Origin of the sequence: Chryseobacterium angstadtii (assembly GCF_001045465.1) — a bacterium.
GTDB classification, from domain to species: domain Bacteria; phylum Bacteroidota; class Bacteroidia; order Flavobacteriales; family Weeksellaceae; genus Chryseobacterium; species Chryseobacterium angstadtii.
On the sequence record NZ_LFND01000002.1, the window covers coordinates 346,030 to 403,700 of the forward strand.

Below are 57,671 nucleotides of genomic sequence, written 5' to 3' on the forward strand. Positions count from 1 at the left end.
TATGATAAAAAAAATAGGCGGTAGCACCATGCTTACCTTGTTGCTATGCTTATCCGCCATAAACACAAATGCCCAGGTTAAAATTTCGAATTCATCAGGAATAATCAATTCAGAAAGTTTATTACACCTGGAAAGTGCAGGGAATGATAAAGGATTTCTGCTTACAAGAATTGCTCTACAGGCAACCAATACCGCAGCTCCTCTTTCTTCCCATGTTGCAGGAATGGTTGTTTTCAATACGGCAACCGCAGGAACAGCTCCCAATAATGTAAGCCCGGGTTTATATTACAATAACGGTACACAATGGGTTAAACTTTCTACCAAAGCTCCGCAGACAGGAGATATTAAAAATGGTTTTCAAAGTGCCGATCATAACGGATGGTATCTTCTTAACGGAAGAGCTGTAAGCACACTCGCCGTTAATCCAAGAGCTAGAGCCACAGCATTAGGTTTTAGTACCAACCTTCCGGACGCTTCAGACCGATATCTAAAAAATACAAGCGGGACAGACAGTATGGGAACCTCAGCAGGAGTCAATTCATTTACCCTTACCCAGGCCAATCTCCCTAATGTTACTTTCTCCGGAACAACAAATACTACAGGAAGTCATACGCACACCTACACAGACAACCCTGTGAATTCGGCAGCAAACGGAGTAGCCAGTGGAACGAATAACCCTGTATCGGACACGTCGAGTGTTAATGATACCACAAGCAGCAATGGGGCCCACACACATACCCTGAGCTTTTCCCTGGGAGGCAGCAGCCAGCCTGTCAACTTTGTACCAGACAATATTATCACTAATGTATTCATCTATCTAGGAAACTAATTATGAAAAAAAATACTTTTTACACCTTGATAGGATTACTTTTTTTCTCTATCATAAAATCACAAGTTGGTATAGGTACATCGAACCCATCCACTTCAGCAGTATTGGAACTAAGCAGTACAAACAAAGGCTTTTTAATGAATACCGTATCGTTAACTTCTACATTGTCTGCCAGCCCTCTCAGCAGCCATACGGAAGGAATATGGGTTTACAATACCGCCACTGCAGGAACTTCACCCAATGACGTAATTCCGGGACTGTATTATAACGACGGCGCAAAATGGGTATTGATGTCTATTAACACGGATATTCCTAAAATCGGAGATATTAAATCCAGTATGGTGAATACGGATCATAATGGCTGGTACCTGATGAATGGAAGAAATACTTCCACTCTTTCGGCAACGGCTCAGGCAAGTGCTTCATCAATTGGTTTTGCAACGGTTCTTCCCAATACTGCGGACAGAATTCTGAAGGGTAAAAATGCTTCTGAAGCGGTAACAGCAACAGGAGGAGCCAGCTCTTATACGCTTTCACAGGCCAATCTTCCGAATCTTACCTTCACAGGAAATACCAGTACAGATGGAGCTCACACACATAGCTACACCAACAGAGGGGTCAATTACTGGAATTTCAACGCAGGAAGTCTTAATACGACAAGAACTGTAAACACAGAAACAAGAACAACCGGTGCATCCGGTGATCATAACCATACTTTTTCTGTATCCAGCGGAGGAAGTAATACTGCTGTTTCGCAATATCCGAAACATATGGTGGTACAGTACTTTATTTATCTAGGAAAATAAAAAGACAGAAATGAAAAAAATTAATTACATTATAGTGCTACTTGCCATTTTTAATACATTGAATGCGCAGGTACTCGTGACGGCAGGAAACGCTCCGTCTCCCAATCCAAATAGCCAAGCTGTTCTGGAACTATACGCTCAAAACAATAACAAAGGGCTTCTGATGCCTAAAGTTTCTCTTACCGCGACAAACGCTGCAACTCCTTTTCCCAGCCATCTGGCAGGAATGACTGTATACAATACCAATACGACAACAACAGTACTGACAGGTGTGACACCCGGTTTTTATTATAATGACGGAACTTCATGGAACAGACTGGAAGTACAGCTTCCCAACATAGGAGATATAAAATACAGCAGCATTCCCGGCGATCAGAACGGATGGTATCTACTGGACGGAAGAGCCATCTCTACCTTGCCGGCAGCAGTACAGACAAGGGCTACTTCTCTTGGATTTTCTACCACGCTGCCGAACAGTACAGACAGATATCTGAAGTCTAAATCGGGGGCTGAAACCTTAGGAGCCACCGGAGGAAGCACCTCTGTAGCTATTACCCAGGCGAACCTTCCCAATGTAACCTACAATGCTACCACCACAAGTGACGGAGCACACACTCATTCTTACAATGACAGAGCAAGCGGAACTACCATAAGTGTGGAAGGAGGAAGCAACAGAACAGTAGTTGATAATGATTTTACTACCTCTACCACTTCAAGCGCAGGAGCTCATGCTCATACTTTCTCAGTGTCCACAGGAGGAACAAACACCGCTGTAAGTTTACAACCCAAGTACCTTTCAGCGTATATTTTTGTTTATCTTGGACAGTAAGAATCTCCGATTTAATAAAAATCAATATGCTTTAAGCATAATTAAATATGATAAAAACCACAGGCAATTTCTGTGGTTTTTTTGTTTACAATGATACTTAAAAACAAGAAATAAAGGTATAAATGTAAAAAATGAGGTATAAAAAACAAAGGAAACAAAAATTTAACAAAATTTAACATTTCCATATTTTTAAACTGATCTCTCTTTAATCGTTCATTAATACAGAAAACATGAGCTTTCCGGTCCCTTAACAGTGAATCAAATACCGCTATTACTGGCTTTCTAATTGTTATTATAAATCAATTTTACATACATTTGTTTAAAATTTACTAATCAAAAGCTTTATTAGTTAAAATATTCATCAATCATAACCTGTATTGATAATTAAGCAACATACAATACAGCTTTAGTTTTTAGTGAATATTGATCTTGTAAAAAGGCCTACAAAACACACTCATTATTAATGATGAATTAAACAAAACACAATCTTTAAAAACAAAAAAACACTCACCGACAACTCTTATTAACAACATAAAAAAAACACACAAATATTTAGATTAAAAATCTAGTTTTCTATCGCTTAAAATCTGGCAGATAGAAACAAGAAACACACAAAAAAAATTATTTCGACTATGAACAGATTTATTACCTTCATCTCGGTAATGGCTTTTTGTACCATTACTGCTCAGGTGGGCATTAATACTACCACACCTGATCCCAGCTCAGCTTTGGATATTCTAAGTACTTCTAAAGGAGTTCTTCTCCCACGAATCAGCAATCTTTCTTCAGTGACGAATCCTGCAACAGGACTGGTTATTTTTGATTCCAATAAAAAATGCATCAGCCAGAATGTAGGAACTCCTGCAGCTCCGGACTGGATATGCCTTTCTCCGTATGCAACTAAGTTTTTCTACATGCCGAGCGTAGTTTTCGATACCACAACCACCGGCGCGGGACAGACGAAAGACCTGTACACACTGTATAAGAACCAGTTCTCGAATGTACCTTCGAATGCCAGAAGTGCTTCGGCTCCGGCTTCGATTCCGTTCTTTCCTAATGCAACAGATCTTTATTATTATGTAACCGGCTTCGATTCTTCTGTTTTCAAGATCAACAGCATCAGCAGTACGGGTGTATTAAATTATGATGTTATATCCAATGCTACTTCAGCATCTTTCATCAACATCGTATTTGTAGTAAAATAAGCAGTTATGAAAAAGAATGGTAAAAGGCTGTCTTTGATAAGCCTTGTTTTCACGCTGCTTACTCACTTGATGTATGCACAGACAGACAGCACCGAAGTAGCCAGTATTTACGGGTTTTATTCCTATTCAAGTTCGCTGATGAATGCATCGTCAGCATCAGAGCTTACGATACAGGGAAATGCATCCCATACGGCTACCGGAGTACAGCTTACCCCTGCCAGCTCAGGACAGTTTGGAGGGCTGTTTATCAACGGAAGAACTTTTACCTCTGTAAACGGACTTCACGTAGAATTCGAATATGACATGAAAAACGGAACCCCACTGGGCGGAACTTATGGAGACGGTTTATCTTTCTTCCTTTATGACGGAGCAGTAACAAGCCCTACCATCGGAGCTCCCGGTGCAGGTCTTGGGTATTCCTACAACAGAACAAAAGATACTTATGCTTCCCAAAGAAAACCCGGGCTAACCGGTGCCTATCTGGGGATTGCTCTGGATGAATTCGGAAATTTTAAATCCAAGCGTTTTCAGGGAGAATCCAGAATTAATGGAATTTCCGGTGTTACCTGGAGCCAGGCGACAAGCCATATTACTTTAAGAGGAGCAAGAGGGGCTGCCATCAATACCACAGGATTAGGATTGGGATATACCGGATATCCGGTTTTGGTAACCCGTTCTACCCTGAGCAATACCGGAACAGTAGGGAGAATCCTGCAGACTGACAGAAGCTATGCAGCTACTTCCAATACACTTTCTTCTCAATTTGATCTCAGAAATAATGCAGGAGAATTCAGAAAGGTATATCTGGATCTTATCCCTCACTTTACCTCGCCTACCACAACAGACGGATTTGACATCAAAGTGGATATGCAGACCGACCAGAACGGAACTCCCGTGAATATTATCAATTATTATCACTATAAAACTTCAGTTCCTTATACTGAAAATGCCAATCCGCAGACCACTGATTTTAATACCTCGGATACCGAAGGAGCTGCAACTTCCCAAACACTGGACGCAACTGTTCCGGCAGTTTTAAAACTGGGCTTTGCAGCAGCTACAGGAGCAGCATTTCAGCAGCACATTATCAGAAATGTAAAACTGACTCTTCCTTACGCGGCAGTTGCCAACGACGACGTAACTTCTACCTGTAAATTTCAACCTGTGGCTATTCCTGTATTCAATAACGATATAGCATACAAAGGCCCGATCAGCATTACCACTCCGCCTACAGGAAGCAATATGAATATAGATTATTCAACGTTCAGCTTTACAAAAAGCAGTGAAACAGATCTTACTTTGTATCGTAAAAAAGTGACGACAGAGGGAACATGGACGTACAATAAATCGACAGGTATTGTCACTTTTAATCCATCAAGCGGATTTACGGGAACTGCGACTATGACGTATACCATCAAAGGAAGAACGGTAAAGGATTCCAACGGCAAAATTGTGGAACCTTACGGAGATACGGCTTACCGGTCTGTTCCGGCAACCATTACGGTTAATTTAAAAACTTCCGGCTGTATTTATTCTGTTATTTCCAACATAATGGTAACGCAAGAGGTAAAATAAAACCAGAAAACACAAATTCTATTATAAAGTACTGTAAAACCATAGAGATTTCTATTGTTTTTATTGATCCATGAATCACTCCCAAGATATTGTAACCGTTCTTTAAACCTAATAAAAACAGCCCGGAAAGAATATCCGGGCTGCTGAAAAAATTATAAGTAAAAAAATGAAAGACTAGTGATTAAAAGTTATATCTCACTCCAAGTTGTGCCTGGAATCTCGATGCAAACTGATCAATGGTGTAAGGCAGTCCCGGTGTTTTAAAATTATAGGTAGGATCACCTGCTGAAGGTTGACCAGCTGCTATATTTCCAACTTTTGTAAGTCCCACGCTTGCTGTGGAATTAAAGGTATTGGGCACAAAATAAACTTTACCCCAGTTTTTATTCAGCATATTGGTAAGATTGATAATGCTTAGTGAGATCTGAATATTGTTCTTCGATTTTTCGCTAATCCTGATCTCATCCATAATTCTGAAATCGGCCTGAATATTCCATGGGGTGAAATCTCCGTTTCTTTCCGTAAACTTTCCTCTTCTGGAGTTCAGATATTTATTACCGCCTACGAAACTTTCGTAATCTGCAATCTGCTGCTGGGCTGTAACCAGAACATTTCCTGAAGCATCTTTTATAGGAACAATATATTTGGCCGCTTCTGCTGCATCTTTAAAGATATAAGAAAGCCCTGCCGCCTGTCCCGTATTGGCAATGGTACTGTTCACAAATCCCCAGCTGAAAGGGTTTCCGGACTGTGCATTGAAGTATACGTTGGCAGATAACCTGTTGGATTTTGAAATATCAAGCGCATAGCCCAGATTGGCAACCACTCTGTTTTTGATAGCAAAATTAGAAGTGGTAAGTTTTGGATCATTAGGCGTCAGGGACTGATTCATCTGCCAGTTACTCTCCATAGAATTTCTGATTCCGTTGGTAATATCTTTTGCATCTCCATAAGTATACGCTACGAAGAAATTAAACCCGAAATTATAAGACTTTGCAATCTGTGCAGTCAGGTTATAACGGTAGCCTTCTTTGGTATTGGATAAAAGATAGGCATTGGAAAAATTACTGTTGATATTGGTAGTATAAACCGGCATTTCATGATTGGTATCATAGCTGAAATACGTTACATTATCCGTTTTGTTTACCTGCTGGAATTTCAGATCATAAAGGACTTTGGTATAAATTCCTTCAAGGGTAATTTTATATCCTGCCAGTGTATAATCATAGGCTAAGGAGCTTCTCCATACCCTCGGCATTTTAAAATTGTTGTCAATAAGATCGACCTGAACTTTGGAAGAATTCTGCCATTTCGGGAAATTACCGCTTACCAGAGGATCTCCGTTAGCAGCCAGCTGAGCGGCTGTTGGTGCATTATAATCATAGCTTCCGAAACCTACTCCGTCGTTATAGTAAGCATATCCCAGCCAGGCAAAAGGAATTCTTCCCACAAATATTCCGGAACCTCCTCTTAAAACCATAGATCTGTTTTCTGTAAGATCAAGGGTAAATCCTAATCTCGGAGAAATGGTAGGTTTGTTGAGATAATCATTGGAAAGCTGGCTCAGCGGTGTATAAGTATAGGTATTTCCGAAATTCGGATCCTGAGGTGAATTCTGTACCAGCGGGCTCAGTCTTGGTTTATCCGGCAGATCTGTATAATCTACTCTTACTCCCGGTGACAATCTCAGCCTTCCCCAGTTGATTTCATCCTGAAAATAAAGGGATAAAAGATTGACTTTATACTGAGCATAAGGGTTATCAAAAAGTGTTTCCCTGCTATCTCCGTTAAAAGGGTAGGTTCCTCTGATTCTCGAAGGATTGGAATTGTAAAAATCAGCAAGGCTTTTATAAGATATTCTCCCGTTCAGCGCATTTACAAAACCATAGTTGATGTTATACAATTCATTGTGTGTTCCCAATAAGAAAGTATGGTGTCCGGCTTTATAGGTGAGGTTGTCTGTGATTTCAAAGGTTTTCTGTCTCATATTGAAAACAGTTGCTTCCCGGTCGTTGCCCAACAGAAGAGTTCCTCCGTTGTAAGCAATTTCCACCTGCGGGAACATGGCATTTCCTGAGGTAGGATCTCTGTAATCGTGGATGGAGGAATAGCCTAAGACTAAGTTGTTATTCCATTTATCATTAAATCGGCTTTTCAGCTCCAGTGTTGTTGTGGAAGCGTTATTTTTCTGAACAAAATCCATGCTGGCGAACCTGAAATTAGCCCCATCTCTTTCAAGGTTTGATGCCTGTGAGAATACCGTATTGTTTTTAATCGATAATGTATGTTTATCGTTGATCTTCCAGTCCAGCTTATTGAAAAGCTTGGCACTTTCCGAAAAGTTGTTATACCCGTCGAAGCTTCCTACATTAAATCCGTATTTATTCTTTACAAAACTGGATATCTGTTGTGCTACGGCATCATTCACCAGTGCATTGGGATCGTTGGCGTTATAGAATACAGGATCTCTTCTTTTGGTATATTCCAGATTCGTAAACAGGAATACTTTGTCTTTTACTACCGGAAGGCCTACTCTTCCACCATAAATCATGTCTTCAAAAGCTTTAGGCATTTTTGAATTGTCTCCTACCCTGTTGTTTCCGGTAATCGCAGCATTTCTTCCGTATGCATAGATTGATCCTGTTACTTCATTGCTTCCGCTTCGGGTAACTGCATTGATACTTCCTCCCAGGAAATTCCCAAGCTTCACGTCATAAGGAGCAATATACACCTGAACATCCTGAATGGCATCCAAACTTATCGAATTGGAACGGGTACTGCTTCCCGGCATTCCTGAAGTTCCTGTCTGACCGCCCAGAGAAGGGCTGAAACCGATTGCATCATTGTTGATGGAACCGTCAATGGTAACGTTGTTGTATCTGAAATTGGTTCCGTTAAAAGAGTTATTCGCACTCTGCGGGACGAGCTTTGTTACATCCTGAATTCCCCTGTTGATATTGGGAAGTCCCGATATCTGTGCCTGGCTGATTCCTACTCCATATTTTGCCACGGTCTTTTTAGACGTAATTTTTACTTCATCAATCGTTTTCTCGCCGGTATTGGCTTCCACAACGGGCAGATCATTGTTTCCCAGGGAAAGCTGCAGGTTCGTATTGGTATAAATAATCTGTTTTCCATCAGATATTTCGATGGAATAAGGTCCTCCGGGCTGAAGGTTGTCTAAACTGAACTGCCCTTTACTGTTGGTTTTGGTTTCGAAAGTACTGTTGGTAGGGATGTGTGTCACTTTCACAGTAACTTCGGAAGAGGCTCCTTTCAGTCTCCCAAAAATTTTAGAGGTGGTTTCCTGTGAAAAAGCAAAACCAAATGACAGTAAAGCAAAAGCACAGATTATTTTATTCTTCATGACTTTTTTTGTTAGAAATTCTGGGACAAAATTAGATCACAGAAATATCAAGTATGGTCACATAGAATTAACATTACATAAATGAATGTTTAATATTTCCTTAAAAAAAACTTAATAAGATTAAAATATGAACTACTTTGACAACCCATTAATCCAATGGAAAATCCAGATATTGTTTATATCAGAGATTTATAGCTGTATGAACGAAATATAAACAGACGGAATATTCAAGGTATTGTTTAAGAGATGCTTTTCTCATTTTGGAATAGTCCTAAAAATACAATCTCCGTCAGTTCATCAATAGCAAAACGTCCCATTCTTTTTATTGTTCAACAACTATCTATATTTTAAATAATGAATAAAAATTAGAATAAAATTCAAAAAAAAGTTATTTTTGCATGATTAGTTATGGTTTACAAGAACCAAAAGCTTTAAAAAAAACACTCATGAAAAAAATTATTCTTACTCTCTCAGTAAGCTGTTTCTCTATGGCTTACTCTCAAAACTTAAATTTTGCAGATTCAAAGTTTAAAGCTTTAATCCTAAGCTCCAGCGCGAGCAATGATATTGCTAAAGATATCAGCGGAAGTTCTATCGCCGTAGATGCAAACGGAGATGGTGAAATTCAGATTTCGGAAGCACAGCAAGTGAAAATACTTTCGGTGAACCAGGATCCCAATCAAATGTATATTAATCCTAACGGTAACCCGGCCGATATAAATAACATTAATCTTGCCTATTACAACAGCCATCTACCCGACGGAATTACTGATGCATTACTTTTCCCCAACGTTGAAGAATTATATTTTGGGACAACAAAATCAGCCGCCATCAGCTTTATTAACAACAGTAAAATAAAAAAAGTAAAGGGAAGACCTTATTATTATGACACGAACCAACAGGGGCAGTACGTTGCATCTTCAATTAATCTTTCGTTTAATAATTGTTCAGGGATTCAGGATATTGCCAATGTCATAGCTTATCAAAGTACTCTTAATTCCTGGTCTGCAGATGAAAATGTTTTAAAAATAAAAAATTGCACACAGATCAATAGCAATGCAATCATTGATTTAGCGGAACTGACGGAACTGTACATTGAAAACTCAAGCATAAGTACTTTAACGTTCAACTCCTGTAAGCGTCTAAAAAAAATATCTGTTCCTAATCTGAGTACTCTGACTAAAGTATCTGTTTCAGGAGAAAACGGATTATCTGCCCCAGGCTACAGTAACCAGAATATCGAACTGATCGCCAGTAACTGTATCAATCTTCAAGAAATAACTGCTGATACGGATCATTACAATACCTCAGGAGCTTATTTTTCATCCGTGGACTTAAATGGCTGTACTTCTTTAAAAAAAATAAAAGGACTGAACTCAGCCTCCATTAATTTTTCAACAGCCGGACTGATTAATTTGGAAGAACTTGATTGTTCATTTTATAACAGAAATATCTATTCTACCACTTCAGGGGTCTATTTTGGAGATGTGACTTCTCTCGATCTCACAGGTCTTCCAAAGCTTAAAATATTAAAAGCTTTTAATCAAAAAATCACTAATAATGTAAACTTCAGTGCCGCCGCTACTCTTCAAAATATTGATATTACCAGCTCTGCCGGTTACATGAGTTGGGTCAATGTGAATAATCTTGCGAATTTACATACTTTAAAAACGGATAGATTTGAAACATCGAATACGCAGGGGAATGATGATCTTCAAAAGATTAGCGCTAAAAACTGTGTCGCTTTAACCAACTTTATTTTTAGGAATAATAATCAATTAAAAGAATTGGATATACAAAACTGTCCAGGTCTGCAAAAAATATCAATTGGGTATTACGCCATGATGAATGATGGTGTGTTTCCGGAACTCAATACAATCAACCTTCAACAGTGCACGGGAATGAAAGATATTACCATACAGCATACCAAAATAACCCATTTGAATACTTCCGACTGTATAGCTTTAACTTCATTGGATTTGTATGGAAACGATCTTCTGCCTTCCATAAACCTTGCCAATAATACAAAACTGGAATATATTGGTCTTAAAAATATGGCATTAATTTCACAGGTCAATACTTCAACTAATCATAAGCTAAAAAGTGCTCATTTTAGTAATTGTCCCCAAATTACTGAACTCAACCTTTCTTATTCTCCTGATTTACAATATATAACACTATGGAATATGCCTAATCTGGCTTCTGCTAATATAAAAAACGGCTCTATTGAAGAAGGAGTGGATTTTATGAATTATAAAGATAATTTCTCCGTTTGTGTGGATAATGACCAGTTAAGTGATTTGCAGGCTTTGTATTCTGATATTACATTTACCACAGGTTGTGGCAGTTTTTTAACAACAACTGATTCAAAAATCAAAAATAGCGGTATCAAAATCGCACCTAATCCTGTAAAAGATTTTGTTACGGTAAGCTCTGAAGAAAGTATCAAAAATGTAACAGTTTTCGATGCACAGGGAAGAATAATTTTCAATGAGAATTTCAATAATGAAATGGCCAGAATCAATCTTTCAGCTTATCCTGGCGGGGTTTACAATATGAGAATTAAAACCGATAAAACAGAATTTTCCAAAAAAATAATAAAGGAATAATCATTTTTTTAAATAATACTTTGAACAAAAACCGTAGAATCATCTATGGTTTTTGTTTTATATTTGTTACACTAGTTTAATCCTAAAAATATCAGATATGAAATTCGGACAAGTAGAAGACCCGTCAAAAATAGATTTTACCCTTCCTAAGGACCATTCCAGAACCAAAGAAATTTTAAATCAAAACAAGAAAGGACTGGAAAATATTTCTATTGGATGTGCCAAATGGAACAAAACTGATCTGAAAGGGTTTTATCCGAAAGGAACCAAAGACGAACTTACCTATTATGCAAAACAATTCAATTCTATTGAGCTGAATGCTACTTTCTACGGAATGCCTACTCCTGAACAGGTGGCGGTATGGAAAGAAAAAACACCTGAAAATTTTAAATTTTTCCCTAAAATAACCAATACGGTTTCCCATTTCAGAAGACTGATAGACGTTACCGAACCTGTGACAGCCTTTGCTTCGGCAGTGATGAATTTTGACGAAAAAATGGGGATGGCATTTCTCCAGCTTCATGATAATTTCAAGCCTAAAGATTATGACAGGCTGGAAAAGTTTGTAAAAGACTGGCCCAAAGAAGTTCCTCTTGCGATTGAACTCCGAAATACGGAATGGTTTACTGATGAAGATATTTTCAATACTACCTGTGAACTGTTTGAAGCTCACAATATCACCAATATTATCGTAGACACGGCAGGAAGAAGAGATATGCTTCATATGCGCCTTACAACTCCGAACGCATTCATCCGGTATGTAGGTGCCAATGCCGAAAGTGATTATGAAAGACTGGATGACTGGATGAAACATTTAACAAAGTGGAAAAAAGAAGGTCTTCAAAACGTGTATTTCTTTGTTCACCAGAATATTGAAAAAGCCTCTCCGCTGCTGTCCGCCTATTTTATCAAAAAGATGAATGAAGAGTGGAAAACCGATATTCACATTCCGCAAATGGCTACTGATAACAACGGTACCCTGTTTTAATATTTACAAAAGCCAACAGCTTTTCTATTCTTGATGAAAATAAATATGGGCTGGGAACAATTGTTCACTCAATGACCCGGGTATTAGTCTATAATAATTAATCTGAGTTCGGGCTAAAAAATTAATTGGCAGCAAATGGAAGCCGGAAGTTAGCAGCTGCAATTCTCCTTAAAAGCCTTGTCAAGGTTTCGAACCTTGACAAGGCTTATTTCTTTAGTGGATAAAAATTAATAAAACGATCATTCTATTATGCTTTTTCCCAATACCTTCTATTTCCCCGTTTCCAACAACCTGACATTATAAAAAATTTGAATGGAGAAAACAAAAACAGATGACAAAGTGCACTTTTCTTAGTCTGATAATGATAGACGAACAGCATGTACTGTCTACGGAATCTGCTGAGAATAGGGTCAATTTTCAATAAAATCCAAACAAGTTTCTACAAAAAGCAGTCTGAAAAGCCTTTTTTATTCAAAAAAAATTAGTAATTTAGGGTGTACCGCTATTGAAAAAGAATAACTGTATACTTAAAAATACAAAATGCCATGGAAAAGGAAATTTGCACCATAAGCATTACCAGCAACTGGCTCGGTGATGAATACACATTTTACGAAGATCATAAAATAAAAAGAGTTTATGACAATCACAGTCTGAGCGCCAACCGTATGGAGTGGCTTGAACCGGACGATATTAGTAAACAAAACAAAGATAAACTGATTAAAAACTGTCCTGAAGAATTCAAGGAACAGGTGATGCATATCTTGGACTATCCTTAATAGATATATGAGTAATGAGTAATGAGTAATAGGTAATGGAGTCTCTTTGATGAGGTCTTTAAAATTACGTATTGCTCATTGATTTTTTTAATCTTTATTATTTTTTCTAAGCAGAAGAACGAGATTCAGAAACAGCAGAAGAAAATCCAAAGACACCCAGATTCCCAACTTTGCATTTTCATAGTTGTATGAATCTACCTGCTTTCTGGCTGCATCGGAGAGTTTCACACTCTGATTGATATAATTCCGAACCTCTACAATCTGATCTATATTTTTGTTGGGAACCGCATGCTGGGAAAAATAAACCATATTCTTTTTGCCCAGATATCCTACCACCCAGTATTCATCAGACTTATCCATTTTAAGGTATTCTATTCTGTAATATTCCGGACGGATTTTCCCGATGTGTTTAGGTTCCAGATTTCCACTTTTGCCGCTGTCTACTTCAATCAGGTAAAAATCCAGGGTCTGGGGAAGTTTGTTCACTACCTGCAGCCCCACAGAATTGTCTACAAAACCTACCGCACTTTTTTTGATGAACCAATAGGTAAAAATAGATATTGAAAAAACGACCGTAAGGATACGGAAGAGTTTTGCCCATTTTGCCAACCTTCCCGATCTTACTTTAAATAAAATCAGAGAAAGCACACAAGCCCAGAAGATCACAAAAATGATAAATACCATACTGCAAAGATACTGATTTAAGATTTTGCGGGAAAAGTGTTAATCAACATTCCATTCTTTGAAAAACTGATCGAGAAATCCCAGCATATAATCATGTCTTTCCTGAGCGATTTCCTTTCCTTTTCCAGTATTCATAAGATCTTTCAGAAGCAGAAGCTTTTCATAGAAATGATTAATTGTGGTCCCGTTAGATTTTTTGTATTCATCTTTAGACATATTCAGGCTCGGCTGAATTTCCGGATCATACATCGGATTGTTTTTAAAGCCTCCAAAATTAAATGTTCTGCCGATTCCGATAGCACCAATGGCATCAATACGGTCTGCATCCTGAACAATTTTAAGTTCTATTGGCAATTCTGCGGGAGCCTCACCTCTGTTTTTAAATGAAATATTTTTAATGATGAATAAAACCTTTTCTATAACGTCTTCCGGAACCTGCTGCCCTTCAAGAAATTCCCGGGCTATTTTGGGTGCAATGGTTTCGTCCCCGTTATGAAATTTAGGGTCTGCAATATCGTGCAGCAATGCGGAAAGCTCCACCACATCCTGATTACAGTTTTCTGTTTGCGCAATTTTTTTAGACAGTTTCCATACTCTTTCAATATGATACCAGTCATGACCAGCTTCAGCGCCTTCCAGTTTTTCTTTTACAAATGCTACGGTGTTTTCAATCGTACTTTTCATGTATCTGCCAATTCGTTTAAAATAATATTCCAGAGTTTTTGATTATAGCTTCTAAAAAAATTGATGTGTCCTATTTCTTTTTTATCAGATTCAGAGGTTTTTACAAGTCTGTAGGAAGGTTTAAGATTGGGATAGGTATTATTCAAAAGACTCAGAACTCCTTTTTCAGTCAGCCATACATCATCTTCTGCCCGGATCACAAACACTTCTTGCGTCAAATTTTTAGAATAGTCATCAATTTTTTCCAACAGTCTGTTGGTAGATTTCCTGTTTAAAATTAAGGTTCTCCAGTCATATGCGCAATTTTTTGGAAGACTTTCTCCGAGCCCGAACCAGTTCGCCGGAAAATAGCCTAAAAATCTGGTGGTTAGAGGCTGAACAATTCCGAATCCGAGATAGGCTTCAATCTTTGTTTTAAACTTCAGGTTTCCAACAAAGGCATTCTGAGTTCCTACAAAGATAAACTCCTCAAACATTTCAGAATCTTTATTCATTCCCAGAATCAGTGCCCCTACCGAATGTCCCAGAGCATACTTTCTATAATCCGGAAATTCCGTTTTAATATATTGGGTAAGCGTTTTATAATCTTCGGAACCCCAGATTCTCATAGAAGCTTTGAAACCTTTCATATTTTGGGGTTTTGACAGCCCTATTCCCCTGTAATCATAGGTGATGACCGTAAAGCCGTGTTCCGAGAAAAATCGGGCAAATGAAAAATAAACCTGCTGCTTCACGCCTGTTGCCGAATTGATCAGCAATAGTTTTCCGTTGCTTTTTTCAGGTCTGAAAAGATGAACCGCCAGAGCTGTCTTATCTTTTGTAATAAGTTCCAGTTTTTCCATAGTGTAAAAGAAAAAATCCACTATAAAAGTGGAGATTTTACTTATATTTTTATGTTAAGTTTCCGATTTTCGATATGTGGCAAATAGTTTTAGCCAAAGAAGTCTGACATTCTCGGAAGTCCCGTCTGCGAACCTTTCCCTCCGGAAACCCTTGAAGACACTTCATTTCCAAATTTCACGCATTCTTCAATGGTATTGTTGTGGCAGAGCGCTACGGCAAATCCTGAGGTAAATGCGTCTCCCATTCCCATTTTATAAACGGTTTTGTCTTTGTCGTTTCTGTAATACTTCATTTCCGTTCCGTCAAAATAGATGGTAGAATTGGTATCGTCTCTTACGAAAACCTTATTGACATATTTTTTAAGAATTTCTTCTCTCTGCTCTTCCCCGAATACGGTATGCAGTTCGCTGCTTTTCGCTACAATAAAATCTACGTTGTCTATAATCCCTTCACTTATCCTCATAGCAGGAGAAGCGTAAAGTCCTACTTTTTTTCCGCACTTTTTAGCTTTTCTTACGGTGTACTCCACCACTTCCATCGCTACTTCAAGCTGCACCAAAACAAGATCTACTGTATGAAAATACCGGTCCGCCTCTTCAATATGCTGTATGCTCAGACGTTTATTGGCTGCCGGAACCACTACAATAGCTGCATTTCCGTGGCTGGTGGTTACATATGCGGTTCCTGTAGATTCGGCATCTGTTTCATGAACAAAGCCTACATTCACTCCTTCACCCACCAGATTTCTCATGATCTGCTGCCCCAGAGGATCCATCCCAACACATCCTATAAAATACACGCTGGCTCCCAGTCTTGCCGTTCCTACTGCCTGATTGGCTCCCTTTCCTCCAAAATAGCTGTCCGACTTCACGGCTAAAACAGTTTCATTGGGTTGGGGAATTTTTTCGGTTTCTAAAACAAGATCGATTGAAGAGCTGCCTACAACTATAATTTTGGGTTGTTCTGATGAGAAGTTCATTGGTGTTTTATTGTTAGCTTAATATAATGTGTTCAAAAAACTAAGATTCAAAAGTAACTAATTTAATTAACTTATCTCAATAAATTCTGTAATTATCTTCACAGGCTTGTGATCTTTGTCATATGCGATATAGCTGGCATAAAAACCTTCACCATATCCAGTCTCGAAGGCGAAAATAGTTCCCGGATGTTCTTCAGCCGGCTTTAAGAATGCATACTGATCTATTGCTCCTTTTTCATCAAAGAAATAGCCATGGAAAAATTCTTCATAGATGCCCATGAAGTCTCCGCCTTTGTTGTCATAAAGTCTTCTTTCCAGCTCATTCAGGCTGTTTTGGGTATCTACATCCATCAGGCATCCCATTCCACTTTCTACAGGATATCCAAATATTTCTTCTTCTCCCAGGTCTTTTACGTCCTGTCCTGCCGTGACCGCCATTTTCCATTCTGCAATTTCCGCAGTGCTGAAAATAACTTCTGCATACGCGACACAGTTGCTTTCTCTCTCTTTATGGATCAAAACAGGAAAATCTCCTTTGGGAAACTCTGTTGTAAAAGGCTGCATATCATTCGTAATCAAAGGATCACAAGCGACCAGCTTTCCACTTGACAGGTATATTTTTCCCACTTCAAAGCTCTCCAGTAAAGGGCTTTCCACGAAGTTCCTTGAGAATAGTTTTTTTATGTTTTCTAGGTGTGTCATTTATTTTTGTTGTTTAAACTGTCAGGCTGAGTATGAACTTACAGTTTATACCCAGCCTGACATTCCGATAAACTTAGTGTCTATCTTTTAAATTTACAAACTTTTCAGTTTCTCTTCCAAAATAGCAATTTTATCCTGGGCATCTTTCTGTTTCTGACGCTCTATCTCTACGATCTCAGGTTTTGCATTGGCTACAAACTTTTCGTTGGAAAGCTTTTTGTCCACAGAAATCAGGAATCCTTTTAAATAGGCTACTTCTTCTTCTGTTTTCTTTTTCTCTTCTCCTAAGTCCAGATTTTCGCTCAAAGGAATGGAAACTTCAGTTGCTCCTACCAGGAACGTAAAGCTTGGTTTATCTGTTTTTTCTCCGAAATGAATTTCAGTAACATTGGCCAGTTTTCTGATCACTGCTTCATTAGGAAATTCTGAAGCACCTGTATAAAGTTCTACAGCTTCTCTCGGAGAAATTCCTTTAGTCTGGCGGTAGTTTCTGATTCCGGAGATGATATCTTCTGCCGTTTCGAAGTTTTTAATAATACCTTCATTAAATGCTTCTTCTTTTTTCTGCTGAGCAACAATCAAGGCATCTTCAATACTTCTTTCCGAGATAGTCTGCCATAATTCTTCTGTAAGGAAAGGCATAAACGGATGAAGTAGTTTCATTAATTCTTCAAAGAAATATATTGTTTTGTGGTATACTTCTTTGGAAATTCCTTCTCCGTAGCTAGGCTTGATAGCCTCCAGATACCAACCGCAGAAATCATCCCAAATTAACTTATAAATTAAATGAAGTGCGTCTGAAATTCTGAACTTTTCAAACTGATCACTGATCTCAGCAACTGTTTTATTAAGTTTATTCTCAAACCATTCAATAGTCTGCTGATCTGCAATATTGGCTGGTTTGTCTTCATGATTCCACATATTGATCAATCGGAAAGCATTCCAGATTTTCGTCATAAAGTTTCTTCCCTGAAGCATCAGATCTTCATCGAAAAGAAGGTCGTTTCCTGCAGCAGAGCTCAATAGAATTCCTACACGAACACCGTCTGCACCATATTTATCGATCAGTTCAAGCGGATCCGGAGAGTTTCCTAAAGATTTAGACATCTTTCTTCTCTGCTTATCTCTTACAATTCCTGTGAAATATACATTTTTGAACGGAACCTCTTTTCTGTACTCCAATCCGGCCATAATCATTCTGGCTACCCAAAAGAAAATAATATCCGGACCTGTAACCAGATCAGCGGTTGGATAATAGTAGTTGATATCTTTATTTTCCGGATCAAGCAATCCATCGAAAACAGACATTGGCCACAACCATGATGAGAACCAGGTATCCAAAGCATCCTCGTCTTGTCTTAGATTCGATGTTTCGAGATTTGAGTTTCCGGTTTTTTCTTTAGCCAAAACTAAAGCGTCTTCGATATTTTCTGCAACTACAAAATCATTTTCTCCGTCTCCATAATAGAACGCAGGAATCTGCTGTCCCCACCAAAGCTGGCGGGAAATATTCCAGTCACGGATGTTTTCCATCCAGTGTTTGTAGGTGTTTTTGAATTTTTCAGGATAAAATTTAATCTCATCATCCATTACTACATCCAAAGCAGGTTTAGCAATTTCAGACATTTTCAGGAACCACTGAACTGAAACTTTAGGTTCAATAACAGCTCCCGTTCTTTCTGAAGTTCCTACTTTATTTACATAGTCTTCTGCTTTTAGCAAAAGATCTTTCTCCTTTAATTCTTTGGCAATTTCCTTTCTTACCTCAAATCTGTTTTTGCCGGCATAATGTAAACCGTGCTCGTTAAGATTTCCGTCATCATCCAAAGCATCAATCATTTTTAAATGGTGCTTCTGTCCGATTTCATAGTCATTGGTATCGTGAGCAGGTGTAATTTTCAGGGCTCCCGTACCAAATTCAATATCTACATATTCGTCTTCAATGATCGGAACCACTCTGTTGACGATAGGAACAATTACGTTTTTACCTTTCAGGTGAGCGTATCTTTCATCATTAGGATTGATACATACCGCAGTATCCCCGAAAATAGTTTCAGGACGCGTGGTAGCCACAGAAAGGAATTCTTCTGATCCTTCAATTTTATATTTCAGGAAATATAGTTTTCCGTTCTGCTCTTTGAAAATAACCTCTTCATCAGAGATATTGGTTTTGGCTTCCGGATCCCAGTTAACCATTCTGTATCCTCTGTAGATCAATCCTTTATTGTATAGGTCTACAAAGCTTTTGATTACCTGCTGGGAAAGCTTTTCTTCCATGGTGAAACGGGTTCTGTCCCAATCGCATGAACAGCCCAGTTTTTTCAGCTGCTCAAGGATAGTTCCTCCGTATTTATCTGTCCATTCCCATGCATGTTTCAAGAACACTTCACGGGTAATATCAGATTTACTGACCCCTTCAGACTTCAGTTTAGCAACAACTTTGGCTTCAGTGGCAATTGAAGCATGATCTGTGCCCGGAATCCAGCAGGCATTGAAGCCCTGCATTCTTGCACGGCGGACGAGAACATCTTGAATGGTATTGTTCAGCATATGTCCCATGTGTAATATCCCCGTCACGTTTGGAGGAGGAATTACCACAGTATATGGTGGTTTGTCATTAGGCTCTGAATGGAAGTATTTGTTTTCCATCCAGAAGTTGTACCATTTCTGTTCAGTTTCCTGTGGATTGTACTTTTCTGAAATCTGCATAAATTCTATTTCTTTTGCTTACAATTTGCAAAAATAGGCTAAAGAAAAAAAATTTTAAGTATGAATTAAAATAATTTTTAACTTTGTTTCTGAAAATTTATCTAACAAACGTATTAACATTCAAGAATATGAAAAAATTAATTGCAGGAATTGCATTATTTGGAACATTTGCATTGGCATCTGCACAGACGATTACATTTGATAAAACTACCTTTGACTACGGTACTATCAAACCAAGTGCTGACGGTACAAGATTCTTTACAGTAACGAACACAGGTGACAAGCCTTTGATTCTTTCCAACGTAAAACCTTCTTGCGGGTGTACAACTCCTGAGTTCAGCCAAGACCCTATCATGCCAGGAAAATCTGCTAAGATTAAAGTAGGATACAACACTGCTCTTAACGGACCTTTCAACAAAATGATTGAAGTTTTCTCTAATGACCCTGCTAACAGCAGAAGCGTAATTTACATCAAAGGTAATGTAGATGCTAACGCTCCTGAACCAAAACCACTGACAGCTGAAGAGCAAAAAGCAGCAGCTAAGGCAGAAAAAAAAGCAGCTAAACTTGCTAAAAAGGCAGCCGCGAAGTAATCTCTACTCAAAAAAATAAAGGAACCGCTTTCTGTGAAGGCGGTTTTTTTATTACATTTAAGTTAGATTTTAGAAATTAGAGGTTAGAAGTTAGATTTTAGATACTAGATTTCAGACATCAGAAGTCAGCTTTAGAAGCTAAAAATTACTTGTTAACTAGATATTTTTTCTTAATTCCTGAATCTCACCATTTTTAAATCTTTACATTTCTCAATCATTAAATATTAAAAAAATATGGACACCAATTTCTCAGATGGCTTTCAGGTAAAAGGAAAATTTTCAATAGAAAAGGCTTTAACGGAATATAAAGGAAAACTCACCAAAGAAGACGGAGAGCAATTACTGATTAAAGAAAAAGAAAAGCTGCGCGAATTGCAGGAAAAGCTATATGCAGACGGCAGCCAGTCCCTGCTCGTCATCCTTCAGGCAATGGATGCGGCGGGAAAAGACAGTCTGATAGAGCATGTTTTCGGAGGTGTGAATCCACAGGGCTGTAATGTGACCAGCTTTAAAACACCAAGTTCCAAAGAATATTCCCACGACTTTTTGTGGAGAAATTATCTGGCGCTTCCCCAGAAAGGAATGATTGGTATTTTCAACCGTTCTCATTATGAAAGTGTGCTGGTGTGCAAAGTTCATCCTGAATACAACCTCAGCGAAAAAACCTGGTCTTCTGTAAAGGACTTCGACCATACTTTCTGGGAAAACAGGTATGAAAGCATAAGAAACTTCGAAAAACATCTTTCACAGAACGGAACCACTATTGTCAAAATATTTCTGAATGTTTCTAAAAGTGAACAAAAGAAAAGACTGCTGGACAGAATTAACGAGCAGGATAAAAACTGGAAATTTTCGGCAGCAGATCTTCCTGAGAGAGCTCTTTTTCCTCAATATATGGAAGCTTACGAAACGGCGATCAACGAAACCTCAAAAAGCTATGCTCCGTGGTATGTACTTCCTGCGGACAATAAATGGTTTGCAAGGGTAGCCGCTATACAGATCATCATTGATACTCTGGAAAAGATGGATCTTAAATATCCCAAACTGGGAGAAAAAGAAAAAGCGGGACTTGAAGCCGCTAAAAAGACCCTCGAAAACGAATAACAGAAACCTCAACAATACACCGCCCCTAAAAGCCTAGTTCTTTTCAGGGGCTTTTTTGTGGTCTTTTCTTTCGGTTTCGGTGAAATGATAAGCTTTTCATCACTCAAAAAAACACATGACAAGGTATTTAAATTCAGATAAAAAGAAAAAACAATATTCTTCCCAATACAAAAAACACTTAACCGTGAATAACCTATAAGTGTAATTTATTATTCAATAAGCAAATACATGTAAATAAATTTACTTAAAAAACACCAAATCGTGAATAATTTATTGTTTGTATCAGTTTTTTTTATATTTTTATCAAAAATTAAATTTTCACCACAAATCATTAAATTTTAATTATGAATAAGCATTTATTGTTATCAGCTTTCGCTGCGTTAACACTTATTTCCTGTAACAATGAGGGAACCGCTGTCAATACTGTAGAAAGCATGAAAACTCCGCAAATGGAGAAATTCGACAAAGCTTTTAAAAGTCTGGGAGATCCGGAAAACAGGCCTACAGAAGAGGAAAAGAAAAGAAATACTTCCGAACTGAGCGACCGAAGAAAAGCACTTTTGGTTCCGGCATCTAAAGAACTGATCATTTCCACAGGCGTTACAGAAGCTGAACTGACGAGAAAAACAGGCGGCGACATGAGCCAGATCATTGTTTGGGCTACCGAAATCTACATCCAGAAAAGTGACGAAATCCGCAAGAACATTAAATCCGAGAAATAGTAGTGCCTATGAAAAAGTTTTTACTGCTGCTTGGACTTTGTTCCGTTTCGTCAGCCTATGCTCAGGGAGGAGTTTTGATTATTCAAAATCTTACCACCAATTATGATTACCGGGGAACGATCTTCGCTAATAATTTCGTAGGAGGGTGTTATCCTATAGTGACTTCCAATGTACCGGATCCTATTCTTGTTCCGGCAGGGGTTACCGCCAAATATGAAAATTACAAAGATCAGTTTCTCACTTCTGCTTCTCCCGTATCCAATTGGAACGTTCTGCTTGGTGCCGGTTCTTCGCCTATCCCCAGACCTTATAACCATCTAAGCCTGGCTCCCGGCGGCGTCATTTCCAATAACACCAAATGGTCCATGTCTAAATTCCAGATGTTTCATGCGGGAACAATGACTCCTGAGACTTATTTTAACGGAAATATCGGGGATGCTGCCAATACCTGCGTTTCCAACCCGGATTATATAGATGCAACGCCATGGGGCAGTGCCAAATGGTTCACCATCACTTCCGGTGGAACTGTATATACGTATTTAGTTATCCAATAACCTGATTTATTATGAAAAAAATATCATTACTTTTATCTGCAATGGCGGGTGTACTTGCTTTTGCACAAACTTCTCCGTTAGTTATACAAAATTTCAATACGTCTGACGCTGTCGGAAGACTGCGCACCGGAATGCCCGGCGGTGTACCGGGACCTTATATGTATGCGGCTCCCAATGCCCCTTACGGTACTTATACCATACCGGCAGGAGCTATGACGACGTACAATACCTTCAGTACATCAGGTATGGCTTCTCTCCCTATCACTACGTGGTATGTTACGGATTATACCAATCCTGCCAACAACGGAACTTATCCTTATAACGACCCTTTCATTTCATCTGTAATGAATTCTTCCAATGTATGGGGCGGATTCCATTTCTGGCTGACAGATCCTTCAACAGGTGCTACTGACACGTATCAGCTGGGTGATCCCGCTATATATTCGGGATTCACGAATACAGGGACAGGTACTTTTTCCAGCGCAGACTGGTTTACCATCACCACCCCTAGCGGCCCGACTACTTACCTGCAGATTTTTTAGCAAAAAGGCGGCTATTCTGTAGCTGCCTCTTTTATTGAACATCTCAATCCGGGAAGCATCTGTTTTGCTTTCTGAGGATTTTTCATGTCTAAAATTCAATATGATTTAATTCTAATTCTAATATCATTTAATTATGAAACAAGCTTTTTTATCGGCTGTGATAGCCTTATTAACTTTAATATCATGCAACAATGAAAGTGCTGCCACTGCTTCTGTGGAAAGTATGAAAACTCCGCAAATGGAGAAATTCGACAAAGCCTTCAAAAGCCTCGGTGATCCGGAGAACAGACCTACAGAAGAGGAAAAGAAGAGAAACACTTCCGAACTGAGTGACCGAAGAAAGGCTCTTTTGGTTCCGGCATCCAAAGAACTGATCCTTTCCACAGGCGTTACGGAAGCTGAACTCACCAGAAAAACAGGTAACGACATGAGCCAGATTATTGTTTGGGCTACCGAGATCTATATCCAGAAAAGTGACGAAATCCGTAAAAATATTAAACTTTAAAAATAATTATCATGAAAAAAATCTTAGCATTATTAGGTATAGCAGCTTTTTCTCTTGCCTATTCACAGGGAGGTACTCTTATTCTCAACAACTATTCTGCATATGACTTTTCAGGATATATTGTGGCTAATAATTTTGCCGGAGGATGCTATCCATACATCACTTCCAATGATCCGGAAATGGTAAAAGTTCCGGCCGATTCACACATGGGCAACGGGAACGAACTGAGGTATACCGATTTCAGAAATCAATATACAACTTCTTTGTATCCGATGGCTGCATGGCATGTATCTACCTCATCTGCACTTGGAATATCAAGACCATGGAACCATGGATCTCTGATGCCAGGAGGAACTTTTTCCAACAACACCAAGTGGGCTACAACCAAATTTGTTATGTATTATCCGGGAACAACCAACCTTGCTCCTGACAATTTCAACGGTGCTCTGACCCTTCCTGGTAATATCAGCTGTTATAATGCTCCAAATTATTTCAGTACTCCTTCCGGCAGCAACAGTGCTGAAATATTTACCATCACCAGCGGAGCCAGCACTACCACTTATATTCAACTCTACTAAAATCCTCTTGTACATTATGAAAAAACTTATTTTATCGGCTGTTTTTGCCTCTCTGACACTGATTTCATGTAATAATGAAGGAAGTGCTGTGAATACTGTAGAAAGTATGAAGACTCCGCAAATGGAGAAATTTGACAAAGCATTTAAAAGTCTCGGTGATCCGGAGAACAGGCCTACTGAAGAAGAGAAAAAAAGAAATACTTCTGAGCTGAGTGACCGAAGAAAAGCGCTTCTGGTTCCGGCATCCAAAGAACTGATCCTTTCCACAGGCGTTACGGAAGCTGAAATCACCAGAAAAACAGGTAACGACATGAGCCAGATCATTGTTTGGGCTACCGAGATCTACATTCAAAAAAGTGACGAGATCCGTAAAAATATTAAATCTGAGAAATAAATTATGAAAAAGGTTTTAACCATTATTGGGTTGTTATCCATATCATGTGCATTTGCTCAGGGAGGTCCGCTAGTGATCAACAATTATACGGGTTATGATTTCCATACGAGAGTTACTGCTGCCAATCTTACTACTCCTGGATGCTATTTTTATGTCACCCTAGACAATCCTGAACTTGTTATCCCAAGCGGAAGCAGTGTAAGCTACAACAGTTACAATATTCCGGGTACACTCTGGAAGGTGTCTACATCGCCTTCAGGTGGCACTCCGAGGCTGGGAAGTCATCCGAGTCTTGCATTAGGCGGCGTGATTTCCGTTAATACCCAATGGGTTGTTTCTGAATTCCAGTTTTATCAGGCAGGAACCCCTTCGTCTTCAGGAGCTGTAGGTGATCCTTCTTATTCCTGTAATCCTGTTCCTGGTGTCTATTTCACTCCGCAGGCTTCTGTAGAATGGTTTACGGTCTCCAGCGGCGGGACGACTTATACGTACTTACAGGCTTTATAATCCAACCGCTGAGTTTTATTTAAAATTAACACCCAATTTCTATTATGAAAAAACATTTTTTATTAGCAGCTTTTGCCTCTCTGATATTGGTTTCCTGTAATAACGAAGGAAGCGCCGTGAATACTGTGGAAACGATGAAAACTCCGCAAATGGAGAAATTCGACAAAGCTTTTAAGAGTCTGGGAGATCCGCAAAACAGACCTACCGAGGAAGAGAAAAAAAGAAATACTTCTGAACTGAGTGACAGAAGAAAAGCGCTTCTGGTTCCAGCATCCAAAGAACTGATCCTCTCCACAGGCGTTACAGAAGCTGAAATCACCAGAAAAACAGGTAACGACATGAGCCAGATCATTGTTTGGGCTACCGAGATCTATATCCAGAAAAGTGATGAGATCCGTAAAAACATTAAATCTGAGAAATAAACACTAACCCTAAATTACAATATGAAAAAACTAAGCATTATTCTAGGTATTCTGGCAGGAATAAGCATTTACGCGCAATCCTCCACGCTGGTCATTAATAACTACAGCGCTTATGATGCCGCAGGGAGATTTATGACGGTAGGATCAGCTGGTTCCGGATCTTCTCAGCCTTATATGTATGCCAATCCAAATTCGCCTTACAGTGTATATACTATTCCTGCAGGAGGAAATACAAAATATGACAAGTTTGACAATACGGGCGCCAACAACCCTATTCCCATTACCGAATGGTTTTACATTGACCCTTTAAACAGCGCCAATACAGGAAATTATCCCTATAATCACCCCATCATCACTGCAGTGACTGCTGTGGATGAATGGATGGGATTTGCCTTTTCACTGACAGACAGTACAGGATACAGCTATGATAGTTTTGAGGTAGGAGATCCGGTACTTTCGGGAGGATTTCTAAGTTCTACCCAAACGGGACCCAATACGGGTTCTTCTGCGGACTGGTTTACCATAACAACCCCGGGAGGACAGATCACCTATTTTCAGATCTTTTAATTACTCATTGGATTATCAACTGATTTACAATTCATTTAAAAAAATCTAACTATGAAAAAACTATTGCTATCGGCTGTTTTTGCTATGCTCACTTTAACATCATGCAGTAACGAGAGTTCTGCCATAAATACTGTAGAAACAATGAAAACTCCGCAAATGGAGAAATTCGACAAAGCTTTTAAAAGTCTGGGAGACCCACAAAACAGACCTACCGAGGAAGAGAAAAAAAGAAATACATCCGAACTGAGTGACCGAAGAAAGGCTCTTCTGGTTCCAGCCTCTAAAGAACTAATCCTTTCCACAGGCGTTACAGAAGCTGAACTCACCAGAAAAACAGGAGGAGATATGAGCCAGATCATCGTTTGGGCTACCGAGATCTATATCCAGAAAAGTGACGAGATCCGTAAAAATATTAAATCCGAAAAATAAATCTCATGAAAAAATTACTTACCATAATAGGAATGGCTGTTTTTTCTCTGGGATATTCGCAAGGGACAATTATTCTGAATAATTACTCTAAATATGATTATCATGGGTTTCTGGTAGCCACCAATGCTACTGCCGGATGCTATCCCCGCGTAGGAAATGACGGTGTAATTGTAGTTCCCGCCGAATCTCACACGGGCAATAATCAGGCTCTTGTGTATAAAGATTATCAGAACCAGTTTACTTCGTCTCTCTATCCTACTGCTAACTGGGTTGTGACACAAAACCCTACAGGATCTTCTATCATGCCCTGGAATGATGTGAACCTTGCACCCGGAAATACCATCTCCACCTCTACCAAATGGTATGCAACTAAATTTGTAATGATGGAAGCAGGAACATTGACAGCCGCGCCTGATGATTTCCGGGCCAATATCAATATCATAAGCCCCTGTACTCCTGTGGCCAATGATTATTTCGCGACACCTTCAGGAAATAACAGTGCAGAAATGTTTACCATAGGAGCTATCACCTACCTGCAGGTTTACTAAAATATAATGTATCGCAGTATCTAAAATTAATTATATAAATCATGAAAAAGATTTTAACAATACTAAGTTTTGCAGCAGCCATCACTACCTATGCTCAAGGAAGGTTAATTATAAACAATTATACGCCTTATGATTTCCAGGGCCATGTCATTGCTCACGGCACGACTTCGCCCTGCTATCCGAGAGTAGTCAATAACACGATTATTACGGTTCCGGCTGATGCTAATACAGGAAACGGGAATCATCTTCAATATGACAATTACAGGGATCAATTCGGCTCATCTCTCTACCCGATGGCTGACTGGAACGTTTCCACTTCCCCCAACAATAACAGTGTCGTCCCATGGAATGATTTGGGTATGATACCTGGCGGAACTCTTTCAAACACAACAAAATGGGGTGTAGCAAAATTTGGGATGGTGTATGCGGGTACCAATAATAATGTAGTTGGTTTCAGTGCTAATTTAGCCCTGGCAGGAAATGCCTGCTATGCCTCTCCTGACAACTTCACCACTTCTAACGGTCTTAACAGCGGAGAAATTTTTGTAATTACCAGTGGAGGCACTGTTACCACTTACCTTCAGATGTATTAGATGTATTAATAGTGTATTTTCAATTTCCTGAACCTGTGTTCAGGGAGTTAATCTAATCCACAATGAGGCTGTCCCAAAAGGGCAGTCTTTTTTACTGTCATTCAAATCTGTAATAAAGTAAAAATTATAATAGAAATCATATAACAGCTCTATTTAAAAATCTGAAATACTATCCACAGAAAAAGATCAGCTTCAAACTACTATAAATTCTAGTTTTGATAATTTTTTAACAAAAATAAAATGAATTACATTTGGATTTATAATAAATTTTATTAGTTTTATAAAAAAAACATGAAAAAAATATTATTTCCTTCCCTGCTTTTAGCAGGGGTATTCACCTATGCCCAAATTGGTATCAACAACGATCTTCCCCAAGCTACACTGGATATTACAGGCCACCCAACCGATAATTTAAAATACGACGGAATTATTGCACCCCGGATTACAGGAGATTTGTTAAAAACAAAAAATTATACTTCTTCCCAGACAGGCGCTTTACTCTATGCTACAGCTGCAGATTCTAGTCCCGGCGGACAGACTATACGGGTGACGGCTCCGGGCTATTACTATTTTAATGGAACAGTATGGCAGAATTCAAGCGGTAACGACTGGCATACCGATGGAAATTCAGGGACCAATGCCGGAAGTGATTTTTTGGGAACTACGGATTTGAGTGATTTGGTTTTCAAAACAAACAATGTAGAAAAAGGAAGATTCTATACCGCTGTTAATGCTGAAAATATATCATTCGAAACCACCGATGACGCATATATTAACGGAGTCCAGGTTGGAAGAGGAAAAGGAAACCAAAACCAGAATACCGTTGTAGGAAATATAGCCCTACAATCCATAACCACCGGAAATACCAATACTGCGCTTGGTTGGGAATCTATGTATTTCAATACTTCAGGAACCTCAAATACCGCAGTCGGGGGAAATTCTTTATTAAGAAACACTTCAGGATCTTATAATATTGCCATGGGTCTCGATGCTCTTGAAGATTCTTCCACAGGATCTTACAATATCGGGATAGGAAATTTTGCAGGTGACGAACTTCTTTCAGGCTCTAACAATATAGCCATAGGAAATGACACCAAATTCAACAACAATTCAGGAGACGGCCAGATTAATATAGGAAATGTTTTATTCGGAACCGGGGCTTCTAACAATTCCGCGACTAATACCTCTAAAAAAATTGGAATTAATATTTCAGCTGTTCCTAATTCCACATTACAGATAGAAGGCTCATTGTCCACATCATTTGCAGTTGCCAATTCTAACAATATCACATTAGATGAATCTCATCATACCGTAAGAATTTATGGAGGAAATACAGGAATTACACTTCCGGACGCAAGTACCTGTAAAGGGAGGGTTTATATACTGATAGGAAGCAATGGAATTTCTTCAAAACCAATTTCCGTTGCTGCAGGTTTGGGAATCTATGATGATGTAACGAATGCTAATATCACTTCAATTACCCAGAGAGAAAGATACCAGATTCAGAGTGACGGAAGCGGATGGATTGTTATCGGAAGATAGAAATTATTCTTTACCATAAAACAAAAGCGGAGAGCAGTCTCCGCTTTTTTATTAAAACTGTTTAAACTTTTTTATTAAACCACAAATCTACTGAATCTGTGAAATCTGTGAGATAATTTTTAAACATTAAGATCAATGAAGATGATAAGTCAAGTTAAGATAAAATCCAATGGATTTTTTTAAGCTACAAGGAAATACTTAAAGCGAAGCTTACCTTAATTATTCTTCAATGCTTAAAAATCTTAATGGTTTATTATTTAACGATACGAGTCACAAAAGCTTTATTTTAAACACTTTAGGAGTGATTTTTAAATTTAAATACTTTGCGCATAGAAGTTCAAATAAGCCTTTAAAAATCTTTGATTTTTATTCTTTTGAGAGAACTTTTATCATATCTAACAGCTGTGCAAATAGCTTTTGTCTCTTTTGTGGTTAAGCTTAAAATGTGTTTACACAGACCTATTTTATACTTTTAATGTCTTGCTAAAAAGTTTAAACAAGTTTATTGTAAAAGATTTAGTAAGTATATAAAAATCACGAGAAAATCTGTAAGCCGGATTTTGTACTTCCGAAAAAGTGCCTGTTATTTATCTACGTCTTACATTGCTGCAAAACTTGAGCTGATTACCCCTCGGCTTTCAGGACGAGCCGCCCCTATTCTCATTGCTGAAAAGAACCGATATACTTATCATTGCACCACAAAGAGTTTACCTGGTTTCACTACAGCCGAACTGTACTTGCTTTCTGTTGCACTTGTCCTACCCTCACGGGTGACGGATGTTATCCGCTTTGCTGCTCTACGGTGTCCGGACTTTCCTACCCCTGCCGAAACAGGAATCAACAAGCCGATTTTCTCGCGGTTGCAAAGATACGGATTATTTGGTGATTTGACGATGCGGTGATTTGATGATTTGTTGATGCGTTAATTTAATATGATGATGATTTTCCGACATGCTGATTGGGGAATGTGTTGATTTTTTTGTTGATTAATAATATTTGAATTGGTTGAAGCGATTTAATATTCAATAGGAATGGGCATATTTAACAAAAGGAAAAGTACCCTGGCTTTAGCCGAAACCTAAAAGACAATCACCATCTCAACGATTCTTTACCTTGATTCTCCCAGCACATTATCAAATCATCCCATTATCGCATCAACAAATCATCAAATCACCGCATCAACAAATTAACGCATCAACAAATCATCAAATCACCGCATTATTACTATCTTCGTGGCATTATATATCTATGACTTCCAGAGAAAAAGAATTTGCGCAGCTTATCAAAGATAATCAGGGCCTGATTATTAAAGTTTCGCGTCTTTACACTAATTCTCTTGAAGATGAAGAGGACCTGTTTCAGGAGATCGTACTGCAGCTTTGGAGAAGCTACGATTCTTTTAAAGGGAACTCTAAAATTTCTACGTGGATGTACCGCGTAGCCCTTAATACAGCCATTACTCTTTTCAGAAAAAAAAGCAAAAGCCTTCCTACCAACGAGCTGGATATCAACCACAAAGATTTTGTGGAAGATGATGACGAAAAACAGCAGCAGATATCGCTTCTGTATACCGTCATCAAAACCCTGCCCAATGTAGAAAGAGCAATTGTAATGATGTATCTTGACGACCTGCCTTATAAGGATATCGCAGAAAACCTCGGGATTACCGAAGTTAATGCACGTGTGAAAATGAACAGATTAAAGAAGACCCTTAAAGAACAGATGGAAAAATATGCCTGATTTTGATTTAGACAGCTTTAAGAAAACATGGCAGGAGCAACCTGTTCAGCCAAAGTACGACAGCACTGAAATTCTCCAGATGCTGAACAGAAAATCACGCAATTATGTGAAATATATTTTCTGGATCAGTGTCGCTGAATTTTTATTCTTTTCTGTTCTGGGATTATTTTATTTCTTTCAGGACGAAGAATCAGAGAGTTTCCGTAAAATATTGGAGAAGCTGGGAGCTCAGAAATCTCCTGAAATAGAGACGAATTTTGACTATGCTTATCTGGCTATAAAAATATTAAGCCTCCTTATTACCGCTTACTTTGTCCTTAAATTTTATCAGAATTACCGCAAAATAAAAATTGAAGAAAACCTTAAAGGTCTCATCATCAGAATTATTAAATTCAAAAAGACAGTCAATGCTTTCATCCTGATCAGCATTGCTTTGCTGGTAGCGTTTACCTTTGTATTTACGGCATTTATATTTTATGTTTTAAATTCTCAAAATGTACGGCCGGCCCAGTCCAATCTTATTATCGTTATTATCGGGATCATTGTAAGTACCATTTTATGTGTTCTGCTCATATGGCTTTATTACAGACTTGTATACGGAATCATCATCAGAAAACTGGATAGAAATTTAAAGCAGCTTAAAGATATAGATTTACAGGAAAGTTAACGTAAACGGGCATCAGTTCAAGATTTTTCATTAATTTTACGCCACCAAATCTTAAACTATGCCATTATCTTATGTCCATGGAGCCTCCTCAATTCCATTACTGGGACAAACTATCGGAGGAAATCTCAAAAAGACTGTTGAAAAATACCCGAACCAGGATGCTTTAATCTGTGTTCATCAGGGATACAGAGCTACTTATCAGGAATTTTACAATCAAACTACTGCCGTTGCAAAAGCTTTAATTTTTTTAGGAGCCAAAGCCGGAGACCGAATTGGGATCTGGTCTTCAAACCGCTATGAGTGGGTTCTTTTACAGTACGCTACTGCCCGCATAGGAACAATATTGGTGAACATCAATCCGGCTTACAGAACGCATGAGCTTACCTATGTGATCAATCAATCCGGAATCCGGTATATGTTTTCATCTTTAAGCTTTAAAACAAGCAATTATAAGGAAATGGTGGAATATGCAAAGGAAGTCTGCCCCAGCCTTGAACATGAAATTTTCTTTGATGACAACTGGGAATTCTTTCTGAATAATGGCCAGAATATTTCGGATGATACCCTTCACAGTTTTGAAGAACATGTTCAGTTTGATGATCCTGTAAACATTCAGTATACCTCCGGAACCACCGGTTTTCCAAAAGGAGTTACCCTTTCCCATCATAATATTCTGAATAACGGATACTTTATCGGAATACGTCTGAAATATTCCGAGAAAGACCGCGTATGCATTCCCGTTCCCTTCTATCACTGCTTCGGAATGGTCATCGGAAATATATGCTGTACTGCTCACGGCGCCTGTATGGTGATTCCCAATGACAGTTTTGATCCGGATATCACCTTAAAAACGGTTTCCGAAGAAAAATGCACTTCTTTATACGGAGTTCCCACCATGTTTATTGCAGAACTCGCCACAAAAGATTTTGAAACGTATGACTTTTCAAATTTAAGAACCGGAGTAATGGCCGGCTCTGTCTGCCCGCCGGAGATCATGAAAAAAGTGGAAAGCCTCATGAATATTAAAGAAATGAGCATCTGCTACGGAATGACGGAAACGTCCCCCGTTTCTACCCAAACCCTGATAGGAACGCCCCTTGAAAAGCAGGTAAGTACTGTAGGAACCGTTCAAGATCATCTGGAAATCAAAATTATTGATGAGAACGGAAAGACGGTTGAACGCGGCGAGCACGGTGAATTGTGCACCAGAGGATATTCTGTAATGCTGAAATACTGGAATGATCCTGAAAACACCAAAAAGGTACTGGATGATTCCCGATGGATGCACACCGGAGACCTGGCGGTTATGGATGAGGACGGCTATATTACCATTTCAGGAAGAATAAAAGACCTTATCATCCGCGGTGGTGAAAATATCTCACCCAAAGAGATTGAAGACTTTTTATACACTTATTTGAACATTCTGGACGTGCAGATCATCGGAATTCCAAGTGAAAAATACGGAGAAGAGGTGATGGCATGGATCAAAGTCAGAAAAGGTTTTGAAGTAACAGAAGCTGAGCTTTTAGAATACTGCAAAGGAAGAATTGCCCATTATAAAGTTCCGAAATACTGGAAGTTTGTGGATGAATTTCCAATGACAATTTCCGGGAAAATAAGGAAAGTGGAAATGCGGGAGATTTCGATCAAAGAATTGCAACTGGAAACATTCAAGCAGCGCTCTTGATCATGTCTGGAAGATGGAAGCAGGAAGGTTGAAGTGATTGAGACTGAAAACAAAATTGCAGGATCGTTTTTCTTGTTTGCTAACGAAGCTACCCTTGTCAAGGTTTAAAACCTTGACAAGGGTACTTATCTCCAGCTTCCATCTGTATCCTATTAATTTTCCTCAATCCAAACTCAGGCTAATTATAAACAAAACTGCGTCATTAATTAAGCTGTATGAATAAACAGCTGCTTAGTCATATCGATGAAATTGATCACTCTTAGCTCACTTAAAATATAAAAAAAAATAATAATTCTTTGCGTAAAAATATCCCGCAGATTGAGCAGATCCTGCAGATTTATCATTAAAAACAAAAAAGCCCAGAGATTCTGGGCTTTTACTTATTTATAAATCACTTATTAAAGTTCTTTTCTTAATCTTGCTACCGGAATATTAAGCTGTTCACGGTATTTGGCAATTGTTCTTCTGGCGATATTGTAGCCCTGTTCTTTAAGGATCACCACCAAAGCATCATCGGTAAGCGGTTTACGTTTATTTTCTTTCCCGATCACTTCCTGAAGATGGGTTTTAATCTCTTTGGTAGAAACTTCTTCACCGTCATCATTGGTCAGACTGTCTGAGAAAAGGTCTTTCAGATATACAATTCCGTTCGGTGTATCTGCGTATTTACTTTTCACCACTCTTGAAATGGTGGAAATATCAAACCCTGTAATATCTGCAACATCTTTCAGAATCATTGGTTTCAGGGATTTTTCATCTCCTGTGATAAAATAATCTTTCTGGAACTTTACAATAGCCGTAATCGTCTGAAGTAAGGTGTTCTGACGTTGGTTAATGGCATCAATATACCATTTTGCCGCATCCAGTTTCTGTTTGATGAATAAAGCAGCCTGTTTGTGCTCCGAAGAATTTTTATCGTGAGAATAAGTCGTCAGAATGTCTTTATATTCCTCAGAAACTCTTAAAGTCGGGGCATTTTTGCTGTTAAGCATCGGGATAACGACTCCGTCTTTCACCTGAATTACAAAATCCGGGATAATTTCCTGGTTGATGGTGATGGTTTGGGTATCGAAATTACCTCCTACTTTTGGAGAAAGTTTTGAAATTTCATCCAGTGCATCTTTCAGATCATCTTCTTCAATATCGTACTTCTGGATGATTTTATTGTAGTGCTTATTGGTAAGAGCATCGAACTGATGTCTTAAAATATTGGCGGCCAGGGAAACTGCTTTATCAGAGCTCACCTTCTTTTCAATCTGAAGCAACAGACATTCCTGAAGGCCTCTGGCACCCACTCCCGGTGGATCCAGCTTCTGAATGTAATTTTCAAGAATATCTTCTACCTTTTCCTTTGTGGTGTAAATTCCCTGCGAGAAAGCAAGATCATCCACGATGGCTTTGATCTCTCTTCTTAAATATCCGTCTGTATCGAGGTTTCCGATAAGGTATTCCGCAATCTTTTCATCTTCATCACTGATATTCACCAAATGAATCTGTTCCAGCAGATAGTCATACAGCGACTGTCCTTCCGTCAGAAGACTTTCGTTGTCGAATTCTTCATCATCCGGAGAATAGTTGCTGGACGCCGTTTTATAGCTGGGTTCATCATCGTAGATATATTCGTTGACGTCAAAATCTGTTTCAATACTGGAAGTTCCCTCATCCTGATAAGCATCTTCAAGGGAAGAGTAATCATCTTCCTTAGAATCTTCCTTTACAATTTCCAAAGCAGGATTTTCCTCGAGCTCTCTCTCCAGCTCCTCTTCAAATTCCAGGGTATGAAGCTGAATAAGCTTCATCAGCTGGATTTGCTGAGGGGCCAGCTTCTGTCCTAGTTTGAGTTGTAAGTGTTGTTTTAGCATATTAGTCTTTGTGTTTTAACATAACATATTCCACGAATTTAATAAATTTATTCGATAAAAAACGCATTTAGCATGATTTTTGCATTATACATCTTAATATAATAAACTATTAGAAAATAAAAAAGCCTTAATTTTTACATTAAGGCTTTTTTTATCGTTCTAGAATTCAGCGCTTTTCGGTGTTCTAGGGAAAGGAATTACGTCTCTGATGTTCGTCATTCCTGTAACGAAAAGAACCAGTCTTTCCAATCCTAAACCAAAGCCCGCATGCGGTACAGAACCGAATTTCCGGGTATCAAGGTACCACCAAAGTTCATGTTCATCTACATGCATATCTGCCATTTTCTGTTTTAATACATCCAATCTGGCTTCTCTTTCGGATCCACCGATAATTTCTCCGATGCCAGGGAAAAGAACGTCCATTGCTGCAACCGTCTTATTGTCATCGTTCAGCTTCATATAGAAAGCTTTGATCTCTTTCGGATAGTCGAACAATACAACCGGGCTTTCAAAGTGTTTTTCCACCAGGTATCTTTCGTGCTCAGACTGAAGATCTGTTCCCCAGTTTTCAACCGGATACTGGAATTTTCCTTTTTTATTTTCTTTTGAGTTCAATAAAATCTCAATAGCTTCCGTATAACTTACACGCTTGAAACGTTTCGCCACTACATTCTGAAGCTTTTCAATAAGACCTTCTTTCGCTCTTTCTTTTTCTGGTTTTCCTTTCTGTTCTTCTTCAAAACGCTTATCCAGGAATTCAAGATCGTCTTTACAGTTATCAAGAACATACTGAATTACGTATTTCAGGAAGTCCTCTGCAAGATCAATGTTGTCTTCAAGGTTGTTGAATGCTACTTCCGGCTCTATCATCCAGAATTCCGCAAGGTGTCTTGTTGTGTTTGAGTTTTCCGCACGGAAAGTAGGTCCGAATGTATAAATTCTTCCCAATCCCATAGCTGCAGTTTCTCCTTCAAGCTGTCCGGAAACCGTTAAGTTCGTTTTTCTTCCGAAGAAATCCTGTGCAAAATCTATTTCACCGTCTTCAGTTCTCGGGATGTTGTTCAAGTCAAAGTTGGTCACTCCGAACATTTCTCCTGCTCCTTCCGCATCAGCCCCCGTGATTACCGGTGTATTGATGTAAAAGAACTGATTTTTGTTGAAGAATGAATGCACTGCAAAGCTTACCGCGTGACGCACTCTGAAAACAGCCCCGAATAAATTCGTTCTGAATCTTAGATGAGCCTGCTCTCTTAAAACTTCCAGCGAGTGTTTTTTAGGCTGAAGAATGGTTTTGTCCCTGTCTTCTGTGAAGTTATCTCCTAAAATAACAATCTTTTTCGCTACGATTTCAACACTTTGCCCGGCTCCCTGGCTTTCCACCACTTCACCAATTACCTTTAAAGAGGCAGCAGTACTAATTTTACTGATGATTTCCTCATCAAAATTTTCAAAATCAACAACTACCTGCAAATTATTGATCGTAGAACCATCATTAAGCGCTATAAAGCGATTAGCACGGAAGGTTCTTACCCAACCGTAAACCGTAATGTCATGATGTAATACTTTCTTGTAATCCTGTAGGATTTCTTTAATCGTTTGCTTTTTCATTTGTTGATTATAAATTTTCGTTTAAAAATTAACGACTGCAAAGTTACAAAAAACGTTTTAAGACTTAAACAGTTCTATTCGTTTAATTTCATAATTATTGCCAAGAAACCGGGTATTGCATATAATCTAAAAATCCGTTTGTTTCGAAAAGTATATCATATCCCTGATCTGTTAAATAATAATGACAAACCTTTACTTCATTATTTCGTTTCGGGAACGTTAAAACGGCAGGACAAAGCTTTGCTTTATTAAGTTTCAAAGCAAATACTTCGTAGTCTTCATTTATTTTTTTTCTACTGAAAATCCCCAAAGATCTGTCATTGATAAATCGTGCGATCTTTATATCTTTTAAAGAATAGGTAAAAAATTCATATTTTATTCCTTCGTACTTAGCGCAATTTTCATTCATTGTCGAAGAAATTGTGAGAGAATCTTTAGTAATATTTTTAATGACACCAGACCGGAATCTTTTTCCGTCGCTAAATTCTAAGTCATAAATTGCTTCCATTCTGATGGTAAATCCGTCTTTCGCAGGCTTCCAGCTTTTTGCAGGATCAATTAACTTTCCTTTCTTTTGAATAATTAAAACATATCCGGGTTCATATTTGCATTCATAATATTTCTTGTAATTTAACTCATAGTCCAAACTATCTTCAACCGTTTTAAACTGTCCGTTAATAGATATTCCAGACATCGCAACGAGTAAAACATAAATGATTTTTATTCTTAAAGCTTCCATATTTTATTTTTGAATTAGATGGGTCAATATTTAATTAAAAAAAACTGTCTTTTTAACAATTTTTCCTTTTCTGATTTTCCAAGCGTGATAAGAACTCGGAACATCATATTGCCACTTTGGAAGTATAAGAACGATCAGAATAACATCAATATGAGAGATAAATCCCAGTATAATTGTAAGATAAAAAGCCCAGCCTGCCTGTTGAAATCCAATTAAATAGGTAAAAGCAATCAACAGACTCAAGCCCCACATTTTCGATAAAAAAGCATGTGTACAGGTTTCTTTTCCGAATTTCCAGAGACTGATGATGTAGCAGAGTGCCTCCATCACGAAGATTAAAAGTATCCCGTACCATTCGTTTTTAATTAATTCAGGGTTCAGAAAGTAGGCAGCAAATCCCAGTGAAAGCCAGAAAATTAAATCAACCTGACTATCCATTCTCCTCAATTTCTCGGAAGAAACTCCCACTTTTCTTGCGATAATTCCATCGAAGATATCCGTCAATAATCCAAAGTACATTAAAATTAAAATTAAAAACTTCGACTCTTCTCCTTTAAACCAGGCCAAAGAAAGAATAACGGGTGCCAGAATCAATCTGACAGCAATTAAAATATATGGTATTGTTTTCATGATTTCTTAGCTTTAAAGTTCCAGTTGATTAAAGGAAAACTTCTTTTTTCATTTTTATTCCAAAAACCAATCTGTATTCCCCTTGAATCTTGACAGACATTAAACAGGCCAACCTGAGCACCTCTGCATTTTTGGGCTACGTTGGCAAAAGTAGAGACAGCAACTCCTTTTGTCGTATGATGAAAATTATACAATGGTGACAGGGCAACTCCATTGGTCACCGAAGGAGCACTTATATTGCTGGATACATTGATTTCAAGACCATTGGTAACTGTAGGTTCCATATTAATGATAGACAGCTGCATCCCATTAATTTTATTCATTTTTTCCGGCAAAGGTTCCGAAGCAATATCATTAATCGCCCAATTATTAATCGATGGAATGCTTACAAGAAGCAATGCCGGAAAGAAAATCCCCAGGCCATTAAATCCCAATCCAACACCATTAACTTTTTTAGGCCGTATCTCATTATCAACCTCATCATAATACTTAATAAGCATCCCATTAACATTTTTCGTTTTTTTAGAAGGTGAAAAACCAATAAGCCTGGGCTTATTCAATTGGGTATTCAAACTGTCCTGAGCATTGATAATACTCCCTATAAAAAGGCCGATTATCAGTAAAATTTTTGTTTTCATATCTTTTATTTTAAAATCCAATTTTTAATTTTCCGTACGCATTATCATTCCCGCTTAACCTTAGCGTTAAACCAACTGTGAATCCTTTAATTGGCATTTTTTCTTTTCGATAGGGTAAAGAATAGCCAATCCCTAAATCCAGAAAATTAAGGAATGAGATACCTCCCAACAGATAAGCGTTTGAGAATGAGCTTCCTGCTTTCAGAAAACAGCCGGATTCCGTATTGTAATTCAAATGCAAATCCGGCAAAGCATGTAACTTCTCATCATGATAAACTACACCTAATCCGGTCCCTAAAAAAAGCTTATCAGCATCTCCGGAATTGTTCAGAAACCATTCTAATCCTATTTTGATCTGATTTCGGTTTGCATAAGAATAATCTACATAATAAACAGGCTGCCATTTCTGAGCAGACAAAAATCCGCTGCCAAGTACCATGATCAATAATTCAATTTTGATTTTCATCTCTGTAATTTTCATCAAAAGTAATTGGAGTTGATCGCGATATAAATGTGTAAAAACATTAATATTTTTACTAGATTTGTGAAAATCACAAAAACATGTATCAGGAAGCTTTATTAAAGGAAGTCCGTAAAAGAATTGGAGAAAAATCGCTGAATGATGAGATCGCCAATATTCTTAACATCAGCTATGATGCGGCTCACAGAAGAACTTCACTGAAGGCTAAGTTCAGTTTTGAAGAGGCTTTGGAACTGGCCAGATATTATCAGATTTCACTCAATCAGTTCATCACTTCAGACCATCAGATTGTGGTACAGAAGACTTCCGCAGTGACTACAACGGATGATTTACAGTCTTTTTTTCAAAATAACCTCAGTGTTTTTGAAAATCTGCCGCTTTCTGAGGAAATGACTATTTATTATTCTGCGAAAGATATTCCGTTTTTCTATACGCTCTCAGATACATTACTTTCCCGTTTCAAAATTTATGTATGGATGAATTTACTGAATGCCAAACAGGTTTTTATTCCTTTTCTGGAGTTTTCTCCTCCTTTTTTTGAGACGGACACCAAAGAATTAAGACGGAAATATGAGGAACAGAATGTAGTGGAATTATGGAATGAAATGACGATTTCCAGTATTCTACAACAGATTTCTTTTTATGACGATACGGGACTTTTACAAAAGAAAGAAGCGAATATTATTCTGGACGAGCTGAAGGAACTGATCCAATATATTGAACAAAAAACGGAAAGCAATCCCAAATTTCATCTGTATGAAAATGAATTAATGCACCTTTCCAATGATATTTTCTTCTATCATCCACAACAGTCGCTTTTTGCATTGCCCACCAATATGTTTGGGTATATTTTAGTGAATGATGCCAAAACCTGCAGCGAAACCCAGAATTATTTTGAGCACCAAATTAAAAATTCAAAATCGATGAATACTTCCGGAAATCGTGACCGAAAAATATTTTTCAACAGAATGTATCAACAGATTGAAAATTTAAAACAAAAACTATAGAAAGCTTTTACAAAACATCAATAATGAATAGTGAATAGTGAATAATGCTACAGTGAATGTTTAAAATAAAAAATCTGCATATTTTTATTTTTCTAAATATATATTGGAGTTTTTTATACATTTACAGATTAAAACTCCAAATTATGATCTTATTCAAAAAAACAAACCTACTTATTCTATTAGTAGGATTTCTTGTTATTAGCTGTAAACGCAATGACAATACCTCAATTACCTTAAACGGACAGATAAAAGGGATTTCTGCCAAAGAACTTTATCTGGGTTCTTATTATTTAGCTGTACCTGATACAATTACCGTAGACAAAGCCGGTGGTTTCGAAAAAAAATTACCCATAAAAACAGCAGGATTCTTCAGCCTGAGATATAAAAATCAGGAAGACAGGTTCGTTGTATATCTTGAACCGGGAAAAAAAAGCCATATTGCTCTGGATGCCGAGAATAATAAAGTAACAGTAACCGGGGATCTTGCTGAGGAAAATAAACTGTATGAAGAATTAAAAATAGGAAATGACAGCCTTTCTAAACAATTTGAGACCCAATACGCTAAATTAGATGAAGCTGCTTTTTTAAGTAAAATGAAAGCTTTTGAGGATTCACAAAATAAGCTGATTAATACATTTTCCAAAAATAAAAAGCTCAATCCCGATTTCCTAGCCTTATTGCATCAGGATGTTTTCTATACTTCACTTGAATGGAAGCAGCATTATCCTTTCTACCATACTCCTCCTGATGTAGAGGTAGATGTGGATAAGTTAAAAGATTATTATGCTGCATTAGATAAAGGCATTAAGGAAGATACGGCTTTACTTAAACTAAGTTCTTACAGGGAAGCTATCAACAGAAAGATTAATATTGACTTATCCCGAAAAGCAAATAAAGATAAAGACAAGGAGCTGGATCCTGATCTCAGATATATCAATGCTATAAAAACCAACATCAAGTCTCCTCAAATACAGGCCGGAGTTTCTTATGATTTCGTATCAGCACTTTTAAGCATGGTCAAAGACAAGTCTAAAATGCTCGAAATATACAAAAGCTTTGGCATTAAAGACGGAAAATTGAAAGAACTGGAAAGACTGTATGCAGACCTTAAAAAAACAGATCCCGGAAATGCAGCTCCAGCATTCTCTTATAAAGATATTGACGGTAAAGCACACAGCTTAGCAGATTTTAAAGGAAAAGTAGTTTACATTGATGTATGGGCTACCTGGTGTAGCCCCTGTAAAGATGAAATTCCCCATTTAAAAAAGTTAGAACAGGACTTCGCAGGTAAAAACATTGAATTTATAAGCATTTCACTTGATAAGGATCTTGAAAAATGGAAAACCTATGTCACAAAAAACCATCTTGAAGGGGTACAGCTTCATGCTGATGGTGAGTTCGATTCAAAAATAGCTAAGGATTATCAAATCCGTGGAATTCCCCGATTTATTTTGATCGGAAAAGACGGTAAGATCATTAACAGTACCGTAGAAAGGCCATCTGATAAGAAAATAAAAGAAATATTAGATAAAGCATTGGTGTAAGCCAACCTGAATTCAGGTTTTAGGGTCTGGGATTCGTGATGTGGGATACGGGTTTGAGAGTCGGAGAATTTTAGCGTTTGAGAGCTGCTGAAAATGATAAGTTATAAATCATGAGTGATTTTATGCGTAGCTTGGAATTGGAGGACTTTCACATTTTACTTGCGTAGCAAAACTGGCCTTTGACTTTTCTCTAAGTATCTGGTTCAGTATCAAAAAATAAAGCAAAATTCCAGGTTAGAATTTTGCTTTATTTTTTTTTGAATACTTACTCCTTTTTTAAAAAAGAAAAATATGACTTTTCTATGATCCGCCTATTTCTATTTTCCATTATTTACAAATGGATCGATATAAGGATTAGCGTCGATTTCACGTTGTGGAATTTTTAAGAAAAACCTTTTATCATCCGGAGTCAGATTTATAACAACTCTATGGTTGGGTGTTCTATTGATTCCTCTTCTCAATCTTTTAGCATCAAACCACTCAATTCCATTTTCTCCATAGAGTTCTTTTCTTCTTTCTACAAGAATCTCCTCCAATAATGCAGGGCCTGCATTACCAGACAGGATGGCTTCAGGATCTCTGTTTTTTTGTAAGGCAAATAATAAATTGTGAGCCTCACTCATTTTCCCTTGATGGTATAAAGCTTCTGCTTCTATTAAAATCATTTCCGGATATCTTATTAACGGCATATCTGATCCTAATTCATACTTAAATTTGGTTGTTGTATAAGATCTCCAGTCATTTTCAGACATCTTTGTAAATAATTTTCTTACATCGGTGTTAGAAAACAGACTGATAAAATTACTGTTTACATAAGTTGATTTTGAACTTATTGGCGAGACGAAATCCATAAAAGCAAATGGAGCTGCCCCTAGATCTGTGTTCTGTTCATCACTTTGGATTAATCCCCAAAGCCATTCTGTGGCATCGGCATCATTAAATCCCTCCTTATATTGGCTGGCATTTAAAACAGCCGAAGGATCACCTCCATAGGCATTATGAGCTGCCTGTTCTGCTTTAACCCAGTCACCTGTCACCTGATATACCTGTGCCTGAATAGCATAGGCAACAGATTTGTTCAAATAAGATTTATTTATTCTGTTATTGGAGCTTAAATTAACGGCATTATCTAAATCAGAGAGTATAAACTGATACACTTCTTTCATGGTAGATAATGGTCTTCCTGTTAAAGAAGGTTCTTTATAAATAGGAACAGCTCCCAGATCCGGGTTGTATGAGTAAGTATTTTGAAATTCTAAGCTCAACTGGAAGTAGCAGAAAGCTCTAAATGCATAGCCTTGTCCCAGAAAATCATTTCTTTCCTGTTGTGTTAAGTCTGCTTTACTGGTTTTGACTCCTTCAATGAATAGGGTCAACCGGTTCGCTAGCTGATAAAAAAATGTCCAGGTGAAAACAGGTCTTGAATGAGCAGGCTCTCTATCATTATATTGATAATCATCATTAAATAAGCCTCCTGAATTGGCCTGTATAAAATCATTTCCTTTTATTGTTCTTGCAAAGAAAACAGTACTAAGATTGTACACTGAAACGTACTGAAATGGGCCTCTTGCATTTCTTATTATTCCTGACATCACAGCATTGATTGCCTCTTTGGAATCAAATGCCACTTGTTCAGTAATTAAATCTGTAGGTTGTGGAGCGTTCAAAAACTCATTAGAACATCCTGTTATTCCTAAGGATGATATAATTAAAGCGATTATTAAAATTATTTTTTTCATATTAATTTAGTTTTATAAAAATTAAAATCCGGCTTTGAATCCAAATGATATTGTTTTAGGAATGTACCTCATATCTTCTAGTTTGATATAAGACTGTTCAGGATCAATTCCTTTATGAGATTGCCATGTCCAATAATTATCTGCCTGAATATACAGTCTCAAATAACCAATCCCTAGTTATGCAGTAAAGTTTCCAGGAATAGTATACCCTATGGTAATTGCTTTTAGTCTTATATAATCATTCTTAAATAACCATCTGGTTGACTGGCTATTAAAATCATGCTGAGTTGAAAGTAAAATCGGGATATCCGTTACATCTCCCGGTTTCTGCCATCTTCCATCTATATCTGCAGAAATTTGATTTCCTGGATTTTCAGCCACAAGCAGATCGGCATAATTCATATCTAAAATGTATGATCCAAAACTGAAGTTAAACAAGAAATTAAAGTCAAAAGATTTAAATTTAATATTATTAGAAAATCCTCCCTGGATATCTGGTAATGAAGATTTTCCGTTATAATATCTGGTAGCCTCAGCATATTTTTTAGTTGTTTCTTTACCTATAATATTCCCGTTGTTATCCAGCGTATCTTTATACCACATCATGAAGCCGTCATTCGGATCTACCCCGGCATATTCCGGAATCCAAAAGTCATATAAACTCTTTCCAACTTCCCATCTTTTAGAATCGCTGATAAAGCTTCCTCCTTTCAATTCTTTTATCTTATTCCGGTCAAATGAAAAATTCAGATTGGAGGTCCATGTCAGATTATTATTTTTAATATTCGTAGAATTGATTCCAAATTCCCATCCATGATTTTCAATTTTTCCGGTATTAAGAATAATACTTGAAAATCCAACAGAAAGAGGAAGAGGCCCAGGATATAAGAGATCTATAGAGGATCTTTTATAATAATCAACAGTTACATTGATTCTCTTAAAAAGCTCAAAATCAGTCCCTATATCCAAAGATGCTGTTTTTTCCCAGGTTAATCGAGGAAAACGGGTGTTTTCTAAATATATCCCTGGCTGATCCAGATTAGAATACCCGGTATTATACCCATTGATATAGGGAAAATACAATTGAGAGAGTCCAAATGGTCCTAATGTTCCGTTATTTCCCAATTCCCCATAAGAACCTCTGAATTTTAGATATGTGACCCATTTATTTTCAAAAAAATTTTCTTTAGATGCAAGCCAGCTCCCTCCGATCGAATAAAAATCTCCCCATCTGGTTTCAGAAGAAAACCGTGAAGAGCCATCTTTTCTATAAGAGCCTTCAATAAAATATTTATTCTTATAATTATAGGCCAGTCTGCCTAAAGCAGAAACAATTCTGTCTTCAGATAAATTTCCGGAAATCTTATAAGGTTTCGTTGAGCCTGAATGATAATAGACTCCCGGAAGAAATCCTACAGAACTTGATTCGACAAATGAATTGCTCAACTGATAAGACTCAAAAACCGCATCAAGGTTCAGATGGTGGTTTCCAAATGCTTTTTGATAATTTAAAATATTAGATACATTGATAGTTTGCGTTGTAGCTGTGTTGGTAGATACCTGCCCGCCCATACTAGCAGAATATCCATATAAACTATTATAATAAGCATAATCATTATAATTAAAAAGCTGGTACCCTACTTGTAATTTATTTTTAAGTCCTTTAAAAATATCCGCTTCAATATATCCGGTTAGATTAACATCATATCTTTTACTATTGGCTTTGTTGTTATACAGATCACCCACCACGTTACTATTATTCAAAGCAGGTCTGTTCTGGTTTTGACCGCTTCCATTAGCACCATAATCATAAATTGGAGCGCCATTATTGTCTAATATCAAGCCTCCATTTTCGTTTCTTCTGTAAACAGGATAAATATTGGCCAGGCTATAAATCGATAACATAACCCACCCTTTTTGGTCGTCCTGAGAGGTTAATGCAAAAGATGTATTCACCCCGGCTCTTAACCAGTCTTTAATTTTGGATTCCAGATTCAGCCTTGTTGTAAATCTTTTGAAGTTAAAAGTTTTTGTCAAAGTTTCCTGATCTAAGTAATCGGTTGAAAAAAAATAATTTGTACGATCACCTCCTCCTTGTAAGCTCAGGCTATAATTATTTCTTGATGCTGATTGGTTTAAAAGCTCTTTTTTCCAATCTGTGTCCCAGAGAAGCCTGGCTCCCGGAACAACCTTACCATCCAAACCAACAGGATTATTGACATTATAGGGATTGTAATTTAAACTAGAAACCAAATTATTAGTAGCATTAGCAGCAGCAGTGGAAGGGCTGTTTCCCTCAACTATACTTGAATTCTTTAACGCCTCCCAATAGAGTTCCATGTATTTTTCAGCACCCACAAATTTGTGTATTCCCACTGCTGTAGAAGAAAATCCTGTTTGTGCTGAAAATTCCAGTTTAGGAGGTTGTGAATTCTTTCCTTTTTTAGTATTGATTAAAATGACTCCATTTGCAGCCCTCGAACCATATAAAGAGGTAGATGAAGCATCTTTTAATACATTGATAGATTCCACCTGATCCTGGCTTATCGAACTTATATACCCATTATAGGGTACACCATCTAAAATAATTAAAGGATTGGTAGTAGCATTGATTGATCCTGTCCCTCTGATCTTAATTACTGGATTTTCTCCAGGATCCGTAGAATTAATCACTTGCACACCGGGGACGCTTCCTTGAATAGCCGAAGTAACAGCCGTTAACTGCTGGTTTTCCAACACTTTATTGTCAACAACCGAAACAGAACCTACGAGGCTTTCTTTTTTTTGCTTTCCGAATGCCATTACAATCACTTCGTCTATTTTAGTAATTGTGGTGTCTTTCTTAGTTTTTTGAGCGAAAGCAAATTGCTCAAAAAGCACTAAAGTTCCAAGACTTAATACTTTTAATTTCATATTTAAAACAGTATTTTTTATGTAGAAACAAAAGTATCATAAAGCTAAAAAAAACAAAAAATATAATCAGCTGTAAAACAATCATTTATACTATGTTTTTCATAAGAAAAAAAAATTATGTTTAATGAAAAGAAATGAATTATGTTAAATAAATATTAAAAATCACAAAAAAGGGATTTATAAAAATATATTATTCAAAATGAAAATAAAATTCAAAATAAATAAAATTAATACAAAAACATAAAAATATTCATTAAAAATAATAAACATCAATAATATAATAGCTTTTTCAATAAATAATACATATTACATAAATTAATTATTTTAATGCTAAGAATATTAAAAAACAACAAGTATATCGAAGGCTATAACCGGAGAAAAATATACAATAAATCTATAGTCCATGCATGGGCTAAATAGTATAGAATACTTTTTAACAGCCATAAACAATGGTGAATTGAATAGTGAATAGTGAATAGTAAAAGGTAACCCGAGTAGGTAGATTTACTTTTTTATATTCTGCGTTGAGAAAACTATTCGTCTTTTTTGGAGGAAACCAGAAAAACATCAATAAGTCCTTCCGGAAGTTGCATTTTAATGAATCTTTTTTCTCTGTTTACTTCCAGGATCCAATCTTTGATGATAGGAATCACGACTTCTTTTCCGTCCAGATTGGTTACGAAATAGTTTTGGGCGGTCTGATCATTGACAGATCTTATCACGCCACATTCATTATCATTTTCATCAAGAATATCGAAACCGATAATCTCGTGATAATAGAACTGCTTACCGGAAAGTTTCGGAAGTGTAGCCAGCGGCAAATAGACACTTTTCCCTAAAGATTGGTCTACGAGTGCCTCAGAAGAATTTTTAAAAGCAAGGTTCAGAGCATCATTTTTGCTCCATGATGATTTGGCAATAAAAAATGGAACCAATAATCCGTTGATTTCAACGAATATTGATTCCAATTTATTGTAAAGCTCGGGTTGATCGGTATCCAATTTAAGGATAACATTTCCCGCAAGGCCATGTCTGCGTGTGATTTTTCCTAATAAATAGCAATCTTCTTTACGCATCCAGGTATGTTTTAAGCTTCAGTGTTTTCTTCAGTTTCAGCAGCAGGAGCTTCTCCTTCTGTAGCTTCAGCAACAACCTCTTCAGCAGGTGCGTTGGCAGCTTCTTCAGCAGCTTTAGCATCAGCCTCAGCTTGTGCAGCAGCAGCGATTCTAGCTTCGTTTACTTTAACTTCAGCTTCTAAAGCAGCTTTCTTAGCGTCAGCTTGAGCTTTAGATAAACCTTCTACTTTACCTTGTACTTTTTGTTCTTTAGACTCTACCCAAGCATTGAATCTTTTTTCAGCTTCAGCTTCATCAAAAGCTCCTTTAGCTACACCACCTTGTAAGTGTTTTTTGTAAAGGGCACCTTTGTAAGAAAGAATTGCTCTTGCAGTATCAGTTGGCTGAGCACCGTTGTTTAACCACTTTACAGCAGAATCAACGTTCAAATCGATAGTTGCAGGGTTAGTAATTGGGTTGTAAGTTCCTAGTTTTTCGATGAATCTACCATCTCTTCTTGCTCTAGAATCTGCAACCACGATGTGGAAGAAAGGCTTACCTTTTTTACCGTGTCTTTGTAATCTGATTTTTACTGACATAATGTTGTGAATTTTATGGGAACTCGTCCCAGTTAAATATTTAAGAGTGCAAAGATAATACTTTTTCCGATATCTTGAAACGATGATCTGATAATTTGATGTTTTTTTTCATCACTTCTCTCTAAATATTCAGATTCAGCGACTAATCTACTGTTCCCATGTAGAAAAGTCCCAAACATTTTTGGTTTTCTTCAATAGTTAAAGATTCTTTAAGGTGATTCACAATAGCCGGAGAGCTCCAGTATGAGCCTACCTTATTGGCTGTACAGGTAAGATACATATTCTGTACGGCCATAGAAACAGCTGCAATTTCTTCCCATTCAGGGACCATTCCGCTGAAATTGACCACAATAGAAATTACAGCATCTGCTTTATTAATTTTAAAACCGATGTCCTGGTATTTTTTCTCCAGAAAAGTCTGCTCAGATTGTGTTGCTTTATAAATAGCCTGCATTTCCAAAGCTAATGTAGCTTTTTCTTCTCCTCTGAACACTTTAAAACGCCACGGCTTGGTACGTTTATGATTCGGGGCCAGAGTTGCTGAATGCAGTATTTCGTCTATGATTTCAGGAGCTATTTCGTTCTCAGAGTAATCTTTCGGAAAGATGCTCCTTCTCTGTTCTATGATTTCTTTTAAAATTTCCGCTTTATTCATCCTGTAAATTTACAACATGAATCCGAATCGTTTAAATTAATTATTCCTGAATTTTTCATTAAACGCAGAATGTGTTTTTTTGAATTCCTGAGTTTCATGTATCTTTTCCTCACCTCGTATCCCGCAACTCGTATCAAACACCCACACCCCGAATCTCGCATCCGGAACCTCATCATCAAAGCACCTCTACAATCTTCTGATGGATATTATTCAAAGTAAAAGCATCCCCGGATTTCATCCCCATCATTTTTTTGGCCATCGGGCTTTCCGGAGAAATGGCGTAAAAGCGATCATTCTCGAAGAAAAATTCTCCCAATGAAACCGAAATATAAAACCTGGCTTTGTTCGTAATCACCAGAGAACCCAGCTGAATTTTCTCGGTAGGTGTATTGAGCACTTTAGACATATTCCGTTTAAGATCATTCAAAGCACCCAACTGACGCTGCATCTGGTAGATCTCTTCCTGCATCTCTTCTCTCATGCTGTCATATTTCGGAGTCTTTTTAATATCACGGCTTGCTTCCAGGGTAAATTCTATGAAGTTTTTAAGTTTTTCTATTTTCTCAGAAATTACGGTTTTTACATAATCTCTTATGTCACTCTTCACAAATACGGTCTTCTCCATACATCTAATCTTTACATAAAGATAATCATTTTTTAAAATAATAACTGATATTTCATTTCTTCATAAAAACAGACCATACTATCTCTGCACAATTACTTCATGAGTGTATTGACATAGAAACAATAAAAAAGCCTTGCAGCAATACAAGGCTTTTATTTTTTTATTTTTCAGCAACTTTTTTGAGGTCTCCCAGTCCCTGATCAAACATCTTTTTCATATTCATGTCCATCATAGGTTTCATAATCTTCATCATTGTATTCAGTTCATTGTCCAGCGCCCAGGTTACTTTTGTTCCGCTTCCTTCAGGTGTTAAAACAAAAGTGGCCACAGCATCTCCTTCAAACGGCTTGATGAAATGAAGCTTGGTAATCATTTTTTCATTAGGGACAAGTTCTGTTATAGACTGTTCGCCCTCTCCTACTTCGTCATTTCCTTTCCAATGGTAAGAATCGCCCACTTTGTCGCCTGCACCGGAATAGGTGATCACGATATCTTTGTCAGCTTTGGAAAAAGGGTCCCATACATTATAGGCCTTTAAAGAACCTACATTCTGCCATACCTTTTCTTTAGGCGCATTAATGACTACCGACTGTTCAAAATGGTATTTTTTGTCGAAAGCAAACATGGCGATCAGAACGTAAAGTGCAGCTAAAATAATGATGGCTACAAGAATTTTAAAGAATGTTTTCATAGTTTTGATATTTTTGAGTTGTTTGTTTAATTTTTTTTAAGCCATAAAAACCCTGTAAGTAAGATCAATCTTATCTGTCCGATCTTTTATATACCGGCCTTTCGTGACTTTCTGTTTTCAAAAGTAGTCATTCCACCCCCGTTCACTCTTTCCATATGACAAGATTATTAAAGATAAAGCATTTTTGTCACATCTTGATATAGGGGCATTATTTTTGAACATATCAGCTACGATTCCCCGTGAATCCTTACATTTACCTTATTTAAAAATCGAAAAATGAATATTTTAACAGAAAAATTTACGACACCATATCATTCAGCTCCTTTCAACGCTATTAAAAATGAAGATTTTCTTCCTGCATTTAAAGAACTGATTAAAAAATCGGAAGAAGAAATCAATAGCATTGTCAGCAATACTGAAGCCCCTACCTTTCAAAATGTCATTGAGGCATTGGCTTACTCAGGGGAACAACTGGATGTGGTTTCTAATATTTTTTTCAATCTGAATTCTGCGGAAACCAGCGATGAGATTCAAAAAATCGCCCAGGAAGTTTCTCCGCTGCTGACTGAATATTCTTCAAAAATTTCTCAAAACGAAGCTTTATTCAGCAAGATCAAAAAAGTATACGACGAAAAAGAAAAATATACTCTTAATGAAGAGCAGGAAATGCTGTTGAATGAGACTTATAAAGGTTTTGTGAGAAGCGGTGCCCTTCTGAATCAGGAAGAGAAAGAAAAATTACAGAAGATCAATATGGATCTTTCTTTAAAATCTCTGCAATTCGGACAGAATGTGCTAGCCTCAACAAATGCTTATTTCAAATCTATCACCAACAAAGAAGATTTGGCAGGAATTCCGGATGCCATTCTTGACCAGTATGCGGAAGAAGCAAAGGAAAGAGGGCTGGAAGGCTGGGTAATTACACTACAGTACCCAAGCTATATTCCTTTTATGACCTACGCTGAAAACCGTGAACTGAGAAAGGAAATTGCTCTGGCAAGCGGCAGAAAATCTTTTGACGGCGGTGAATTCGATAATCAGGAACTGATCAAAGAGCTTCTGAATCTAAAGCAGCAGAAAGCTGAATTATTGGGCTATCAGAACTATGCGGATTATGTACTGGAAGAAAGAATGGCCAAATCTCCGGTGAAGGTTTTTGACTTCTTAAACGAGCTTTTAACGAAAGCAAAACCTTATGCAGAAAAGGAAATTGAAGAACTTAAATCACTGGCCAAAGCTGACGGAATTGATGAATTGCAGGGCTATGACCATGCTTTCTATGCAGAAAAGCTCCGTAAGCTGAAATATGATTTTAATGATGAAGAGCTGAAACCTTATTTCCCATTGGATCAGGTGCAGGATGCTGTTTTCGGATTGGCAGGAAAACTTTTCGGACTTCGTTTTGAAGAAAGAAATGATATTCCCAAATACCATGAAGATGTAAAAGTGTATGAAGTTTTTGAGTCCGGAAAAGGATCATCAGAAGAACATTTCAAAGCTTTACTGTATGTGGATTATTTCCCTAGAAAAGGCAAAAGAGCGGGTGCCTGGATGACCAGCTACAAAAATCAGTATCAGCAGAACGGTGAAAATTCCCGTCCGCATATTTCTATTGTCTGTAATTTCAGCAAACCTACAAAAGACACACCTAGTTTACTGACTTTCCAAGAGGTAACCACATTATTCCACGAATTCGGGCATGCGCTTCACGGAATGCTGGCTGAAACCCAGTATCCAAGTCTTTCCGGAACTTCTGTAAAGTGGGATTTCGTAGAACTTCCGTCACAGTTTCTTGAAAATTTCTGCTACGAGCCTGAATTTTTAAAAACTTTTGCAAAACATTATAAAACCGGAGAAGTGCTTCCTGATGAAAAGATTGAAAAAATAGAACAGTCTAAAAATTTCATGGAAGGTTACCAGACGATGAGACAGCTTGGCTTCGGACTTCTGGATATGAATTACCATACCAAAGTTGCAGAGCTTGATGGTGAAAGTGTAAAAGGATTTGAGGATAAGTATACAAAAGCAACCTCGCTTTATCCGGTCAATCCTGAAACGGCGATGAGTCCTAGTTTTTCCCATATTTTCCAGGGTGGCTATTCTGCAGGGTATTATTCTTATAAATGGGCGGAGGTTCTGGATGCAGATGCCTTCCAGTATTTTAAGGAAACCGGAATTTTCAATCCTGAAACGGCAGCCAAATACAAAGTCCTGCTTTCTTCAGGCGGAACCAAAGACCCGATGGAGCTGTATAAAAGCTTCAGAGGAAGTGAGCCGAAGGTGGAAAGTTTATTGAAAAGGGCATTCGGATCATAAATATATTAAATGAGGTTAAAAACTATTATTAGCCTCAAGTATCCTTGTCAAGGTTTTGAACCTTGACAAGGATATTTTCTCAGAAACCATAAAAAATAAAACTCAGGTTAATCATATAAAGAACAGTCAGTGGCTGTTCTTTTTTTATTCTGTCGATAATTTCAAAAAAAGCAAACCCTATTTCCTTATTCGAAAATGGGTAAAAAAGCAAGACAGGAAATCGGTTATAAAACTTTTGTAAGCATTGAACAGGGATTAAATAGCATGAAAAAGTAAGCCTGCGGAAAAAATACCGAAGTTTTAACGAATAAATCAACGGATTTTCAACGGATCTGATGGATGTAATGCGTACATTTGGGCATCAACACTCCATTGACAAACCCAGTGCTTATGAAAAAACAACGTTCCTTTCTAACATTGATGAATATTAAAGTCTATCTCATTTTAGGTTCACTGATCTTTTCGTCCTGCCAATCGCAGGATAGCCAATTTGTTGATTTGGAAAAAATATCAGACCGCTTCGATGTCTCCGCATTTTTCCGGGACAAACTAAAAAAGACTCAGGAAACCATTTCAAAAGATCCTAAAAAGCTGGATAAGAAAGCGGCCTTAGATCTGCTGAATCAGCCTTTTTTCGAGAAGGATACTTTAGGCTATTATTCATCCGAAGGAAGGTTTCCAACAGAACTGTATTTAGACTCAAATCATGACTGGATGACCAGAAATAAAAAACCTACAGATCTGTTCGGCTACGAATACAGAACGGTAGCATGGAGTGAAGAAAAAGATACCTTAGCCATGCTCAACAAAGTATCTTTTCCGAAAATAAATATGACGGAAGACCGAAATGGAAATCTGGCGTATCTCAAGGTAGAAAAAGCCTCAAAAAATAAAGAGGATTTTAATAGAATACAAGATTACGTCAAAAGAAACTGTAAGGAACTGCATATTGATGAAGACGAGCCCGGCGTGACGTATTGGGAAAATAACACATCCTACTACAGCCTTTCCAAAGTAGAAAGGAAAGAAGAAGAAATTTCATCCTATGATGTGAAGGGAAATAAGGATTCTAAATGGGTGAACATCACTGAAATCAGTCTGATTATTTATCAAAAATCCTACATCAAAGAAATGGAAAAACTGAATATATACTCACCGGGAAAAATATTCTGGAAAAAGCCGCTTTAATTTTGAAACTCAGCCACAGTACTGCAAAAAACCAGTATAAATGGTAATCTCCAATAAAAAATGGTCATCCATTAAGCCCCAGAATTTATACTTCACATGACTACACAGGAACAAATCCAGGAATATATTTCCAGCCAGCCCGAACCCAAGCGTATTGATATGCAGAATCTCCACCAGATCATTCTGGACATGATGCCAGACTGTACATTATGGTTTCTGGACGGCAAAAACGATGAAAACAAAACGGTTTCCAATCCCAATATCGGCTATGGATTTCAAACCATTGAATATGCTGACGGGAAAACCAGAGACTTTTATCAAATTGGTATCAGTGCGAATACTTCCGGAATTTCGGTATACATTCTAAGCATTAAAGATAAGACCTATTTATCTGAAACATATGGAGAAAAAATAGGTAAGGCAAGCGTTACGGGATATTGTATTAAACTCAAAAAACTGAAAGACATCAACACGGATATACTGCAAGCCGCTATACGGGATGGTTTTGAAGCAAAAAATTAAAAATGAGATGATGAACTACCTATTATCAAAGACTTATCCATCAATGAAATTCAAAATTCTGGCACTTACTTTGTCCCTGTTTTTATTGAACTGTTCAAAAGAGAAGAGTAAAAGCAAACGGTTGCCGTTTTCTGTTGATAAAAATCTGAAGAACAATCCGGTTTTCAAAAAAATGGAATCTGAAAACGAAATTCAGATGGGGATTGATTCGGAACCTCCCAAAAGCAAAAAGACAACCCAACTTATTTTCAATATAAGCAGTGAGTACATTTGTGAACCTGTATTCTGGAAGAACACGGATACCCTCAACGTCAATATTGTCAATCATTCCGGATTCTCTTCCGGAGGTTTCAATATACAGATTCATGACGGTACCTATGAAGTTTCTCCTTATCATATAAGTGACGATCTAGCAGATAATGAAAAGTCTTCCACTTTTAAAAATCCAAAACAAAAGCTGATCCTCAATCAAGCAGTATACAGACCTAATGACAGCATTTACGGCTATGTAGAATTTGAAAAAACAGAATATGATTCGTATGGAAACATTATCCCACACAAAGGAAAAGGGTATTTCAGAGGTAAAATTGAATATGTAAAATAACACATTAAAATCTTCCTCAATCTTTAGAAACAAAATAATTTATTGTCCTAAAACCTTTATGAAAATTACCGGAGCATTTAAAAGAATACTCAGCATCATCACTATTATTTTAGCATCTATCTCTATTTATTCCCAAAATACATACGTCTTCGTTGGCTCATTTAACCGGGATAAAGCAACGGAGGGAATTTATGTGTATCAACTGGATACCATCAAAGGAAAATTATCCAAAGTAACTTCTCTGAAAGGGATTCTGAATCCTTCATTTCTGACCCTATCGCCCAATGGACAGTATATTTTTGCGTGTACGGAAAGCAAAACGCCCAATGCCGGAAGTGTCAGCAGTTTTAAATTCAACCCAAAAGATGAGACGCTTACTTTTATCAACAGTCAGAAAAGCGGTGGTGAAAACCCGGTTTATGTAAGTGTTCACCAAAATGGAAAATGGCTGGTGAATGCCAATTATAAGGAAGGCAGTGCTTCCATATACCCTATTGATGATGACGGAACCATACAGCCTGCGGTACAGAATTTCCAGTTTTCAGAAGGAAGCGTCAATAAAGACAGGCAGGACAGATCCCATGTTCATGCTGCTGTTTTTTCACCGGATTCCGATCATTTGTTTCTAACAGATCTTGGGGCGGATAAAATCAGGTCTTATACTTTTGATAGTGATAAGACGGAGCCTGCACAAGCGGCAAAACAACCTTACATCCAGTCTGTTTTAGGAAGCGGTCCACGACATCTTACTTTTCATCCCAATGGAAAATATGCTTATTGTATTGAAGAATTGTCCGGGACGGTTAATGCTTATCAGTATGAAAATGCTACACTGAAAAGCATCCAGAGAGTGAATACCCATACGGACCAATACAAAGATAATTTTGAAAGTTCGGACATTCACATTTCGCCGGACGGGAAGTTTCTTTATGCTGCTAATCGTGGTGGGGAAAATAATATAGCCATTTTCTCAATCCTTGAAGACGGAACTTTAAAGAATGTTGGTTATCAGTCAACTCTTGGGAAACATTCAAGGGTATTTGATATTGATGAGACGGGTAAGTTTTTGATTGTTGCCCATGCAGGCAGCGGAAATCTTGTTGTATTCAAGCGAGATCCTCAAACCGGATTATTAAAAAAGACAGGCAACAAAGTGAAAGTTAAAAGTGCTTCCAGTGTGAAAATCAGGAGATATTGATTTTAAATTATCTGCATAAAACAAAGATTGGCCAAAAGCTATTTATTGTCAATGATATTTTTTAATTTAGATACTATTCGCAAAACGAAACAGAAATAAAAGCCAGAATAGAAATAAATCTCTCCCAATAACCAATCTATTGTTCCTATGACTGAAAAATTCAAGAAAATATCAGACACCTTTTTTACGGTTTTAGGAGGAATTTTGGTTGGAGGAGGGATCATATTTCTCGTCTTTATAGAAAACCCGGTCAGGTATTTTTTCTATACAGTACTTCTGGTAGCGGCCACTAATTTTAAGAACTTCCGGAATTTCAAAATTGATTTTAAAAAAGCAGCGAGAGGTTTTCTGATCACAACCGCTGTGATTTATCTTTCTTTAATTACCGTATTATCTGTTTCTCCATTTCTGAAAATTATGGAATTCAAATGGTCCCATTCGGATTGGAAACCCGTGAATGCTCAAACAATACAGCCATTTACTTCCTGGGACACAGGATATAAGCGGAAAGGAAATTCTTTCGTCAATATTGATTACGAATATCAGTTTAGCGGAACAACGTATAAAAATTCGGAATCTGAAGCTTTATACCAATATTATCCGTTTTGGAACAGAGAAACCAGTCAGGACCTCGTTAAGGAATTTTCAAAATCGGTTTCGGAAAAAATACAGAAAAGGGATTATCTTATCCTTACAAACCCTGATCAGCCGGAAAAAAGTAAATTATTTTTATCTACCGATTTACTTTATTTTCAGGGTTCGTTATTTTATGATGCTGTGACAGGTTTCGCAGCACTCATCCTGATCTTTTTAGCAATTATCGGGGCTGTTTTTATGTGGCCACGGAAAAGAAGGAAGTAAATAAATAACCCGGCTCTAAAAAGCTGACTTTTATCTGACTTGAAACAGTATTTTTAATAATTTTGATCTTGTCATTACAACAATCTGCCACACACCAGATGAAAACGTTGTAACATTTTGGAAAAAGTTGCTGACTTATTGAAAGAATCCAATAAAAACATCATCTAAAAACAATACAATATGCTTTTAGCCATCTTACTTCCTTTTCTGTCTTTTATGGTCCGTGGAAAGATTCTTACCGGAATCGTCTGTCTTATTTTACAGATTACAGTGATAGGCTGGCTTCCTGCTGCCATCTGGGCCGCTTTATCTTTAAACAATGCAAGAGCAGACCGACGTAATGAAAAGCTGATCCGGGCGGTGAAACAAAATCAAAGATAAACCGTTGTTTGCTGCTTTATAAAAACTAATCTATTTATCCGGTTTCCCAATAAAAAATCTCCTCAAGTTATTGGAATGTAACTTTTTGGCAAAAAAAAGAACTCATTATAAGCCATATTATTTCTGCCAAATCGTAAACCTATGAAACATTTAGTCTTTATTTTAATCTTGATTTTTTCAGTAGATCTTTCTGCTCAGAAAAATACCGGAAAACATGCAAAAGAACTGGACAAATATTTTACTGCATTAACGGATCTGGGGAAGTTTAACGGAAATGTGCTTGTGTCACAAGATGGACAAATCCTTTTGGATCAAAGCTATAATATTCTGGGAAAAGCCAACGATTTGAACGTCAACCAAAAAAGTACATTCATTATTGCATCAGTCTCTAAGGTTTTTATAAAATATGGAATCCTGAAGCTGGCAGAACAGGGAAAAATTAAATTATCAGATCATCTCAATACGTTTATTCCTGATTTCCCAGCCGGCAACAAAATTTCAGTGGAAAATTTACTGTATCATCAGTCCGGTCTTCC

At 37.5% G+C, this 57,671-nt stretch carries 56 protein-coding genes and 1 other RNA gene (1 of these 57 running past the window's edge); 36 read left to right on the forward strand and 21 right to left on the reverse strand.

The annotated features are described in order from the left end of the window. Position 1: 1 nt before the first annotated feature. From ACM46_RS06855 to ACM46_RS06875, 5 genes are all read left to right on the forward strand, one after another. Complete coding sequence (locus tag ACM46_RS06855; protein WP_048505894.1) at positions 2–829, forward strand: hypothetical protein; 828 nt, start codon at positions 2–4, stop codon at positions 827–829. 2 nt (positions 830–831) lie between these two features. Continuing rightward, on the forward strand, positions 832–1,635 hold the full coding sequence (locus tag ACM46_RS06860) for a hypothetical protein (protein WP_048505895.1): 804 nt from the start codon (positions 832–834) through the stop codon (positions 1,633–1,635). Positions 1,636–1,645: 10 nt separating this feature from the next. Further along, positions 1,646–2,464, forward strand: a complete 819-nt coding sequence (locus ACM46_RS06865; protein ID WP_048505896.1) for a hypothetical protein — start codon at positions 1,646–1,648, stop codon at positions 2,462–2,464. Between the two features lie 632 nt (positions 2,465–3,096). After that, on the forward strand, positions 3,097–3,669 hold the full coding sequence (locus tag ACM46_RS06870) for a hypothetical protein (RefSeq protein ID WP_048505897.1): 573 nt from the start codon (positions 3,097–3,099) through the stop codon (positions 3,667–3,669). A 6-nt stretch (positions 3,670–3,675) separates the two neighbouring features. Continuing rightward, positions 3,676–5,244, forward strand: a complete 1,569-nt coding sequence (locus tag ACM46_RS06875) for a hypothetical protein (RefSeq protein ID WP_048505898.1) — start codon at positions 3,676–3,678, stop codon at positions 5,242–5,244. Positions 5,245–5,425: 181 nt separating this feature from the next. Here ACM46_RS06875 and ACM46_RS06880 read toward each other — a convergent pair whose 3' ends face one another. After that, positions 5,426–8,611 (reverse strand): TonB-dependent receptor, encoded by a 3,186-nt coding sequence (locus ACM46_RS06880; RefSeq protein ID WP_048505899.1) that lies wholly within the window; start codon positions 8,609–8,611, stop codon positions 5,426–5,428. 446 nt (positions 8,612–9,057) lie between these two features. On the opposite strand from ACM46_RS06880, the gene ACM46_RS06885 reads away from it, so the two are divergent. From ACM46_RS06885 to ACM46_RS06895, 3 genes are all read left to right on the forward strand, one after another. Then, the gene (locus ACM46_RS06885) at positions 9,058–11,220 is read left to right on the forward strand and encodes a T9SS type A sorting domain-containing protein (protein ID WP_157859431.1); all 2,163 of its coding nucleotides are present in this window, start codon (positions 9,058–9,060) and stop codon (positions 11,218–11,220) included. Between the two features lie 97 nt (positions 11,221–11,317). Beyond that, a complete protein-coding gene (locus tag ACM46_RS06890; RefSeq protein ID WP_048505901.1) occupies positions 11,318–12,208 on the forward strand; it encodes a DUF72 domain-containing protein in 891 nt (296 codons plus the stop codon). Positions 12,209–12,753: 545 nt separating this feature from the next. Then, positions 12,754–12,984, forward strand: coding sequence for a hypothetical protein (locus ACM46_RS06895; RefSeq protein WP_048505902.1), 231 nt, complete (start codon positions 12,754–12,756; stop codon positions 12,982–12,984). 87 nt (positions 12,985–13,071) lie between these two features. On the opposite strand, the gene ACM46_RS06900 is transcribed toward ACM46_RS06895, so the two are convergent. The 6 genes from ACM46_RS06900 to ACM46_RS06925 all read right to left on the reverse strand — a co-directional run bounded on the left by ACM46_RS06900 (position 13,072) and on the right by ACM46_RS06925 (position 19,585). Beyond that, positions 13,072–13,668, reverse strand: a complete 597-nt coding sequence (locus ACM46_RS06900; protein WP_083997355.1) for a hypothetical protein — start codon at positions 13,666–13,668, stop codon at positions 13,072–13,074. Between the two features lie 39 nt (positions 13,669–13,707). Beyond that, complete coding sequence (locus tag ACM46_RS06905; protein WP_048505903.1) at positions 13,708–14,352, reverse strand: HD domain-containing protein; 645 nt, start codon at positions 14,350–14,352, stop codon at positions 13,708–13,710. Next, positions 14,349–15,194, reverse strand: a complete 846-nt coding sequence (locus ACM46_RS06910; RefSeq protein WP_048505904.1) for an alpha/beta hydrolase family protein — start codon at positions 15,192–15,194, stop codon at positions 14,349–14,351. Before ACM46_RS06910 ends, ACM46_RS06905 begins: the two co-directional genes overlap by 4 nt. A gap of 89 nt (positions 15,195–15,283) precedes the next feature. After that, entirely contained in the window at positions 15,284–16,174 is an 891-nt protein-coding gene (locus ACM46_RS06915; RefSeq protein ID WP_048505905.1) for a ribokinase, read from the reverse strand. Between the two features lie 66 nt (positions 16,175–16,240). After that, a complete protein-coding gene (locus tag ACM46_RS06920) occupies positions 16,241–16,876 on the reverse strand; it encodes a DUF4241 domain-containing protein (RefSeq protein ID WP_048505906.1) in 636 nt (211 codons plus the stop codon). A gap of 93 nt (positions 16,877–16,969) precedes the next feature. Then, on the reverse strand, positions 16,970–19,585 hold the full coding sequence (locus ACM46_RS06925) for a valine--tRNA ligase (protein ID WP_048505907.1): 2,616 nt from the start codon (positions 19,583–19,585) through the stop codon (positions 16,970–16,972). A gap of 128 nt (positions 19,586–19,713) precedes the next feature. On the opposite strand from ACM46_RS06925, the gene ACM46_RS06930 reads away from it, so the two are divergent. The 15 genes from ACM46_RS06930 to ACM46_RS07000 all read left to right on the forward strand — a co-directional run bounded on the left by ACM46_RS06930 (position 19,714) and on the right by ACM46_RS07000 (position 29,185). Then, positions 19,714–20,178, forward strand: a complete 465-nt coding sequence (locus tag ACM46_RS06930; protein WP_048505908.1) for a DUF1573 domain-containing protein — start codon at positions 19,714–19,716, stop codon at positions 20,176–20,178. A 234-nt stretch (positions 20,179–20,412) separates the two neighbouring features. Continuing rightward, on the forward strand, positions 20,413–21,282 hold the full coding sequence (locus tag ACM46_RS06935; RefSeq protein WP_048505909.1) for a polyphosphate kinase 2 family protein: 870 nt from the start codon (positions 20,413–20,415) through the stop codon (positions 21,280–21,282). 344 nt (positions 21,283–21,626) lie between these two features. Next, the gene (locus tag ACM46_RS06940) at positions 21,627–22,004 is read left to right on the forward strand and encodes a hypothetical protein (protein WP_048505910.1); all 378 of its coding nucleotides are present in this window, start codon (positions 21,627–21,629) and stop codon (positions 22,002–22,004) included. Between the two features lie 8 nt (positions 22,005–22,012). Continuing rightward, positions 22,013–22,558, forward strand: coding sequence for a hypothetical protein (locus tag ACM46_RS06945; RefSeq protein ID WP_048505911.1), 546 nt, complete (start codon positions 22,013–22,015; stop codon positions 22,556–22,558). Positions 22,559–22,569: 11 nt separating this feature from the next. Beyond that, positions 22,570–23,100, forward strand: coding sequence for a hypothetical protein (locus ACM46_RS06950; protein ID WP_048505912.1), 531 nt, complete (start codon positions 22,570–22,572; stop codon positions 23,098–23,100). A 133-nt stretch (positions 23,101–23,233) separates the two neighbouring features. Continuing rightward, a complete protein-coding gene (locus ACM46_RS06955; protein WP_048505913.1) occupies positions 23,234–23,605 on the forward strand; it encodes a hypothetical protein in 372 nt (123 codons plus the stop codon). A gap of 11 nt (positions 23,606–23,616) precedes the next feature. Continuing rightward, a complete protein-coding gene (locus ACM46_RS06960) occupies positions 23,617–24,183 on the forward strand; it encodes a hypothetical protein (protein ID WP_048505914.1) in 567 nt (188 codons plus the stop codon). Positions 24,184–24,199: 16 nt separating this feature from the next. Further along, the gene (locus ACM46_RS06965) at positions 24,200–24,577 is read left to right on the forward strand and encodes a hypothetical protein (RefSeq protein ID WP_048505915.1); all 378 of its coding nucleotides are present in this window, start codon (positions 24,200–24,202) and stop codon (positions 24,575–24,577) included. 3 nt (positions 24,578–24,580) lie between these two features. Next, a complete protein-coding gene (locus ACM46_RS06970; protein WP_048505916.1) occupies positions 24,581–25,084 on the forward strand; it encodes a hypothetical protein in 504 nt (167 codons plus the stop codon). 44 nt (positions 25,085–25,128) lie between these two features. Next, positions 25,129–25,506, forward strand: a complete 378-nt coding sequence (locus ACM46_RS06975; RefSeq protein ID WP_048505917.1) for a hypothetical protein — start codon at positions 25,129–25,131, stop codon at positions 25,504–25,506. Between the two features lie 21 nt (positions 25,507–25,527). Further along, positions 25,528–26,073, forward strand: a complete 546-nt coding sequence (locus ACM46_RS06980) for a hypothetical protein (protein ID WP_048505918.1) — start codon at positions 25,528–25,530, stop codon at positions 26,071–26,073. Positions 26,074–26,124: 51 nt separating this feature from the next. Then, positions 26,125–26,502, forward strand: coding sequence for a hypothetical protein (locus ACM46_RS06985; RefSeq protein WP_131707551.1), 378 nt, complete (start codon positions 26,125–26,127; stop codon positions 26,500–26,502). Positions 26,503–26,507: 5 nt separating this feature from the next. Next, positions 26,508–27,050 carry a hypothetical protein gene (locus ACM46_RS06990; RefSeq protein ID WP_048505920.1) on the forward strand — a complete coding sequence of 181 codons (543 nt, stop codon included), beginning with the start codon at positions 26,508–26,510 and terminating at the stop codon, positions 27,048–27,050. A gap of 41 nt (positions 27,051–27,091) precedes the next feature. Next, entirely contained in the window at positions 27,092–27,643 is a 552-nt protein-coding gene (locus ACM46_RS06995) for a hypothetical protein (RefSeq protein WP_048505921.1), read from the forward strand. A 291-nt stretch (positions 27,644–27,934) separates the two neighbouring features. Continuing rightward, complete coding sequence (locus ACM46_RS07000; protein ID WP_048505922.1) at positions 27,935–29,185, forward strand: hypothetical protein; 1,251 nt, start codon at positions 27,935–27,937, stop codon at positions 29,183–29,185. A gap of 533 nt (positions 29,186–29,718) precedes the next feature. Here ACM46_RS07000 and rnpB read toward each other — a convergent pair. Then, positions 29,719–30,042: RNase P RNA component class A (rnpB, locus tag ACM46_RS22805), an RNA gene on the reverse strand. Between the two features lie 391 nt (positions 30,043–30,433). Between rnpB and ACM46_RS07005 the strand changes: the two genes are divergently transcribed. The 3 genes from ACM46_RS07005 to ACM46_RS07015 are packed head-to-tail and all read left to right on the forward strand — an operon-like array spanning position 30,434 to position 33,279. Continuing rightward, positions 30,434–30,925 (forward strand): RNA polymerase sigma factor, encoded by a 492-nt coding sequence (locus ACM46_RS07005; protein WP_048505923.1) that lies wholly within the window; start codon positions 30,434–30,436, stop codon positions 30,923–30,925. After that, entirely contained in the window at positions 30,918–31,592 is a 675-nt protein-coding gene (locus ACM46_RS07010) for a hypothetical protein (RefSeq protein WP_048505924.1), read from the forward strand. The genes ACM46_RS07005 and ACM46_RS07010 overlap by 8 nt, the downstream gene beginning before the upstream one ends. A 58-nt stretch (positions 31,593–31,650) precedes the next feature. After that, complete coding sequence (locus tag ACM46_RS07015) at positions 31,651–33,279, forward strand: AMP-binding protein (protein WP_048505925.1); 1,629 nt, start codon at positions 31,651–31,653, stop codon at positions 33,277–33,279. 398 nt (positions 33,280–33,677) lie between these two features. On the opposite strand, the gene rpoN is transcribed toward ACM46_RS07015, so the two are convergent. The 6 genes from rpoN to ACM46_RS07045 all read right to left on the reverse strand — a co-directional run bounded on the left by rpoN (position 33,678) and on the right by ACM46_RS07045 (position 39,222). Then, a complete protein-coding gene (rpoN, locus tag ACM46_RS07020) occupies positions 33,678–35,141 on the reverse strand; it encodes an RNA polymerase factor sigma-54 (protein ID WP_048505926.1) in 1,464 nt (487 codons plus the stop codon). A 159-nt stretch (positions 35,142–35,300) separates the two neighbouring features. Further along, complete coding sequence (asnS, locus tag ACM46_RS07025; protein WP_048505927.1) at positions 35,301–36,749, reverse strand: asparagine--tRNA ligase; 1,449 nt, start codon at positions 36,747–36,749, stop codon at positions 35,301–35,303. A gap of 94 nt (positions 36,750–36,843) precedes the next feature. Then, on the reverse strand, positions 36,844–37,488 hold the full coding sequence (locus ACM46_RS07030; protein ID WP_241485975.1) for a hypothetical protein: 645 nt from the start codon (positions 37,486–37,488) through the stop codon (positions 36,844–36,846). Between the two features lie 30 nt (positions 37,489–37,518). Beyond that, a complete protein-coding gene (locus ACM46_RS07035; RefSeq protein ID WP_048505928.1) occupies positions 37,519–38,118 on the reverse strand; it encodes a CDP-alcohol phosphatidyltransferase family protein in 600 nt (199 codons plus the stop codon). Beyond that, a complete protein-coding gene (locus ACM46_RS07040; RefSeq protein ID WP_131707552.1) occupies positions 38,115–38,756 on the reverse strand; it encodes a hypothetical protein in 642 nt (213 codons plus the stop codon). Before ACM46_RS07040 ends, ACM46_RS07035 begins: the two co-directional genes overlap by 4 nt. Positions 38,757–38,766: 10 nt before the next feature. After that, positions 38,767–39,222, reverse strand: a complete 456-nt coding sequence (locus ACM46_RS07045) for a hypothetical protein (RefSeq protein WP_131707553.1) — start codon at positions 39,220–39,222, stop codon at positions 38,767–38,769. A 95-nt stretch (positions 39,223–39,317) separates the two neighbouring features. Here ACM46_RS07045 and ACM46_RS07050 point away from each other — a divergent pair, with 95 nt between their 5' ends. Both ACM46_RS07050 and ACM46_RS07055 read left to right on the forward strand, forming a co-directional pair. Continuing rightward, positions 39,318–40,244 carry a helix-turn-helix domain-containing protein gene (locus ACM46_RS07050; protein ID WP_048505931.1) on the forward strand — a complete coding sequence of 309 codons (927 nt, stop codon included), beginning with the start codon at positions 39,318–39,320 and terminating at the stop codon, positions 40,242–40,244. A 143-nt stretch (positions 40,245–40,387) separates the two neighbouring features. Continuing rightward, positions 40,388–41,788 (forward strand): TlpA disulfide reductase family protein, encoded by a 1,401-nt coding sequence (locus ACM46_RS07055; protein WP_048505932.1) that lies wholly within the window; start codon positions 40,388–40,390, stop codon positions 41,786–41,788. 317 nt (positions 41,789–42,105) lie between these two features. On the opposite strand, the gene ACM46_RS07060 is transcribed toward ACM46_RS07055, so the two are convergent. From ACM46_RS07060 to ACM46_RS07090, 7 genes are all read right to left on the reverse strand, one after another. Continuing rightward, on the reverse strand, positions 42,106–43,527 hold the full coding sequence (locus tag ACM46_RS07060; RefSeq protein WP_048505933.1) for a RagB/SusD family nutrient uptake outer membrane protein: 1,422 nt from the start codon (positions 43,525–43,527) through the stop codon (positions 42,106–42,108). Positions 43,528–43,704: 177 nt separating this feature from the next. Further along, a complete protein-coding gene (locus ACM46_RS07065) occupies positions 43,705–46,440 on the reverse strand; it encodes a SusC/RagA family TonB-linked outer membrane protein (RefSeq protein WP_048505934.1) in 2,736 nt (911 codons plus the stop codon). 533 nt (positions 46,441–46,973) lie between these two features. Next, a complete protein-coding gene (rimM, locus tag ACM46_RS07070) occupies positions 46,974–47,516 on the reverse strand; it encodes a ribosome maturation factor RimM (RefSeq protein WP_048505935.1) in 543 nt (180 codons plus the stop codon). 11 nt (positions 47,517–47,527) lie between these two features. Continuing rightward, positions 47,528–48,094, reverse strand: coding sequence for a 30S ribosomal protein S16 (locus ACM46_RS07075; RefSeq protein WP_048505936.1), 567 nt, complete (start codon positions 48,092–48,094; stop codon positions 47,528–47,530). A gap of 142 nt (positions 48,095–48,236) precedes the next feature. Beyond that, the gene (locus tag ACM46_RS07080) at positions 48,237–48,749 is read right to left on the reverse strand and encodes a nitroreductase family protein (RefSeq protein ID WP_048505937.1); all 513 of its coding nucleotides are present in this window, start codon (positions 48,747–48,749) and stop codon (positions 48,237–48,239) included. Between the two features lie 175 nt (positions 48,750–48,924). Then, complete coding sequence (locus ACM46_RS07085) at positions 48,925–49,374, reverse strand: hypothetical protein (protein WP_048505938.1); 450 nt, start codon at positions 49,372–49,374, stop codon at positions 48,925–48,927. Positions 49,375–49,534: 160 nt separating this feature from the next. Next, positions 49,535–50,065 carry an SRPBCC family protein gene (locus tag ACM46_RS07090; protein ID WP_048505939.1) on the reverse strand — a complete coding sequence of 177 codons (531 nt, stop codon included), beginning with the start codon at positions 50,063–50,065 and terminating at the stop codon, positions 49,535–49,537. 276 nt (positions 50,066–50,341) lie between these two features. Here ACM46_RS07090 and ACM46_RS07095 point away from each other — a divergent pair, with 276 nt between their 5' ends. From ACM46_RS07095 to ACM46_RS07130, 8 genes are all read left to right on the forward strand, one after another. Then, on the forward strand, positions 50,342–52,381 hold the full coding sequence (locus tag ACM46_RS07095; RefSeq protein WP_048505940.1) for a M3 family metallopeptidase: 2,040 nt from the start codon (positions 50,342–50,344) through the stop codon (positions 52,379–52,381). 390 nt (positions 52,382–52,771) lie between these two features. Next, complete coding sequence (locus ACM46_RS07100; RefSeq protein ID WP_131707554.1) at positions 52,772–53,569, forward strand: hypothetical protein; 798 nt, start codon at positions 52,772–52,774, stop codon at positions 53,567–53,569. Positions 53,570–53,665: 96 nt separating this feature from the next. Then, positions 53,666–54,091 carry a hypothetical protein gene (locus tag ACM46_RS07105; protein ID WP_048505942.1) on the forward strand — a complete coding sequence of 142 codons (426 nt, stop codon included), beginning with the start codon at positions 53,666–53,668 and terminating at the stop codon, positions 54,089–54,091. Between the two features lie 43 nt (positions 54,092–54,134). After that, the gene (locus tag ACM46_RS07110) at positions 54,135–54,695 is read left to right on the forward strand and encodes a hypothetical protein (protein ID WP_048505943.1); all 561 of its coding nucleotides are present in this window, start codon (positions 54,135–54,137) and stop codon (positions 54,693–54,695) included. Between the two features lie 58 nt (positions 54,696–54,753). Then, positions 54,754–55,893 (forward strand): lactonase family protein, encoded by a 1,140-nt coding sequence (locus ACM46_RS07115; RefSeq protein ID WP_048505944.1) that lies wholly within the window; start codon positions 54,754–54,756, stop codon positions 55,891–55,893. Between the two features lie 147 nt (positions 55,894–56,040). Beyond that, the gene (locus ACM46_RS07120; protein WP_048505945.1) at positions 56,041–56,754 is read left to right on the forward strand and encodes a hypothetical protein; all 714 of its coding nucleotides are present in this window, start codon (positions 56,041–56,043) and stop codon (positions 56,752–56,754) included. 180 nt (positions 56,755–56,934) lie between these two features. Further along, positions 56,935–57,135 carry a YqaE/Pmp3 family membrane protein gene (locus ACM46_RS07125; protein WP_048505946.1) on the forward strand — a complete coding sequence of 67 codons (201 nt, stop codon included), beginning with the start codon at positions 56,935–56,937 and terminating at the stop codon, positions 57,133–57,135. Positions 57,136–57,276: 141 nt separating this feature from the next. Further along, positions 57,277–57,671, forward strand: partial view of a serine hydrolase domain-containing protein gene (locus tag ACM46_RS07130; RefSeq protein WP_048505947.1) — the 5' end (the start) only. The gene runs 895 nt beyond the window's last position; only the first 395 of its 1,290 coding nucleotides appear in the window; it begins with the start codon at positions 57,277–57,279; its stop codon lies beyond the right edge, outside the window.

Coding starts and splice junctions, on each gene's coding strand:
- ACM46_RS06855 (WP_048505894.1), top strand. CDS start 2: ATGATAAAAAAAATAGGCGGTAGCACCATGCTTACCTTGTTGCTATGC.
- ACM46_RS06860 (WP_048505895.1), top strand. CDS start 832: ATGAAAAAAAATACTTTTTACACCTTGATAGGATTACTTTTTTTCTCT.
- ACM46_RS06865 (WP_048505896.1), top strand. CDS start 1,646: ATGAAAAAAATTAATTACATTATAGTGCTACTTGCCATTTTTAATACA.
- ACM46_RS06870 (WP_048505897.1), top strand. CDS start 3,097: ATGAACAGATTTATTACCTTCATCTCGGTAATGGCTTTTTGTACCATT.
- ACM46_RS06875 (WP_048505898.1), top strand. CDS start 3,676: ATGAAAAAGAATGGTAAAAGGCTGTCTTTGATAAGCCTTGTTTTCACG.
- ACM46_RS06880 (WP_048505899.1), bottom strand. CDS start 8,611: ATGAAGAATAAAATAATCTGTGCTTTTGCTTTACTGTCATTTGGTTTT.
- ACM46_RS06885 (WP_157859431.1), top strand. CDS start 9,058: ATGAAAAAAATTATTCTTACTCTCTCAGTAAGCTGTTTCTCTATGGCT.
- ACM46_RS06890 (WP_048505901.1), top strand. CDS start 11,318: ATGAAATTCGGACAAGTAGAAGACCCGTCAAAAATAGATTTTACCCTT.
- ACM46_RS06895 (WP_048505902.1), top strand. CDS start 12,754: ATGGAAAAGGAAATTTGCACCATAAGCATTACCAGCAACTGGCTCGGT.
- ACM46_RS06900 (WP_083997355.1), bottom strand. CDS start 13,668: ATGGTATTTATCATTTTTGTGATCTTCTGGGCTTGTGTGCTTTCTCTG.
- ACM46_RS06905 (WP_048505903.1), bottom strand. CDS start 14,352: ATGAAAAGTACGATTGAAAACACCGTAGCATTTGTAAAAGAAAAACTG.
- ACM46_RS06910 (WP_048505904.1), bottom strand. CDS start 15,194: ATGGAAAAACTGGAACTTATTACAAAAGATAAGACAGCTCTGGCGGTT.
- ACM46_RS06915 (WP_048505905.1), bottom strand. CDS start 16,174: ATGAACTTCTCATCAGAACAACCCAAAATTATAGTTGTAGGCAGCTCT.
- ACM46_RS06920 (WP_048505906.1), bottom strand. CDS start 16,876: ATGACACACCTAGAAAACATAAAAAAACTATTCTCAAGGAACTTCGTG.
- ACM46_RS06925 (WP_048505907.1), bottom strand. CDS start 19,585: ATGCAGATTTCAGAAAAGTACAATCCACAGGAAACTGAACAGAAATGG.
- ACM46_RS06930 (WP_048505908.1), top strand. CDS start 19,714: ATGAAAAAATTAATTGCAGGAATTGCATTATTTGGAACATTTGCATTG.
- ACM46_RS06935 (WP_048505909.1), top strand. CDS start 20,413: ATGGACACCAATTTCTCAGATGGCTTTCAGGTAAAAGGAAAATTTTCA.
- ACM46_RS06940 (WP_048505910.1), top strand. CDS start 21,627: ATGAATAAGCATTTATTGTTATCAGCTTTCGCTGCGTTAACACTTATT.
- ACM46_RS06945 (WP_048505911.1), top strand. CDS start 22,013: ATGAAAAAGTTTTTACTGCTGCTTGGACTTTGTTCCGTTTCGTCAGCC.
- ACM46_RS06950 (WP_048505912.1), top strand. CDS start 22,570: ATGAAAAAAATATCATTACTTTTATCTGCAATGGCGGGTGTACTTGCT.
- ACM46_RS06955 (WP_048505913.1), top strand. CDS start 23,234: ATGAAACAAGCTTTTTTATCGGCTGTGATAGCCTTATTAACTTTAATA.
- ACM46_RS06960 (WP_048505914.1), top strand. CDS start 23,617: ATGAAAAAAATCTTAGCATTATTAGGTATAGCAGCTTTTTCTCTTGCC.
- ACM46_RS06965 (WP_048505915.1), top strand. CDS start 24,200: ATGAAAAAACTTATTTTATCGGCTGTTTTTGCCTCTCTGACACTGATT.
- ACM46_RS06970 (WP_048505916.1), top strand. CDS start 24,581: ATGAAAAAGGTTTTAACCATTATTGGGTTGTTATCCATATCATGTGCA.
- ACM46_RS06975 (WP_048505917.1), top strand. CDS start 25,129: ATGAAAAAACATTTTTTATTAGCAGCTTTTGCCTCTCTGATATTGGTT.
- ACM46_RS06980 (WP_048505918.1), top strand. CDS start 25,528: ATGAAAAAACTAAGCATTATTCTAGGTATTCTGGCAGGAATAAGCATT.
- ACM46_RS06985 (WP_131707551.1), top strand. CDS start 26,125: ATGAAAAAACTATTGCTATCGGCTGTTTTTGCTATGCTCACTTTAACA.
- ACM46_RS06990 (WP_048505920.1), top strand. CDS start 26,508: ATGAAAAAATTACTTACCATAATAGGAATGGCTGTTTTTTCTCTGGGA.
- ACM46_RS06995 (WP_048505921.1), top strand. CDS start 27,092: ATGAAAAAGATTTTAACAATACTAAGTTTTGCAGCAGCCATCACTACC.
- ACM46_RS07000 (WP_048505922.1), top strand. CDS start 27,935: ATGAAAAAAATATTATTTCCTTCCCTGCTTTTAGCAGGGGTATTCACC.
- ACM46_RS07005 (WP_048505923.1), top strand. CDS start 30,434: ATGACTTCCAGAGAAAAAGAATTTGCGCAGCTTATCAAAGATAATCAG.
- ACM46_RS07010 (WP_048505924.1), top strand. CDS start 30,918: ATGCCTGATTTTGATTTAGACAGCTTTAAGAAAACATGGCAGGAGCAA.
- ACM46_RS07015 (WP_048505925.1), top strand. CDS start 31,651: ATGCCATTATCTTATGTCCATGGAGCCTCCTCAATTCCATTACTGGGA.
- rpoN (WP_048505926.1), bottom strand. CDS start 35,141: ATGCTAAAACAACACTTACAACTCAAACTAGGACAGAAGCTGGCCCCT.
- asnS (WP_048505927.1), bottom strand. CDS start 36,749: ATGAAAAAGCAAACGATTAAAGAAATCCTACAGGATTACAAGAAAGTA.
- ACM46_RS07030 (WP_241485975.1), bottom strand. CDS start 37,488: ATGGAAGCTTTAAGAATAAAAATCATTTATGTTTTACTCGTTGCGATG.
- ACM46_RS07035 (WP_048505928.1), bottom strand. CDS start 38,118: ATGAAAACAATACCATATATTTTAATTGCTGTCAGATTGATTCTGGCA.
- ACM46_RS07040 (WP_131707552.1), bottom strand. CDS start 38,756: ATGAAAACAAAAATTTTACTGATAATCGGCCTTTTTATAGGGAGTATT.
- ACM46_RS07045 (WP_131707553.1), bottom strand. CDS start 39,222: ATGAAAATCAAAATTGAATTATTGATCATGGTACTTGGCAGCGGATTT.
- ACM46_RS07050 (WP_048505931.1), top strand. CDS start 39,318: ATGTATCAGGAAGCTTTATTAAAGGAAGTCCGTAAAAGAATTGGAGAA.
- ACM46_RS07055 (WP_048505932.1), top strand. CDS start 40,388: ATGATCTTATTCAAAAAAACAAACCTACTTATTCTATTAGTAGGATTT.
- ACM46_RS07060 (WP_048505933.1), bottom strand. CDS start 43,527: ATGAAAAAAATAATTTTAATAATCGCTTTAATTATATCATCCTTAGGA.
- ACM46_RS07065 (WP_048505934.1), bottom strand. CDS start 46,440: ATGAAATTAAAAGTATTAAGTCTTGGAACTTTAGTGCTTTTTGAGCAA.
- rimM (WP_048505935.1), bottom strand. CDS start 47,516: ATGCGTAAAGAAGATTGCTATTTATTAGGAAAAATCACACGCAGACAT.
- ACM46_RS07075 (WP_048505936.1), bottom strand. CDS start 48,094: ATGTCAGTAAAAATCAGATTACAAAGACACGGTAAAAAAGGTAAGCCT.
- ACM46_RS07080 (WP_048505937.1), bottom strand. CDS start 48,749: ATGAATAAAGCGGAAATTTTAAAAGAAATCATAGAACAGAGAAGGAGC.
- ACM46_RS07085 (WP_048505938.1), bottom strand. CDS start 49,374: ATGGAGAAGACCGTATTTGTGAAGAGTGACATAAGAGATTATGTAAAA.
- ACM46_RS07090 (WP_048505939.1), bottom strand. CDS start 50,065: ATGAAAACATTCTTTAAAATTCTTGTAGCCATCATTATTTTAGCTGCA.
- ACM46_RS07095 (WP_048505940.1), top strand. CDS start 50,342: ATGAATATTTTAACAGAAAAATTTACGACACCATATCATTCAGCTCCT.
- ACM46_RS07100 (WP_131707554.1), top strand. CDS start 52,772: ATGAAAAAACAACGTTCCTTTCTAACATTGATGAATATTAAAGTCTAT.
- ACM46_RS07105 (WP_048505942.1), top strand. CDS start 53,666: ATGACTACACAGGAACAAATCCAGGAATATATTTCCAGCCAGCCCGAA.
- ACM46_RS07110 (WP_048505943.1), top strand. CDS start 54,135: ATGAAATTCAAAATTCTGGCACTTACTTTGTCCCTGTTTTTATTGAAC.
- ACM46_RS07115 (WP_048505944.1), top strand. CDS start 54,754: ATGAAAATTACCGGAGCATTTAAAAGAATACTCAGCATCATCACTATT.
- ACM46_RS07120 (WP_048505945.1), top strand. CDS start 56,041: ATGACTGAAAAATTCAAGAAAATATCAGACACCTTTTTTACGGTTTTA.
- ACM46_RS07125 (WP_048505946.1), top strand. CDS start 56,935: ATGCTTTTAGCCATCTTACTTCCTTTTCTGTCTTTTATGGTCCGTGGA.